Origin of the sequence: Vibrio renipiscarius (genome assembly GCF_000827885.1) — a bacterium.
In the GTDB taxonomy this organism is placed as follows: domain Bacteria; phylum Pseudomonadota; class Gammaproteobacteria; order Enterobacterales; family Vibrionaceae; genus Vibrio; species Vibrio renipiscarius.
Genome location: NZ_JTKH01000025.1, coordinates 1 through 57,671, shown reverse-complemented (window position 1 = coordinate 57,671; position 57,671 = coordinate 1). Strand labels below are relative to the sequence as shown.

General features: G+C 45.0%; 43 protein-coding genes, 1 tRNA gene and 3 pseudogenes (1 of these 47 running past the window's edge). 22 read left to right on the top strand and 25 right to left on the bottom strand.

The features are described 5' to 3' along the window. Nucleotides 1-10, bottom strand: the 5' portion of a protein-coding gene (locus OJ16_RS18580; protein WP_040992857.1) for a PTS sugar transporter subunit IIC. 1,322 nt of this gene lie to the left of the window's left edge; 10 of the gene's 1,332 nt are visible here — the first part of the coding sequence; the start codon lies at nt 8-10; the stop codon falls past the left edge of the window. A 261-nt stretch (nt 11-271) separates the two neighbouring features. Here OJ16_RS18580 and OJ16_RS18575 point away from each other — a divergent pair, with 261 nt between their 5' ends. Beyond that, nucleotides 272-1,048: a sulfite exporter TauE/SafE family protein gene (locus OJ16_RS18575; RefSeq protein WP_040992855.1), complete on the top strand. Its 777-nt coding sequence runs from the start codon at nt 272-274 to the stop codon at nt 1,046-1,048. A 47-nt stretch (nt 1,049-1,095) separates the two neighbouring features. On the opposite strand, the gene OJ16_RS18570 is transcribed toward OJ16_RS18575, so the two are convergent. From OJ16_RS18570 to OJ16_RS18560, 3 genes are all read right to left on the bottom strand, one after another. Next, nucleotides 1,096-2,193, bottom strand: coding sequence for a LacI family DNA-binding transcriptional regulator (locus tag OJ16_RS18570; protein WP_040992853.1), 1,098 nt, complete (start codon nt 2,191-2,193; stop codon nt 1,096-1,098). Nucleotides 2,194-2,379: 186 nt separating this feature from the next. Further along, nucleotides 2,380-3,369, bottom strand: coding sequence for an aldo/keto reductase (locus OJ16_RS18565; RefSeq protein ID WP_040992851.1), 990 nt, complete (start codon nt 3,367-3,369; stop codon nt 2,380-2,382). An 18-nt stretch (nt 3,370-3,387) separates the two neighbouring features. Then, on the bottom strand, nt 3,388-4,776 hold the full coding sequence (locus OJ16_RS18560) for a glycoside hydrolase family 1 protein (RefSeq protein ID WP_152613880.1): 1,389 nt from the start codon (nt 4,774-4,776) through the stop codon (nt 3,388-3,390). Nucleotides 4,777-5,202: 426 nt separating this feature from the next. Between OJ16_RS18560 and OJ16_RS18555 the strand changes: the two genes are divergently transcribed. From OJ16_RS18555 to OJ16_RS18545, 3 genes and pseudogenes are all read left to right on the top strand, one after another. Further along, complete coding sequence (locus tag OJ16_RS18555) at nt 5,203-6,420, top strand: anaerobic sulfatase maturase (RefSeq protein ID WP_052810349.1); 1,218 nt, start codon at nt 5,203-5,205, stop codon at nt 6,418-6,420. 42 nt (nt 6,421-6,462) lie between these two features. Continuing rightward, nucleotides 6,463-6,861, top strand: a complete 399-nt coding sequence (locus OJ16_RS18550; RefSeq protein WP_040992849.1) for a VOC family protein — start codon at nt 6,463-6,465, stop codon at nt 6,859-6,861. 90 nt (nt 6,862-6,951) lie between these two features. Next, nucleotides 6,952-7,386: pseudogene (locus tag OJ16_RS18545) on the top strand (IS110 family RNA-guided transposase); the annotation flags it as partial. Nucleotides 7,387-7,751: 365 nt separating this feature from the next. Here OJ16_RS18545 and OJ16_RS18540 read toward each other — a convergent pair. The 3 genes from OJ16_RS18540 to OJ16_RS18530 form a co-directional block, all read right to left on the bottom strand. After that, nucleotides 7,752-8,783 (bottom strand): hypothetical protein, encoded by a 1,032-nt coding sequence (locus OJ16_RS18540; protein ID WP_040992847.1) that lies wholly within the window; start codon nt 8,781-8,783, stop codon nt 7,752-7,754. Nucleotides 8,784-8,872: 89 nt separating this feature from the next. Beyond that, nucleotides 8,873-9,643: a hypothetical protein gene (locus tag OJ16_RS18535; RefSeq protein WP_040992845.1), complete on the bottom strand. Its 771-nt coding sequence runs from the start codon at nt 9,641-9,643 to the stop codon at nt 8,873-8,875. Between the two features lie 212 nt (nt 9,644-9,855). After that, complete coding sequence (locus OJ16_RS18530) at nt 9,856-10,614, bottom strand: hypothetical protein (RefSeq protein WP_040992843.1); 759 nt, start codon at nt 10,612-10,614, stop codon at nt 9,856-9,858. 95 nt (nt 10,615-10,709) lie between these two features. Between OJ16_RS18530 and OJ16_RS18525 the strand changes: the two are divergent. Beyond that, a pseudogene (locus OJ16_RS18525) lies at nt 10,710-11,345 on the top strand (IS110 family RNA-guided transposase); the annotation flags it as partial. Here OJ16_RS18525 and OJ16_RS20290 read toward each other — a convergent pair. The 4 genes from OJ16_RS20290 to OJ16_RS18510 all read right to left on the bottom strand — a co-directional run bounded on the left by OJ16_RS20290 (nt 11,332) and on the right by OJ16_RS18510 (nt 13,324). Beyond that, complete coding sequence (locus OJ16_RS20290; RefSeq protein ID WP_152613879.1) at nt 11,332-11,553, bottom strand: YlcI/YnfO family protein; 222 nt, start codon at nt 11,551-11,553, stop codon at nt 11,332-11,334. The pseudogene OJ16_RS18525 and the gene OJ16_RS20290 overlap by 14 nt on opposite strands. Before the next feature lie 64 nt (nt 11,554-11,617). Then, a complete protein-coding gene (locus tag OJ16_RS18520) occupies nt 11,618-11,926 on the bottom strand; it encodes a hypothetical protein (protein WP_040992841.1) in 309 nt (102 codons plus the stop codon). Further along, nucleotides 11,923-13,101: an Arm DNA-binding domain-containing protein gene (locus OJ16_RS18515; RefSeq protein ID WP_040992839.1), complete on the bottom strand. Its 1,179-nt coding sequence runs from the start codon at nt 13,099-13,101 to the stop codon at nt 11,923-11,925. Before OJ16_RS18515 ends, OJ16_RS18520 begins: the two co-directional genes overlap by 4 nt. 13 nt (nt 13,102-13,114) lie before the next feature. Next, on the bottom strand, nt 13,115-13,324 hold the full coding sequence (locus tag OJ16_RS18510) for a hypothetical protein (protein WP_040993164.1): 210 nt from the start codon (nt 13,322-13,324) through the stop codon (nt 13,115-13,117). A gap of 116 nt (nt 13,325-13,440) precedes the next feature. Between OJ16_RS18510 and OJ16_RS18505 the strand changes: the two genes are divergently transcribed. Continuing rightward, on the top strand, nt 13,441-13,656 hold the full coding sequence (locus tag OJ16_RS18505; protein WP_040992837.1) for a helix-turn-helix domain-containing protein: 216 nt from the start codon (nt 13,441-13,443) through the stop codon (nt 13,654-13,656). Between the two features lie 192 nt (nt 13,657-13,848). Here OJ16_RS18505 and OJ16_RS18500 read toward each other — a convergent pair. Together OJ16_RS18500 and OJ16_RS18495 are read right to left on the bottom strand one after the other, a co-directional pair. After that, a tRNA-Gly gene (locus OJ16_RS18500) sits at nt 13,849-13,923 on the bottom strand. 292 nt (nt 13,924-14,215) lie between these two features. After that, entirely contained in the window at nt 14,216-14,755 is a 540-nt protein-coding gene (locus OJ16_RS18495) for a DUF3332 domain-containing protein (RefSeq protein ID WP_040992836.1), read from the bottom strand. A gap of 390 nt (nt 14,756-15,145) precedes the next feature. Here OJ16_RS18495 and OJ16_RS18490 point away from each other — a divergent pair, with 390 nt between their 5' ends. From OJ16_RS18490 to OJ16_RS18480, 3 genes are all read left to right on the top strand, one after another. Continuing rightward, nucleotides 15,146-16,378 (top strand): L-lactate MFS transporter, encoded by a 1,233-nt coding sequence (locus OJ16_RS18490; protein ID WP_040992834.1) that lies wholly within the window; start codon nt 15,146-15,148, stop codon nt 16,376-16,378. A gap of 284 nt (nt 16,379-16,662) precedes the next feature. Continuing rightward, complete coding sequence (locus tag OJ16_RS18485) at nt 16,663-18,372, top strand: alkaline phosphatase family protein (protein WP_040992832.1); 1,710 nt, start codon at nt 16,663-16,665, stop codon at nt 18,370-18,372. Between the two features lie 320 nt (nt 18,373-18,692). After that, nucleotides 18,693-19,028 (top strand): YgiW/YdeI family stress tolerance OB fold protein, encoded by a 336-nt coding sequence (locus OJ16_RS18480; RefSeq protein WP_040992829.1) that lies wholly within the window; start codon nt 18,693-18,695, stop codon nt 19,026-19,028. 53 nt (nt 19,029-19,081) lie between these two features. On the opposite strand, the gene OJ16_RS18475 is transcribed toward OJ16_RS18480, so the two are convergent. The 8 genes and pseudogenes from OJ16_RS18475 to OJ16_RS18440 all read right to left on the bottom strand — a co-directional run bounded on the left by OJ16_RS18475 (nt 19,082) and on the right by OJ16_RS18440 (nt 29,854). Continuing rightward, entirely contained in the window at nt 19,082-20,422 is a 1,341-nt protein-coding gene (locus tag OJ16_RS18475) for a BatD family protein (protein ID WP_152613878.1), read from the bottom strand. A gap of 44 nt (nt 20,423-20,466) precedes the next feature. Continuing rightward, a pseudogene (locus tag OJ16_RS18470) lies at nt 20,467-22,062 on the bottom strand (VWA domain-containing protein); the annotation flags it as partial. A 49-nt stretch (nt 22,063-22,111) separates the two neighbouring features. Continuing rightward, nucleotides 22,112-23,203, bottom strand: coding sequence for a vWA domain-containing protein (locus OJ16_RS18465; protein ID WP_040992827.1), 1,092 nt, complete (start codon nt 23,201-23,203; stop codon nt 22,112-22,114). Beyond that, nucleotides 23,200-23,757: a DUF4381 domain-containing protein gene (locus OJ16_RS18460; protein ID WP_052810347.1), complete on the bottom strand. Its 558-nt coding sequence runs from the start codon at nt 23,755-23,757 to the stop codon at nt 23,200-23,202. The genes OJ16_RS18465 and OJ16_RS18460 overlap by 4 nt, the downstream gene beginning before the upstream one ends. Beyond that, nucleotides 23,758-24,720, bottom strand: coding sequence for a DUF58 domain-containing protein (locus tag OJ16_RS18455; RefSeq protein WP_040992825.1), 963 nt, complete (start codon nt 24,718-24,720; stop codon nt 23,758-23,760). 11 nt (nt 24,721-24,731) lie between these two features. Continuing rightward, entirely contained in the window at nt 24,732-25,715 is a 984-nt protein-coding gene (locus OJ16_RS18450) for an AAA family ATPase (protein ID WP_040992823.1), read from the bottom strand. Nucleotides 25,716-25,839: 124 nt separating this feature from the next. Beyond that, the gene (locus OJ16_RS18445; protein WP_082030288.1) at nt 25,840-28,140 is read right to left on the bottom strand and encodes a multiheme c-type cytochrome; all 2,301 of its coding nucleotides are present in this window, start codon (nt 28,138-28,140) and stop codon (nt 25,840-25,842) included. 166 nt (nt 28,141-28,306) lie between these two features. Next, nucleotides 28,307-29,854: an arylsulfatase gene (locus tag OJ16_RS18440; protein ID WP_040992821.1), complete on the bottom strand. Its 1,548-nt coding sequence runs from the start codon at nt 29,852-29,854 to the stop codon at nt 28,307-28,309. A gap of 395 nt (nt 29,855-30,249) precedes the next feature. Between OJ16_RS18440 and OJ16_RS18435 the strand changes: the two genes are divergently transcribed. The 9 genes from OJ16_RS18435 to msrB all read left to right on the top strand — a co-directional run bounded on the left by OJ16_RS18435 (nt 30,250) and on the right by msrB (nt 42,929). Continuing rightward, the gene (locus OJ16_RS18435; protein ID WP_040992819.1) at nt 30,250-31,008 is read left to right on the top strand and encodes a response regulator transcription factor; all 759 of its coding nucleotides are present in this window, start codon (nt 30,250-30,252) and stop codon (nt 31,006-31,008) included. Further along, nucleotides 31,005-32,339 carry a sensor histidine kinase gene (locus OJ16_RS18430; RefSeq protein ID WP_040992817.1) on the top strand — a complete coding sequence of 445 codons (1,335 nt, stop codon included), beginning with the start codon at nt 31,005-31,007 and terminating at the stop codon, nt 32,337-32,339. The genes OJ16_RS18435 and OJ16_RS18430 overlap by 4 nt, the downstream gene beginning before the upstream one ends. Before the next feature lie 156 nt (nt 32,340-32,495). Continuing rightward, complete coding sequence (locus tag OJ16_RS18425) at nt 32,496-34,412, top strand: TonB-dependent receptor domain-containing protein (RefSeq protein WP_040992815.1); 1,917 nt, start codon at nt 32,496-32,498, stop codon at nt 34,410-34,412. 11 nt (nt 34,413-34,423) lie between these two features. Further along, entirely contained in the window at nt 34,424-35,329 is a 906-nt protein-coding gene (locus OJ16_RS18420; RefSeq protein ID WP_040992814.1) for a siderophore ABC transporter substrate-binding protein, read from the top strand. A gap of 276 nt (nt 35,330-35,605) precedes the next feature. Then, on the top strand, nt 35,606-36,808 hold the full coding sequence (locus tag OJ16_RS18415; protein WP_040992812.1) for a sugar efflux transporter: 1,203 nt from the start codon (nt 35,606-35,608) through the stop codon (nt 36,806-36,808). A gap of 135 nt (nt 36,809-36,943) precedes the next feature. Continuing rightward, entirely contained in the window at nt 36,944-39,301 is a 2,358-nt protein-coding gene (locus OJ16_RS18410; RefSeq protein ID WP_040992810.1) for a fatty acid cis/trans isomerase, read from the top strand. 37 nt (nt 39,302-39,338) lie between these two features. Next, nucleotides 39,339-39,524, top strand: a complete 186-nt coding sequence (locus OJ16_RS18405; protein ID WP_040992808.1) for a hypothetical protein — start codon at nt 39,339-39,341, stop codon at nt 39,522-39,524. A gap of 331 nt (nt 39,525-39,855) precedes the next feature. Continuing rightward, complete coding sequence (locus OJ16_RS18400; RefSeq protein ID WP_040992806.1) at nt 39,856-41,619, top strand: formate--tetrahydrofolate ligase; 1,764 nt, start codon at nt 39,856-39,858, stop codon at nt 41,617-41,619. A gap of 173 nt (nt 41,620-41,792) precedes the next feature. Further along, nucleotides 41,793-42,929 (top strand): peptide-methionine (R)-S-oxide reductase MsrB, encoded by a 1,137-nt coding sequence (gene msrB / locus OJ16_RS18395; RefSeq protein ID WP_040992804.1) that lies wholly within the window; start codon nt 41,793-41,795, stop codon nt 42,927-42,929. A 71-nt stretch (nt 42,930-43,000) separates the two neighbouring features. Here the strand turns inward: msrB and OJ16_RS18390 are convergent, their stop codons facing one another. Continuing rightward, nucleotides 43,001-43,666, bottom strand: coding sequence for a Qnr family pentapeptide repeat protein (locus tag OJ16_RS18390; RefSeq protein ID WP_040992803.1), 666 nt, complete (start codon nt 43,664-43,666; stop codon nt 43,001-43,003). 400 nt (nt 43,667-44,066) lie between these two features. After that, a complete protein-coding gene (locus OJ16_RS18385) occupies nt 44,067-44,468 on the bottom strand; it encodes a cytochrome b562 (protein WP_040992802.1) in 402 nt (133 codons plus the stop codon). 531 nt (nt 44,469-44,999) lie between these two features. On the opposite strand from OJ16_RS18385, the gene zwf reads away from it, so the two are divergent. The 4 genes from zwf (at nt 45,000) to OJ16_RS20145 (ending at nt 49,186) form a co-directional block, all read left to right on the top strand. Beyond that, complete coding sequence (zwf, locus tag OJ16_RS18380; protein ID WP_040992801.1) at nt 45,000-46,502, top strand: glucose-6-phosphate dehydrogenase; 1,503 nt, start codon at nt 45,000-45,002, stop codon at nt 46,500-46,502. After that, a complete protein-coding gene (gene pgl, locus OJ16_RS18375; protein WP_040992800.1) occupies nt 46,499-47,215 on the top strand; it encodes a 6-phosphogluconolactonase in 717 nt (238 codons plus the stop codon). Before zwf ends, pgl begins: the two co-directional genes overlap by 4 nt. A gap of 50 nt (nt 47,216-47,265) precedes the next feature. Then, nucleotides 47,266-48,714 carry a decarboxylating NADP(+)-dependent phosphogluconate dehydrogenase gene (gene gnd, locus OJ16_RS18370; protein ID WP_040992799.1) on the top strand — a complete coding sequence of 483 codons (1,449 nt, stop codon included), beginning with the start codon at nt 47,266-47,268 and terminating at the stop codon, nt 48,712-48,714. A gap of 316 nt (nt 48,715-49,030) precedes the next feature. After that, nucleotides 49,031-49,186, top strand: coding sequence for a hypothetical protein (locus OJ16_RS20145; RefSeq protein WP_173425015.1), 156 nt, complete (start codon nt 49,031-49,033; stop codon nt 49,184-49,186). A 116-nt stretch (nt 49,187-49,302) separates the two neighbouring features. Here OJ16_RS20145 and OJ16_RS18360 read toward each other — a convergent pair whose 3' ends face one another. Together OJ16_RS18360 and OJ16_RS18355 are read right to left on the bottom strand one after the other, a co-directional pair. Continuing rightward, nucleotides 49,303-49,563, bottom strand: a complete 261-nt coding sequence (locus OJ16_RS18360) for a hypothetical protein (RefSeq protein ID WP_040992797.1) — start codon at nt 49,561-49,563, stop codon at nt 49,303-49,305. A gap of 120 nt (nt 49,564-49,683) precedes the next feature. Next, a complete protein-coding gene (locus tag OJ16_RS18355; protein ID WP_236688440.1) occupies nt 49,684-57,618 on the bottom strand; it encodes an Ig-like domain-containing protein in 7,935 nt (2,644 codons plus the stop codon). Between the last annotated feature and the right edge of the window lie 53 nt (nt 57,619-57,671).

Sequence of the window (57,671 nt, the reverse complement as noted above, 5' to 3'; positions counted from 1 at the left end):
GAGCTTTCATATCGTCCACTTATTTGTAGGGTGAATTTCGTTTATGTCCGGCACAGTTTGGATATTACCGTCTATGTAGTGAGGGTTACAGTCGTATTTTCATGAATTTACATATATGTGATCTTCGTCAAAACCATATGGTTTTAAATTAAGGCAATAAAACCTTACCAATCAATACTTTAAGCTTTAAAATGATTGTAACCTCAACCTATTAGACTTGTGCATGTATTTTCAATACAATGAAAACACATGAAAACCAAGGTGTGTATGTATGTTTGAATTATTTATTGGGATGCTGCTGGGGCTCACAATCTCAATGACTGGTGTTGGTGGTGGAGTGCTGATGATCCCAGTTTTAATGTATTTATTTAAGATGGATCCAGTCTCATCTGTCGCAACAGCAAACCTCTGTTCTATGCTAATGAAACTCTCTTCAAGTGCAACACACTATCATTTAGGCAATATACCTATTAAAACCAGCTTCATATTTTTGCTAACGACAGCACCGACCACAATCATAGGCTCATATCTTATATCCATCGGTATGAAATCTAACTACGCCAATAACGTAAACATAGTGATTGAGGGGCTGATTTTGCTTGCTATGGCAAGCTCTTTAACTATCATGATTCGTAACAAGCTTAGCTCAAGAACGGTTACTAAAATCACGAACGATTTAGCCCAAACGAAACCTTGGTACCAAATTGTATTTGCAGGGCTATTTGCAGGAAGTGTGATAGGTTGCACCGGGGTCGGTGGAGGGATCATCGTACTACCTATTTTAATACGTTTCTTAAATCTCAATATAAAGCAAGCTGTGGGAGTATCGGTATTCGTGACTATGTTACTTTCCGGGTTCGCCGCTTTAGTGTATGGCTTGAATGGTCAAACAAATGTCACTCTATCAATCCAATTATTTGCTGGTAGCCTAATCGCAATCCCTATTGCACATAAATTGATGAAAACTATTTCGATGCAAAGGTTAGACAACATAACGCTATCCCTTGTAATTCTTAGTGTCGGAAGCATGTGCTTCAGGTATTTATAAATACACAGAAAATATGAGAGGCACAGGAAACCTCTCATATGAGTTGGCTAACGACCAACCTTTGGCCGCGCATCGTACTGACTTTTTGATTGGTACGGTTTAACCGACTCTCTTGGAACTAAACGACCCGTAAGAGGCTTATCTTGAAGTGAAGTCAACGCTTTTCCTTCAAGTACCTGAATTGAAGCTTCGATAAGTTCCTCTGCAATATACGAGACTGGCGTTTCTACTGTCGTCAGTCTCGGGTAAGTAAACTCAGCCAGCTCAGAGCCTTCCAAACTAATAATAGAAATATCATCAGGGACTTCATAACCAAACTGCCTTAGTGTTGCCATTGCCTCAGCTGCAATCACATCAGTAGCCGATACAATGGCGCTGAATTCAACTCCAGTCCTACAAAGCTCCATTACACCTGAATTCCCATCAACAATATGGTCAAGGATCACACTAGGATTAAATACTAAACCGTAGTCTTTCATAGCCTGTTTATAGCCATCAATACGTGCATTTGCCGCTATACCTACCCCCGGAAATAAGGCAAATTTTTGGTGCTTATTTGCAATTAAAAACTGACATGCAGAGTAACAAGCTGAAGAATGATCGTAGCTAATAGAATACTCTGACTCATCGTACTTACTATCAAAGCGGATTAACGTTTGGCCTCGAACAGTTAAAGCTTCAACCTCAGATCCTAATAATTCAGTTTCAACTAAAATAATAACTTCACAGCCCCGCTCTACTAAAAGCGAAACGTAGCTCTTTTCTCGACTGCGCACACCTTCCCCATTAAAAAGCATTAATTGCTTTCCTTCTCGAATAGCGTGCTGCTGCGCTGATAGATAAAACTGTCCAAAACTGGCCGTTGACAAGTGAGAGACAACCATTCCTATCGTATTGGATTTGGTGCTTACGGCAGACACTACGAAACTTGCATTAGAAAGCTCTGAGATTTTTTCTGGGTTATAGCCTAGCTTACGTGCAGCGCTTAAAACCAACTCTTTCGTTTCACTCTTTACATTCGCATTACCGCTAAATACCCGCGATACTGTGGCATTTGAAACATTCGCCATTAAAGAAACATCGTGAATAGTAGCCATCTTTCTAGAATTCTCTTGCTGCTCTTGTGAATAATCATTATCAGACATATAAAAACACTTTAATTAACAAAGAATTACCATACTTCAGAATAGATGTTTTTATCGTACCCATAAGAAGTAGATTCATGTTTTCATAGTTTTCATGAAAATGAAAGGAAAACTAAGTCCACAAAAAAATAAAAGGAGCGCCTAAAACGGCGCTCCTTCTAATTACACTAAATAAGGCTCTAATAATTAGGTGAGTTTCCAACCTGCAACAATACGCTCCGCCTCGTCTAAGACATCATTATCAATTTTCGTAGATGCATAGCGTGCATTTTGTTCGACATGGTTTACATCATAAACGCCAGCGATTACAGGTCCAACTTGCTGTTGATTAATTAACCATTGAATTGCGATATGCGCCAGATCGACCCCTACATTCTTAGCAAAACTCGACAATTCGTTGGCACAAGCGAGATAGTCTTTAAATGCTTCACCACTTAATTTAGGGTTTGCGGCACGGTCATCGTTACTGTCAAAGTTATTGCTCTCAGAGAAGGTTCCTGTCAGCAATCCCTGCATTAAAGGACTGTATGGCAAATATTTCAAATTAAATTCTGCACAAAATGGGAGCACTTCACTTCGCGCTCGATAAGCAAGAGGAATATTGTGGTAGTGCTCAGGGTTTTGCTCAATCAGGTTGTAGAGCCCTTGGTATGTAGCGAGATCAATCACTTTCATCAATTCCCGAGTCATATCGATCGAGAAGTTAGACACCCCAACGTTGCGAATTTTGCCTTGACGTTGCAATTCACGTAATGCCTCTCCTGTTTCGACAATTGGCGTATTTGGATCAGGCCAATGCAATTGATACAAGTCGATATATTCAGTACCTAATCGTGATAATGAGTCATCAACTTCAGCAAAAATGCTCTCTTTAGACAAGTCATGCCTAGACTTCACTCGACCGAGCTCTGGACTATACGCAAATGGCAGGCCACATTTGGTTGCTACAATAACTTTATCGCGCTCAATTCCTTTCAGCGCTTTACCTAATATGATTTCAGAATGTCCTTTACCGTAAATAGGAGCGGTATCAAAAAAATTAACCCCGACATCAATAGCACGGTGCACTGCAGCGATAGATTCGTTGTCATTTACATTATTCCATGTCCCCCCCATAGCCCAACAACCGAACCCCAAAGAGGATACTTGCAAATCGTTAATTATTTTATTTTCCATATATCAATCCTTAACTTATTAATAGCCGTTTTCTTGGGATACTGTTTTAATCCATTCACCTGACTTTTTAATCGTTCTCTTCTGTGTTTCTAAATCAAGTGAAATAAAACCATAACGATTTTTATATGAATTGATCCATGACCAGCAGTCTATGAATGTCCACAGATGATAGCCTTTGCAGTGACAACCCTCTTCGATCGCTTGATGGACATAATCTAAATGACTTTTAATGAATTCAATACGATAGTCATCTTGAATTTGACCATCCTGCAAAAACTGATTTTCACCTTCCACTCCCATTCCATTTTCAGAAATAAAGCACGGTATATTTCCATAATTCTCTTTCAAATTTGTAAGGATGTCATAAATGCCTTTTTCATAGATCTCCCATCCTCTATGTACATTCATCTTTCTACCTGGTTTTATATAAGGGTCATAAAACCACTCCGGCATAAATGAACTATTTGGGTTCACAACATGTTGCTTAGCCTGAACTCTTCGAGGCTCGTAATAATTAACCCCTAATAGGTCAACGATGCCTTGTCCAATTAATTGCGCATCTCCATCTCTACATAAAGGCAATTGCTTGTGTTCGGCAAGGAGATTGAGCAATTCTTGGGGATAGTGCCCCAAAGTTACTGGGTCTAAAAAAGAACGATTAAATAATAGATCGACTACGTTTGCAGCCTCTAAATCTGCAGGATGCTCAGAGCGAGAATAAGCAGGAGTCAAATTTAAAATAATGCCAATTTCACTACTCAAGTTCATCTCACGAAAAGCGATAACCGCCTTTGAATGAGCTAGCATAGTATGATATGCAACCGTTGAGGCTTTAAGAAAGTCATGAGTTTGAGGATAATGATTAGCATAAACGTACCCTTGCTTCACAGGCACAATTGGTTCATTAAATGTGAACCACTTAGAAACTCGGTCACCAAACAACCCAAAACATTGTCGCGCGTATTCGGCATACGCATCCACAACTTTACGGTTTTCCCAACCTCCGATTTCTTGCATGCATACCGGCATATCAAAATGATAAAGGTTGATGAACGGCTCTATATCATTAGCAATAAGCTCATTGATAACGTTATTATAAAATTCAACTGCTTTAGGGTTAACCTCTCCAACTCCATCAGGAATTAAACGACTCCACTGGATAGAAGTCCTAAAGCTGTTGTGACCAATTTGCTTCATCAATGCGATATCTTCTTTCCAGTTTTCATAGAAAGTCGAAGTATCCTCAGGACCAACTTGATTGTGAAAACACTCTGCCTGTTGTTCAAACCAAAGATCCCAAATGCTATGCGACTTACCGTCTTTTAGTGCGGCACCTTCAGATTGAGGCCCCGATGTCGCGGAACCCCACCAAAAACTCTTAGGAAAGCGCTTAAAATTCATTGCCATATACTTACTCTGTCACTATTCATAGATCAAAACCCGATTACATTAAATTCAACCAGGCGCAACACGTAAAGTTATCAACTGAAAAAACATAGAGTTGATCACCAAAACTATATGTGTTTATAGCTTAAGATATATGCATTTAATGATGAGTGGTATAGTGCAAGTTTAAACATCAGATCGTTGCACAATAGCTGGAAGGTAAAACTCTAGCGTTCAGTTACTCGTGAAGTGAACATTAGGTATGAGTTTAGAGGCGAGCTAATTGCTCGTAACCCAGTGCTGAGTAATGCTGATGACACACGAAATCAAGCGAGCACGAACGGGTCGATGGCAAACAAACAATGACTGAATAAGCGTTAACAACCCAGCATTGGTCAAGAATCAACCTTACTATCCGTATATTGAAAGCGACCGCGGAGTAAACAGATGAAAAAAGCTACAAACATCGCCTGCCATGTGATGGCAAAACCTACAGGCTCAATCTGCAATTTAGACTGTCATTACTGCTTCTATCTGGAAAAAGAAGCGCTCTATCCTGAGAGGGTATCTGCTTGGAAAATGCCTGAAGATGTACTGCGCGAATATATCCGCCAGTATATCGAAAACCAACCCTCAAACTATGTTGATTTTCTCTGGCAAGGCGGCGAACCACTAATGATGGGTATAGAATTCTTTGCCAAGGCGGTCGAAATAAGTACAGAGCTAGCAAAAGGAAAAATAATTCGTCATAGCATCCAAACAAATGGCGTACTGATTAATGACAATTGGGCTAATTTCTTCAAAAAGAACAACATTCTAATCGGCATATCAATTGATGGCCCGCAAAAACTTCATGATACCTACAGAGTCACTCGAAGTGGCAAAGGTAGCTACCAAAAAGTACTGGCAGGCCTGGAAACCATAAAAAAGCATCATGTGGAATTTAATATTCTCACAGTTGTTGGCTCTCACAATGTTGACCACCCTATAGAAGTATACCAACACTTAAAAGCATTAGGCGCTAAACATATACAGTTTATCCCTTTAGTAGAAGAAGTTTACCCCAATAATAAGGAAGCAAATCCTCACATTACTAATCTCCATGTAACCAAGTGGACGACACCAGCTCTCGCGTATGGAAAATTCCTTACAAAAATATTCAACAAATGGATTAGAGAGGATATTGGCGACATTTTTGTACAAACATTCGATAGTACATTTGCCTCATGGAATGGTCTACCTTCAGGTGTATGCGTAACTTCTAGAACTTGCGGTCACGCCTTAGCATTAGAAGCCAATGGAGATCTCTATCAATGTGATCACTACGTAGAGAAAGCCCACAAGCTCGGCAACATTAAAGAAGAAACAATTAGTAAACTAAACAATAGCGCTCAAGCGATATCCTTTGGAAAAAATAAATACGACCATCTTTCACAACATTGTAAGCAGTGCCAATACCAATTTGCATGCTTTGGTGGATGTCCAAAACATCGCTTTGCTACCGATGACAATGGAATTAAGAATATTAATTATTTGTGTGATGGTTACTTCTACTTTTTTGATCAAACAGCACCTTATATGAAGGCTATGAAAGATTTATTGCTCGCAGGCTATTCACCTTCGTGTATAAAAACCATCCTATCAAGTAATAGCCAAGCCCTTTAAATACCGACAACGCATTCATAAATACAACGAGGAGATACAGTCTTGCAAGATTTAAGTACATTTTCTAGCCATTGCGGTATTCAAGTTTCAGATCTAGAAGCAAGTATCGAGTTTTACCTAGGGCTCGGATTTACCCTACAAAGCCGATATCAATTACCCTCTGGTAATGGTTCAAATGACCACGTAGCCTTTCTATCATTTTATGGTGGATTGCTTGAACTTTATCAACTTAGTAATGATAAGCCTTGCCATAATGTGGGAAGAATCAATCACTTTGCAATCAAAGTAGACGACCTATCTCATATCCAAATTAAGCTAAAAGAAAAGCATATCGATATTTTGAAGGGCCCCAAAACACTCCCATTTGGTTGCCACGGCATGCAATTTTTAACTATTGAAGGGCTTGATTATGAACGTATAGAATTCAAACATTTTTTATAGCTGGTAAGACCCCAGAACCCTATACTTAGGGCTATTTAGCCAAGGAAAACATCTAATTTAAAATGTCACTAAAACGGGGATGTTTACACAGATACAGAACAAGTCTTCGATGCTTGCGCGAAAGTCAGTGACAATGTTCGCCGAGTCATGACGGTTAGAGGGATTGGGCCTCAAACCGCCACGGCAATACTGGCTTCGATAGGCAATGGGTCACAATTTGATAAAAGCCGCGACTTCTCTGCTTGGCTCGGCTTGGTACCAAAGCAATATTCCACAGGCGGTAAGCCTCGGTTAGGCCGAATAACTAAACACGGTGATAAATATCTCCGAACGTTATTGGTTCATGGCGCAAGAACGGTCATTGCAAACCTTGGCGACAAGCAAGATAGGTTAAGCCAATGGTGTCGAGGCGTTCTTGAACGAAGAGGGATGAATCGAGCCATCGTGGCACTCGCGGCGAAAAACGCACGAATTATATGGTCACTTTTACACAATCAAACAGAATATGAAAACTATGCTGCTTAAGTAAAAAAATAAGCAGCATAAAGAGTTAAACCCACCGGGTCATTGCAGACGCTAATGATGGAGATAGGTTAAGACCACTTGCGGAGAGCCTGTTAATGCGGCGGACACATTAGATGTCATCTAACGAATAAGGCACCGCAGTCGCGCAAAGTCATCAGGGCCACGATGTATATGAATCATCGATAAATAGGCCGAATGTAGAGCGGCAGTCCAAAACCCATCAACATAAGTTTAGCGGATGTTTGACAACCGGGGGAATCCATGTAGCCGCGTTAAGTGGTGAGCAACACTACCACTGAACTGACCGAAGTAAGCCGAAAACGCCAAGCGTTGGGAATCCGTCTTGAACGCTTGTTAGCTTTCAATTAACGGTTCAGTAAATTGGCAACTTGCCGATGCATTAATACAACGCCGTTACGTTGTCGTGTTATTTTCCTACTCACTTTATCGGCGAAAATTTGCACTACACCCGGAATTTCAAACACCTTAGGGTCTAATGGTTCAAGAGCATAAGGGTTATGAAAAACCATTAAACCATCTTGAATACGTTCAGAGTACAGCATACTTGGAGTAGAAATTTGATCAGGTAAAGCTTTCTTTTCATCATGCCAAACTGTACTAATATAACGTTCAACATCAGGATTTTTTGACATTGCTTCGACTTTTCCCCACGTAGCAGTAGTGCTAAAAATGATAGCGCTTATCTCTTCAAAACCTGCGTCCTCAAAAATGCCAAGCTCGATTTTTGAGCCATTGTCTTTCTCAACAGCTCCTAAACTTACCCCAGGAGGGCCATTTGGGTAGGCCCCTGGGTTACGGTTATACGCATCTTCATCAATATAGTAGTCATAAAGAAGAGCCATCATGGGTGTTTCATATTGAAGATTAAAGTTAGGTTGTTCAAATGGAGCGATAGCAAGGACAAAAGGTTTTCGTTCAACATGGGGCTTATGTTTATAACTTTTCTGATATTTGGCACGTTTGGAAGTTACTGCGTTGGCTAAACGTATTATCGACTCGACGTTCATTGAACGAAAAGTATCAGGTAAAGGGGTAGCTGGATTTTTCTCCCATTCAGGTGTTTTACCTTGAGTATTAGACGCTATCGTCGCTTCAACAATGATATCCTTGCCATTCATGGAAAAAGCAAAGTCTGGAGCAGGTTGAGACCAATCAAAAACCGCATTTTGGCTTTTGAACAATCTGTATAAATAGATTTCCCAAAATGTTGAATTAAACGTTGTTTGAAATTCATCAATTAACTTTCCATCTCTATCAGGAAAGCCATCGAACCAATTTTCAAATTCATCTCGATCTACTTGTTGAACTACTCTGAGCACTTCTAAGTAGTTTTTATGAAGTTTCTCTTTATCAAACCTTGAAACAAATAAACTCACTTTGACCTCCTGAAAGCTAACGCCAAATTCAGGGACGCCGTAGGCGTCCCCTGGAATTTTTTGTTATATGCGTATTTTGAATAAAATAGCTAAACATCCATCACTGGAAAATCTTCGTTTCCAACAATCTGTTTCCAGTCTTGTTTGAGTAATGCTTGTGCTTCAATAGTTAATTTTTTGTATTTATTTATATTTCCTGTTTCCTTAGCAACTTCCGCATCTAACATTTTCTTATTTGCTCTAAAAGTGGCGCATTTTTTCTTTATCTCAAACGATAAATTGATGCCTTCTAAATCTTCAGCATTTAACATGGCTTCATATCTTTCAACATCAGCCATTATTGATTTTACAGAAGCAATTGAGTGAATAATTCGTTTATCAGTTTCAATTAACTGTTCCTTAGCCGAAATTGCCTCAGCTTTCTTTTTCCACGGCTGAAATTCTTTACAAAAAACTTCATAATCTTCCTCAATTGCTTTTATGGTCTCATCTTCCAAATCATCTAAGAAACATTCAACACGATCAACCAAAGAAAATAACGAATAAAAATCAACTTTACCTTTTTCAACGTCACGAGTGAGTTTCTTTAACTCACTGCGAAAATACTTCAGGTCATCGTGAGCATAAGCAATTTCACTTTCATCATCGTCATCGTCATCGTCATCAAACATAGAGCTATCAAAAATAGAGTCTTCATCATTTGTGTCCACATCTTGGACTTCTACCCTATTTGATTTTACTAATTCACTTGAAATGAATAGCATTTCAGATACGACTTCAGTTGTGGAGAATCCATGTTCGGAAGTCAATGTTTCAATATAATCTGATAACTCTTTGTAAAGATCTAGTTTTTCGTTCATGAATAACTCACATAATCCTAAATTGTAAGTGATAACCTTCTACCACCATTAGTATGGTAAGAATATGTACCTTTTTGTTTGAGAAAGCATATAACGTCGGCTTTAGGGGCTAAAAACACACGCCCCGTGCGATACAACCACCTTAAGTAGCAAAAATTAAGAAGACTAAAAAATGATCCAGTGTTTTTAGTCCCCTCAAACCATTGTTATATTTATGCACCCAACGTGATTTTCTTTACCACCTCAAGTGCAAACTCCCGAGCTTCAGGGGAGGTGAAGATGTTCTTCACTGCTTTTGTTACCTTACCTTTGTTTAGCTTTAGCCAAACCCCTTTGGGAAAGCTCTTTGCATTACTTTCGGCTTTTTCCAAGGTGGTTTTTAGCTCACTCAACCTTCTTTCTGACAGTTCACATTCAGATTTTAGATTCTCGATTCGCTCATAGAGCGAGTTTAGGCTCTTGGATAATTCGATCAGCTCTTCGGTCGAGAATCTCATGTTGGGTTCCGAAATCTCGCTGGGAAAAATAGCTTCGATTTTTTGGTTTAAAGTATCGTTTAACTCTTGGTCCTCTGCGTAGATGACTAGTAGCTCATTCTCAATGTGCTTAGACCACCTTGAGATTCGCATTGATACCCCGTTGAGGCTAGACAACTGGAATTTATCCTCTGATTTATATTTTCCAGGGCGTTCTGTTGTTACAAATTTAACCTCAATTTCGTTTCGAAACTCCTCTCGCTCTTTCATATTCAAAGCTAAAGCTGTGGCCAAAGCATTGTTGGAACCAACTCTTTTTACTTCCTGCTTGAATTCTTCCTCCTCAACGGAAAAGGTAAACTCAGGATGATGATTAAACTTTATGATCACTAGTTCACCGTATTGAGGGTACTCAAGCGTGTAGTCATCCAGAGAAAAATTTGAATTTTCCAAAGCTCGTTTAATCTGTTTTACAAAACTAGGGTTTAACTGCAAACCTCATTGCCTCCTAAAAATCTAACGAATGACATGGATTCCCCCTCCCGAGGATCTGCCACACTTAAGTGGAATACATTTGCACCGGAGGCACCATGTCTGATTATTCTTATTTTTGCGGTATCGACCTGGCTAAAAACCATTTTAGTCTTCATGCTGTCGACCAAAATGGCAAAGTCCTACTTCATAAGTCGGTTACTCGCTCTAAACTGCTGACTACAATAGCAAATATGCCGCTCATGCGTATAGGAGTTGAAGCGTGTGGTGGTGCACATTATTGGGCAAGAACACTCAATAAACTAGGGCATGATGCGCGCATTATGGCCGTTAAATACGTCATCCCTTATCGAACCAAAGGAAAAAACGACCTTAATGATGCCGTTGCTATCTGTGAAGCCGTTCAGCGTCCATCAACTCGCTTTGTACCTATAAAATCCCCTGAACAACAAGCCATCTTATCTGTGCATCGAATGAGAGAACATTGGGTTCGCGAACGCACCGCGCTAATGAATCGGATGCGAGCCCTACTATCTGAATTTGGACTCATCATCCCTGTTGGTCGTTCATCATTAATGAAGCAAGTGCCGTTAATGCTTGAAGATGCTGAGAATGAACTACCCTGCCTCGCAAGGACCGTTATTTCCGATGCGTATCACCACGCAGATACAGAACAAGCCTTCGATGCTTGTGCGAAAGTCAGTGACAATGTTCGCCGAGTCATGACGGCACGAATCTATCTGGTTGGCTTCGATCTTGTGCGCACAGCCTTTCATCTCGACGTAGTTTCTCACGACAAGCTTGCTTTACCCAGGATGAAAACGACTGATTTTTAGACTTAATATCATTAATTTCATCGATTAATTCATGCTCGAAACGAATGTTTTTCTTTGCGGATATTGCATTGGTATTGGCGTTGATTTTGATGATTATTTTTTTCATGTGCGCACACCTAAACAACTTAAATTAATGAGTGCGCACACTTGGGGATGCACTCGTCCTTCTCCTATGAATGAAGTCGTATCGAACCGTCGATACATTCTTCAATTCGGCTCAAGATAAGTTGGGGATCTCTCATGCATCCACTACTCAAACAATGGTGCAGTATGCTCACTACCTCATTTGTCACGTCTTCAATAAATCGGTCTTCTCGAACAAAACGATGCGGCCAACATTGCGTGCGCTCTTTGATCATCAGATAGAGTTCATCACGAAAACCGTCGATATCGTCATGCCCGAGCGTCGCAAATTGCTGACTTTGAATAATATCGAAACACAAGCTAGTGCAATGAACAGACAGCGGTGAATAGTTCATAACTGACCTCCGTTGTTCAAAAAATTGGCAAACGCACTACCGTCACGCCGGGTTAGATTGGGCACGTAACGAGAGTAGACTCGGAATAACATCGTAGTCGTTGTATGCCCCATTTGATTTGCAATCCACTCAGGTGACTCACCAGATGCCAATAGTAATGTCGCGAAGGTATGGCGCGTCTGATATGGATTTCTTTTACGAAGTTTCGCTTTCTCTAGCGTGGGATACCATTGAGTGCGGGACACCACTGCATAGTTGAGCGGTTTACCCTTAGCATTAATAAATACAAATTTATCACTCATTCTAGCTTGGCACTTATGTTCAGTTAATACCTTAACTATTCGGTCGATAAGATGAATGACACGATGTGAACCTTCGGTTTTTAACCCGGATACCTCACCTTTCACTAAAGCTTGATTGACCGTGATCGTTTTATTCTCTAAATCGACGTCTTTCCACATTAAAGCGTCAATTTCTCCTGTTCTCATTCCGGTAAAAAATCGCGTCACGTAGTAAGTATAAAAATCAGCAGGTACGGCACTTAAAAACCGTTCTACATCCGCTAATGCAAATGGGTCAACTTCAGTACGCCCTACTTTTAACGCCTTGATATTTTTCCAAGGTGAGGTAAAGTCATAACGATCGGCGGCTTCATTAAGTAACATCCTTAGCGGTGTCATTATGTGATTGATGCGTGATGGGCTTAAATAACCACCTTTTCGTCCCGGTACTTTGGCGAGGATGGAACGAAACTGTAGAATTTGCCCCTTATTGATGGCGCTGATCTTCTTATTCCCAAAAGTTGGCAGCAGATATTTGTTGAGTACGCCATCAACTTCTTCGAAATGACGCGGACCCCACTCTATTTGCATCTCTGACAACCAAGTTCGGGCAAACACTTCAAAACTCGGGGATTCTGGTGCATTAAAGTAGGCTTGTGCCGTGCGCCTCCTTTCATCTACTTCATTGAAACGTGTTCGAAGCTTGCTATTAGGGAAGTATTTCCCGTAATCGAACGTTCCCAACGTAATTTCAGCTTCAACTTTCTTAAGTAAACGCGCCGCCCGATTTCTATTTACTGTCGTGTCGGCCAACTTTGTGTATTCTCGGCATCTACATCCTTTATATCGAAAATCTAGAAACAGCTGACCACCTCGCTCATTAACACTGCCCATATTCTTCTCCCTTCTATTTCAATAACAATGACTCAGTTGTAATCCCGTTTAGCATTTCTTCTTCCACACGCTCCCAAATGAAGAGAATTTTTCTGCCCCCAAAGGGACGAATGTAATGAATGCCTTCAAACAACACTCTATCCTTTAGTTGCTCTCTAATAACTCGTGCATCATATTTGATCGTGGAAGATAGCTCTTCCGTTGTTAAGTAGGTGTATGCCATAATATTTCCCATCTTCTTCGCTACATTTTGTAGCTCTAGAGAAACAATATGCCATATAAAGGTACCTGTCAACACCATTATGTGTCGATGGAGAAACATTTGAGGTCTTTTAAGATATGATAAAGTGTCACTTATCGACATTACTCGGTGCTAAAAAATTAAAAATAGCTGACGTGGTGAGAGAGACTGGCGTTAACCGTAGTACCGTTAATCGTTTGTTTCACGAGACAAATAATCGCATCGATTTTGAAACGTTAGAAAAAATATGCCTGTATCTTGAATGTACTGTCGGAGAGCTGTTGGAAGTTCAAGTGGAATCAAAAACGGATTAGCATTTCTAATATTGAGCTGATAATTTGGGACCATACCAAATGAATTTAACGTAAATAGCGCTAGTCTCAATATGGTCTCAGAACAGAAGAAAGATGATTAGATATTGCAACTTTAAACGACAGATACGAAAAAACACGCCGTTAAGCGCTTTATTTTCAGTAACTTGGGATTGGTGAATCTTTAGAAATGGTTGGAGCGTACTGCGGGAATCGAACCCGCATCATCAGCTTGGAAGGCTGAGGTAATAGCCATTATACGAAGTACGCACGCTAAGTCTCGAAGACCTAGCTAATATGCCACAGATATTTGAAAAAAAAAGGTTTTTTTGCAAAAAATGAATCAACCGTTGCTTTATTGGCCAATAAGCGCATTAAAAGAACGATTATTCATTGCATCCCCTTTACCTAAGGTAATAATAAAATCATCTATTGCTTTAACGTACTATTTTGCCGTCACGTAACCGGTAGGTGAATCACCGAGTGTGCCCGTTGTCTGGTGTGGATATAAAAAAGCCCCCGTACACAACGAGGGCTAGACAAAAATGACACCGCAGATCAGTTAGATTTGTGCCGAGGTAATGTAATCATTTAATTCTTGATTCGACACTGTCGTGATCAATTCATCATCCAGATAAAAATCCACACTCTCTGTGCCTTTAACGCCACGCAGTGTTTTCTGCTGGCCATCAAGATAAGTGATTTCCATTTTAAGGGTATTTTCATCGACTTGAGACAGCGTCGCCTTTTCGATGTCACGGGTGCTTGTTAGCGGCACTTCCGTTAGCGCAGGATCAAGCTGACCGTTCACCTTAATGTAGTTCTTTGTTTTCATATCAACGACAGCAGGTGACTTACCACTGATAGGGTTAGTGCCGGTCCAAAACTCGATGGCATTGAAAATAAACAAATCCACTGCACCTGTTAGACCATAAACAGGAGACAGTAAAAGAAACATGCCTTCACGAGCATAGCGGTTATCAACAATTTCTAGGTTGAACTTTGAAACCAAGCCCGTTGTTGCCATCTGGCCCATACAACCGGTTAGCGAAGAAACGCCGACTGCCACAACTGCGGCCATTTTTACTGCTTTTGCTTTCATTCTTACGACACCAAAATTTTGAATTCGGCGCGCATGCTACTCTCCGGCGTATATCTTTAAAAGCACAAACACCGTTATTGACAGAAAACTAACTCTCTCTTAATCGACGTGATGAATATTCGAGAGCGATTTCTCCCTCTCTACTACGCTATTGACCCAATCGTTAAGATTAAGCTTATCACCACCCCACTTTCACTACACAAAACCACAACATAAGACGAGCTTGGTTAACAATTAAAATTAATTTTAATATTCTCGGAAAAAGAGATTCCAATCACACTTCAATTGGTTATAATTCGCGCCCATTGCGATTTACGTTGATAAACGCAAACTAAATTTTAATAAATCGAGTGTTAACCATCCTCAGAAATGGGGACAAATGAGAAGAATATGAGCAAGATTGATAAAGCTTCACGTATCCTTTTAGCAGGATTCTGTATCAACCTTTGTCTTGGCATCCTGTATGCTTGGAGTGTGTTTAATAAAGCGTTAGTAACTGAATCTGGTTGGAGTGCTGCAGAAGCATCTGCACCATATGCAACAGCGACTATCACTTTCTCTATCTGTCTTCTTGTTGCAGGCATCCTTCAAGACCGTATGGGTCCACGCATGATCCTTATCCTGGGTACAGTTCTTACTGGCCTTGGTATGATCGCATCTGGCTTTGTAAATACTCCAATGATGTTAAACATCACTTTTGGTGTTATTACAGGTGCTGGTATCGGTTTTGGTTACGCATGTCTTTCACCTTCAGCAATGAAGTGGTTCCACCCTTCTAAGAAAGGTATGGTTAACGGTCTAATCGCTGCAGGCTTCGGTCTTGCTGCTATTTACCTAGCACCGCTAACATCTGCACTGATCGACAGCATGGGCATTCAAACCAGCTTTAAGATTCTAGGTGTGGGTATCTTGTTCATTGCAGTACCACTAGCTGCAACGATCAACAACCCAACTGCAGATTACACGCCAGCTGAACCTAAACTAAAAGAAGGTCAAGCGCCTAAAGCGGTTAAGAAGTCTGAAGATCTAACTTGGAAAGCAATGCTTAAAACGCCACAGTTCTACTCTTTGTGGATCATGTACGCACTAGCGGCTTCTGTTGGTCTAATGATCATCGGTAACATCACGACTATCGCAAGCGTGCAAGCGAATCTGCCAAACGCAGTTTACCTAGCATCGCTTCTAGCAATCTTTAACTCTGGTGGCCGTGTTTGTGCGGGTATGCTAGCAGACAAGATTGGCGGCGTTCGTACTCTACTTCTAGCGTTCGTTCTGCAAGGTGTCAACATGGTACTGTTCGCAACGTTCCAATCAGAAGTTACGCTTATCATCGGTACTGCGGTTGCAGCGGTTGGTTACGGTACTCTACTAGCAGTATTCCCAACGCTTACCGCTGAGTTCTACGGTCTGAAAAACTACGGTACTAACTACGGTGTGCTTTACACATCATGGGGTATTGGTGGTGCAATCGGTGCTGCTGTTGTTGGTTTCTCAATGACAAACGGCGACGGTTACGGCCTAGCATACACAATCTCTGCAGTAATGATGGCAGTGTGTATCGTACTAGCTCTTGTGACTAAGCCTCTTTCAGAAGCAAAAGTAGCTGAACTGAAAAACGCGTAATCGCAAATGGATTCAAGAAAAGGCTTAACTTAACGGTTAGGCCTTTTTTTTGCCTATTCGTTTGGTGACTGAAACGATAGTGATAAGCACTTTTCGTACAACCTATCAAATACACCTCCCCTCTCCCCCATTTTTTCTCATTTGATCAACGCACAACAAAATACGCCATAGGCGTGCAATCGCCACCTATACTTAATCTCTACTTCTAGATTCCTTCATATCTTTTCACGATCACTGTTTGAATCGCGTAACAAACCCACTGACGAATCAAAAAAGGACTTGGAATGAGATCAGTATGGCGACTTACGTGCACAACTTTCTTGTGCATCCTTCCTTCCGCTTTTATAGCGACCAAAGCGTATGCCGAAGAGCCCAAAAAACCCAAATTAGTGGTCCAGGTGACTGTTGATGGTTTACGGGCAGATCTGCTCAGCCGCTATAAACATAATTTTGGCCAAGGGGGATTTCGTTATTTAATGGATGAAGGTGTCTATTACACCAACGCGAATTATCTGCATGGCAATACCGAAACGATTGTCGGGCACGTTTCATTGGCCACGGGATCGCCGCCTTCCGTGCACGGCATGGTGGGAAATGTCTGGTATGACCGCAGCAAACAGCGGCTTGTTTACAACGTTGAAGATGATCAATACTCCATGCTAACGCAAGGCGCGGGCGTCGATAAAAGCACTGAAATAGACCCAACCCAAAAAACAGCGCAAGGCGATGGACGCTCTCCAGAACCGATCCTGTCGACTACGTTTTCTGATGAACTCGCCCTGTCTAGCAATGGTCAATCCAAGATTTTTTCGGTGTCCGTAAAAGACAGAGGGGCGATTTCACTCGGCGGTCATGCTGGAAAGGCATTTTGGTTTTCTAAAGCCACATCCGATTTCGTCACCAGTAATTACTACTATCAACAATACCCTGATTGGGTGGAAGAATGGAACGCTCAAGATCACCCGAATCGTTATTCAGGGCAGCAATGGCAACTGACACTAGAACGAGATAAATACACACTGAAAGAAGGCAACACGGATTTCAAAGTCGATATCGCCGGTTTTGACCGCAAATTCCCTCACCCTTATGGACCTGCGAGTTTTAAATACTATTCAACAACACTCACGCTCAGTCCCGCTGGTGATGAGTTGACGGCAGATTTCGCGATAGAACTGCTAAAACAAGAGGCACTTGGCCAGCATACCTTTACCGATTATCTCGCGGTTAGCTTTTCTTCTAATGATTATGTGGTGCACATGTTTGGCAGCAATAGCTTAGAGAACGAAGACAATCTTATCCGCCTTGACCGCACACTCGCACGCCTATTCAAGCAGATTGATGAGCAAGTTGGATTGGACAATACCCTAATCGTTCTATCCGCTGATCATGGCGTGCCTGAAGCATCACCGAATGCGGCTCAGTTAGGTCTTCGCCAAGCGAAATACTTTAATCTAGACGACTTGTGGAATGAGAGTGTCGCACAACGCCTTAATAAAGAGTTTGGCTTAGACAAAAAAGCGATTCGTCTTTACGCTCAACCTTATGTCTATTTGAATCATCAAGTCATAGAAAAAAGTGGTCACCGTTTAGAAAAGGTGCAAAAAGTCATTGCGGAAGAAGCGCGGAAAATCGACGGCGTCGCATATGCGATGACGACCTTCGATATCATGCATAATCGTGAAGCCAATACCCGAGTGATGCAATTGGTCAAAAATAACTATCACCCACAACGATCAGGCGATGTTTATCTGGTGTTCAATCCTCGCACCTATATTAACGACATGGATGGGTTAACCATTGCTTCAACCCATGGTTCGCCATGGCGCTACGATACACACGTACCGGTAATCTTTGCGGGCTTTACCCTTGAACCGAAAATCGTATCACGAGCGATCGCGCCGTACGATATCGCGCCATCACTCTCCAGTTTATTGGGTATCACTCTCCCTAGTGGCGCGACGGGGGAAGTGCTCAAAGAAGTCGTGAATCCTTAATCACATTTTGGCCCCATCACCACTCAGTTAACGCCTTTGTATGTCGCAAAGGCGTTTTCATTTCAAGCTCGTATAATGTCCAAATTTTGGCCTTTTTACGCTCTATCGCACATAAAATACACGCTTATTATTGGTCTCTAAGATTTCTTCACGAACTTTTCACGCGATACCAGGCACAATACGCATTAAGTCAGGACGTACTATCAATAATAACGTTGAGGCGAAATTGTGTTTCGCGTTCTATATTGTATCAAGCGCTTTGAATTACGCGCATTCAGACTGAGTATTGAGATAATTTCAGCTTTTCACGGGGAAATATAATGAAAAAAATAATCACACTCACCGCATTAATCTTCGCTTCCAGTTCCGCTTTTGCTGCTTTTAATGGCCCTGAAGTCGCTTCTATTAATTCCGTCAGCGAAGCGATGAAAGCTAATGATGATAGCTTTGTCATCCTAACAGGTAACATCTCTAAATCGCTGGGGAATGAGCTGTATTTATTCAATGACAAAACCGGCGAAATTGAGATTGAAATCGACGATGATAATTGGATGGGCGTCGATGTCACTCCGAACGATACCGTCGTAATTCGTGGCGAAGTCGACACAGAATGGTCATCCGTCAAAATTGACGTGGATACTGTCCAACTAAAATAATTGCTCAGCGACAAAGCCCAAGTCATTCCTTAATGATTTGGGCTTTGTCATATTTAACGATCTTGTTTCTTCGCATGTATTTTCGATAATTCTGGCAGTGCCTTAGGCAGTCCTCGCGCCCATAGACATGATGTTTTCGCTTTTACCGCCCGCCACAACTGATTAAATAATGAGACGCTTTCCTCTCCTTTCTCGAATCGTTGACATTTTTCCTGCCAAGCTCTATCAGCCCGTGCCTTGCTTAATTCTAACTCTCCCCTTTCGACACGCAGTCGCTGGTATATCAGCGCTCGCACTTTCCCCCATTGCCCCGCTTTGATAAGCCGCCTAAATTGATACCATGGGGGAATCGCGTGAGAATGGAAATAACGTCGTACCGCAATAATGATCACAACCAGAATGACAACAAAGCCGCCAAGGGCAATCAACCCATTCTTGTAAGCGCGCATGAATGATGCCAACGTATGTTTGGCATGATATGTCTGGCTGGCCAACGTGACTGTTTTTAATTGTCGGCTATCGGTGTCCCACCATTGAAATGAATGCTCTGGTAACGTCAACGCCCCACCTTGTTGAACCACATACACCGTTTGCTCTATACGACACGAGCGATAATCACCTCGCTGATGTGTATCTTCTAAACGATGGGGTTGCGGATAAGATTGATAACTTTCCGCAAGCTCACCGGCCAGTAAATCGGGAATGAGTACGGATAAAGTATCAGAGGCTTCAATCTTGATCGTGCGAGTAATCGCATCACCCACTTTAAGAGTGGACGTCTCTTGCGCGGTACTTAATGCCCAGCTTTGTGTCGCTTTTAGCTCACTCGCGGCAAGCCAAGGCGTCTCATCATTCAGTGAATTCGATGGCAATTTCGCCTCAAACCGAATCGGTTGGGTCACCACGGTCCCGGATCGGCTTCCGCCTTCAGGTAATGAGACTTTCACCTTCACCGCCAGTGATGGAATCACAAATACGCCAGCGCTTTGGGGATATAACGTCACTTCCCAGCGCTGATGAGACCAGGTCGTCGCCCCTTTTCGCTGAGTGTAATTCGTCGCGAGTGGATTACGCTGCTTAGCAAGTACGTCTGCAATTTCAACCGCTTGAATGCGCGTGCCGCCGGTAAACCACCGTGGTGTCGATACATCGATATAAAGCACCACTTGTTCATTGACGCTAAATTGGGGGATGCGAGTCTCTTCTTCCGCATCATGGCTAGGAGGAGCAGCGCTCGACTCACCGACCCATGCTGTGACTTCGACCAAAGAAGGCGAAAACTCAGGCGTTCTGGTTTGATTTGTCGCCAAGGCTGTCGAGCTAACACTCGCAAGCATGGCGATGATAAACAACCACCACTTTTTAAACATGCCACTTGGCAATAAATCCATCATCAATTTTCGCCCTCTTGCGTATGAGACATATCGGACGCATTCAACAATTCGCCTTGAAATTTGGCTTTAAGAAAATACTTCGGGTCTGCTTCAACCCGCTTTAACCACTTATCGGCTAAATCTTGGTCGGCCAGCATTTGCTTTGCGGTCAGCGTTTCTTTCACCATGAGCGCTTCAACCGTTTCTTCATCGGCCCCATCGCCGGTTTGAGGTTGGCTTTCATCCAATTCCAACGATTCCTCCGGACCATCACTTGAGCTGGATTGACTTTCACTGGTGCGATTCACTTCTTCGACAATGCCCGAAATTACCGCTAAATTATGTTCAACATCCGCGCGTAACGAGGGAGACAGCGTCTCTTTTTTTAGCAGTGAGCTTAATAGATTACGAGCTTTGACATACTCTCTCTGCCGAGCGAGCGCGCTTGCCGCATTATATAAACCATGGTCGTTTTCCATCTGAATAAACGCACTTTGCGCCAATTTATACTCTCGTGCATAGTAGTAGGCCGTGCCTTTTCTGAGTGGGTCCGTAAAGTGCTTTGCGGCTTCAAGGTATTGATTCTGATTGAACAGTCTTTGCCCTTGCTGATCAGGCGTGAGCCACAAGTCCCACCAACGCTGTATCGTTTTATCCCACAATGTTAGCGGTTCAACTTTTTCGACCGAGGCCGCCTTGGTTGATACGGTTTCGGCCATCACTTGCCACGGCATTACCAGGTTAAGTGACAACGTCACTATAGTGCACCATTGCACTAGCCACCCTTTTCTAAACCACAGCAACATGACGATCGCCATCGGGATCAAAAGTCCATACCCCATATCTTCCCATGGCATTGACGATTCTCCATTGAGCTGCATGTTCCGCTCAATATATCGATTGAGTGTGTCGATATCGGCATTATCAACGGTGACTTCGACCAGACGCCCGCCAGTGGCATTAACCAATGCTTTTAAAGACGCCATATCAATAGGAACATCACTCACCACATCTGAGTTTCCCATCGCAAAAATCAATAGCTGGTAAGGTTTGTCGGCAAAAAATGCCTCGTAAGCGTCGATCGTAGCTTGGTTAACGCCATCAGTAATCAGAAGTACCGTTGATCCGAGTTCTTGCCTTAATTGACCGTCAATTAAAGCAAAAGCGCGCTCCGCTTGCTTGCCTTCTACTGGCATGATCTCGGGGGTGATCGCCGCAAGGAATGGCATGAATACCTGATTATCTTGTGTGATTGGCATCGCCAAATGCGCAGAACCAGCAAAGACCACTAGACCGGTCTTACCGCCTTTGCGCTGAGCCAATAAATCGCGAATTTTTTGTTTCGCCCGATCTAACCGACTCGGCGGTAAGTCGGTTTGTAACATCGACTGCGTATTATCCAATATCACTAGCATTGAGGCTTTATCCTCACCAAATGGAGAGGCTTGACGCTTCCAGCTTGGGCCCGCACAAATAATAATGGCAATCGTCGTCACGACTATGAGCAACTTTAGCGGCAACTGTTTGCGCCAACCTAACTCTCCAATCGTCAGCGCCTGACGTAAATGAAGCGGTAATATATCTTTCCAGTTGGGGCGATTGTCTTCACGCCAACGCAATCCGATCAGTAACCCCATAGGGATAAAAGCGAACAACCACATAGGACGCAAAAAATGAAACTGGCTGATCACAATCTGCCACGTTTGTCCTTCAAACACGGTCGTCTCCTTGCTCGATGGTCACATCCGCGGTACTTTTTCGTATTCTTACCCGCTGATGTATTCGGCTGACCGTGGCCACACCAAAGGCGATTAAATACATCGCCACAACCATCGCCATTAAGTCATGGTGTAAACTTTGTCTGGGCCGATAAATGTCACTTTCATACAGTTGTGGCTCAAGCTCTCCAATGGTTTCATACGCACTGGCCAGATCGTCTCGATTCAACGCCTGAAATGCGCGCCCTCCCGACACTTGCGCCACTCGCTCTATGGTCTCCATATCTAACGCGACTTCCCCGACCGTTTGCGGGTCACCCATTGCGATCATATAGAGTCTTACACCTTTCGCTTGCGCAACTTTGGCCGCATCAATCGGCGCCACAAAACTGCCGGTATCATTGCCATCCGTCAGTACAATCGCGACTTTTTCTATCGGCTTATCCGCCATATCAGAACTGACTGTTTTGTCTTTCGAGCTTTGTTCAAACACTTTGATCGCGAGCCCGATAGCATCGCCTAAGTGTGTGCTTTGGCCCGCCATCGCCACATCCGTTTGGTTGAGCAGTTCTAACCAGACGTTTTGATCGGCCGTAAAAGGGGTTTGAACAAAGGCAGCATCACCAAACAAAATTAATCCCAATCGATCCCCACTACGGGTACTGACGAACTCAGTGAGCACTTCTTTTGCCGCTTCTAAACGATGAATTTTACGTCCTGTTGCCGACGTGAAATCTTGTTCCGCCATCGAGCCGGAAAGATCGACCACAACCATAACATCTCGGCCTAGCCGTTCTCTGATCTGCGGTTCACCGAGCACCGTCGGTTTCGCTAACGCGCACACCACCAGCAACCATGATAAAAGGAGCGTCATACGTTGCCATGTACTGGGTGTTAATTGACTTGCTCCCTGAGAAGGCGCTTCGCCAATGGCATCGACGAGATGATTAAAGAAAGGCACTTTGATCGCTAATTGCTTGGTTCGATACGCCGGAACAAAATAATAGACGACCAGTGGTAGTGGTAGAATGGCAAACCACCAAGGGTGAACAAACTCAATATTGGCGTACGCAAAATCAATCATTGTGCCCCCATTTTGAGTGCGAAATAGCCCGCCTTGACCCTATCCACAATATCGAGACGGTGGGGAGATCGCCCCGATTTATGCCACCTTATCCAAGTAGTCGCGCACTCTAATAGCGTGTTTTTTTCTTCATTCGTGAGTTGCAGCTTGGGATTAACCAGACTTTGTAACCATTTATCCCCTAATGGCGTAGAGAAAAGCCTATTGCCTTCGATTTGCTGATCTAGCTGTGCGAGAAAATCAGCCCCAAACAGAGGCGAGGATCGACCGTCAATGTGACGAGTTACGACAGACAAAATGGTGTACAACTCTTGCTCAAATCGCCCATCCGATTTATTAAATGCCCTTATCGCGTCTAATGCTTCTTGCCGATAACGGTTAAACCACCAGCGCTCAATTCGTCGAAAGATCCATAAGGCAATAACAAGCAGGCCGATGGCCGCTAAGATCGTCCAGCCAATGGTTTGCGGCAACCAACTGACACTATCTGGCACAGCCACATCGTGCAATTCACGCAGAATATAAGTACTGGGTGGCGCTGGACCCTCGGTCATTTAACGACCTCCAATACGTTTTTGGAAATGCTCAATATGGTCCCCTTGTGTGCCAATTTCGATGTGCGGTAAATTTTTCATCGCCATCAGTTTCGAGAGGCTTTGCCTTTGAATCGAACTGGCTTCGGTTAAATGCGCGCTGGCGAGATCAACTTTGGCGTGGCTATCAAGATTCAATTGATATTGACCATCGCCCACCACCCAATTCGCTTGCGCTAAATCTTGGGGCAATGATCGTTCTAAGGGATCACTCACCATAATGGCCAATACATCGTTGTGTTGCTGAAGTTGTTTGAGTTGATCAAGATGGCGAGGGGCGCAATCATGCCAATCACTGATCAATATAAGAGTGGATTGCTTGGTCTTCATTCGTTTGATCAACTCAATCCATCGAGAAAAGCTGACCTCGTCATGATCAACACAAGTCACATCGAGCGTTTGGTTTACTTGCACTAACCGTTTTAACTGTGACAACAAAGCATTTTGAGAACGCTGTGGTTGATGGCGGTATAATCGGTTATGCGCTGCAATGAGAAACCCGACACGATCACCGTCTTTCAGCACTCGCCAACCACATATCGCGGCAATCTCAGCGGCCACAACCGATTTCATCACTTCGGTCGATGCAAAAAACATTGCGCTTCGTTGGTCGACGCAAATAATGACATTACGATCCTTTTCTTCGGTGTAACTGCGTACATGCGGTTTGCCGGTGCGCATCGTCACCTTCCAATCAAGATTACGAATATCGTCGCCAACTTGATAATGACGTAACTCTTCAAAATTCAGCCCTCGGCCACGAAACAGCGAATGATGGCGACCTGACAACACACTGCCAGCACACAAATGTGGTAACAATGTGAAGGATTCAGCTTGAGCTTGCAGGCGCACCAATCGCGCATAGTCGCAGTAGAGTCTTGAATCCAATACATCAGAGTGAGGCGCGTGAGTGGGCTTTGCCATAACGCCCTCCTCTAAGCAATTTCGACATTATCAAGCAGTTCAACAACCACTTGCGGATGATCGATACCGTCGGCCAAAGCGTCATAAGTCAAAGAAAAACGATGTCCCATCACCGCGGGAGTGACAGCACGGACATCATCAATGGTGACGTAATCTCGTCCTTGTAACCAAGCATACGCTCGAGCGCATTTATCTAAGGCGATAGAGGCGCGAGGGCTTGATCCCACTTCAATCCACTTAGCCAGATTAGAATCGGGATAGCGCTGAGGGTCTCGCGTGGCCATCACCAAAGCAACGATATAATTTTCCACCAAGTCAGACACTGCCACTTGTGACAATTGGCGTCGCGCTTCAGCCACGAGTGCGATATCGATAGCCTCGTCGCTGTCGGGCTTCTTATGCCTCTCTTCGCCTAACTCTTCGCTTCGAACGAGACGAATGATGTCGCGCTCCGCGTCATCTTGCGGATAATCTACGGTCACTTTCATGATAAAACGGTCCATTTGCGCTTCTGGTAACGGATACGTTCCTTCTTGTTCAATGGGATTTTGCGTCGCGAGAACCATAAAAATCTCAGGCAAGGTGTGCGTTTCACCGCCAACGGTGATTGTCCCTTCTGCCATTGCCTCAAGCAATGCAGCCTGTACCTTGGCTGGCGCTCGGTTCACCTCGTCGGCTAACACAATGCTGTTAAAAATTGGGCCGGGTTGAAAATGCAGTTGGGGTTTGCCATCAACTTCTTGATACACCTCTGTACCCGTGACGTCAGAAGGCAAGAGATCCGGAGTAAACTGAATTCGCCCAAAACGGGCTTTCATGAGATTCGCGAGTGATTTTACCGAGCGCGTTTTGGCCGTTCCCGGTAAACCTTCCAACAATATATGACCATTGGTCAACAGTCCTATCACTAAACTTTGCACAACGTGAGTTTGCCCTATCACGCTTTTTTCCGTTTGCTGTATTAGTTGATTCATTGCTTGTTGAGCGTGGTTCATTGGCTTCCCTTCTCTTAACTGCTTTCTATCTCATGTCTAGCTCAATTCTGTCTCGGTTCTGTCTGATGCCCGTCTTCTTTCTACCTAGGATGATTACCTATTGAGATCGATTCGCTTAAGCGCACTACTCAGTGATCATATGGTCCAACTGTGCCAATACCTCGATTGAGGCAATGTCGCTCAAGGCCATTCGGCATTGCTTAAATGCCTCTGCAATGCGGTCGTCTTGTTGATTTGGCTGGTTATAGTTACGCGCCAACACCTCACATTGAGCATAAAGATGCTGAGGGTTTCCGCCCACCACGAAGGCTTGGTTGAGCGCTTGAGCCGCCTTCAGCACATCAAATTTTTCCATCGCTAAGCCATAGACGTACCAATATTGAGTATTGGTCACGGCCTGTTCTGCCGCTCGCTGTAAATATAAGTTCGCTTGTTCAGGTTGGCCTAAACGCAGCAAGGTGAGTCCGGCGCTATAAGGCAAAGCACTCGATTTTGGTTGGGCATTGATCCCTTGAACTAATGTCTCTAGCGCTGCTTGTTCATCATTTTGCATTCGATAGAGATCCGCCAAGTTGACGTAGCTATTTTCATAATAGGGTTCAATGGTCATTGCGCCTTCATACCCCTGTTTTGCTTGCTCAAGATCACCAAGATCACGATAAACATTGGCGAGATTCGTTCGACCGAATCCGCGATCACTATTGAAGCGTTGAATCTCCATGTATTCTTCTAGCGGCATCGCCATGCGCTTTTTCTGATCAGCGTTCATTTGTGACCAATACACCACCAGCGCCCCTGCGGTTTCGGCGCGCACCGACAAGACCTCATCTTGTAATAAGGGCGAGATAATTTGCCAGCGATCATTCAGCTCATAACCTGACGAGCCCGCAATCGCGCCTAAACGTATCATTTCATTATCATGTTTCACTGCCCGAGCGAGCGCCACCAACGTATTCTTACCTTGATCGCCGCTCATTCTTTCCAATGCTGAAGCGCGCATAATCTCGCTTAAGGAAGAGTCTTGAGCAAAATACGCTAACGCATCCGCCGCACCACGATGCCCAATCGAGTCGGCATAAAAAGCAACGGCGACATGTTGAGCGCTTTGATAGTCTGAATCAGGGAACCATTGCTGTAGCTGTGTTGCCGCCCATTGATTGGTCTGATCTTCATGGCAACCCGTGCATACGTTTGGCGTATTAATGTGTTGACTCAAATCAGGACGAGGGACATGCCAACTGTGGTCTCTGCGCGGATCCACTTCCATATACGTGGTTTCCGGCATATGGCAACTCGTGCATTGCGAAGCCTCACTCTCTGGCAAATGGAAAGTGTGCTTCTCAGGGGTATATTCCGAGGCTAGGTGGCATTGGCTACATACTTGTTGCTCTGGGAATTTCAGCTTGGCCGTATGAGGATCGTGGCAGTTGGTGCACGTTACCCCACTCTTCGCCATCTTCGATTGTAGGAATGAACCATAAACATAATCTTCATCGAAGATTTGCCCATCCGAATGGTATTGCTCAGGGGCAATCAAATTAAGGCGGTATTTATCGAAAAATGACGATTGAACATGATCCTCTGTTTCATTCAATTGCGTTCGTCTACTGTGGCATTGCGCGCACGCCTGCAATTGACCGGTTGGCTCTATATTTTTGGGTTGCAGCGTTTTGTGTCCCTGCTCAAATACCCATTCTTTTACTGCCGCAGAAAGATCATGGTTAAACCCGTAGTGGTTACCTTCGGGTTTCTGTTGTTTGGCTTGCGCGACGTGTTTACTGGCAGGGCCATGGCACGCCTCACAACTGACATTGATTTCTGACCATGTGGTTTGATACTGATTGCTCTCAGCATCATAATTTTTTTCTAAATTTGTTGAATGGCAATCGGCACACATGAAATTCCAGTTCTGACCACTGTTGGTCCAATAAAATTCATCGGTCGGGAGTGTGTCTGGGTAGAGATGAAACCAGCGTTGGCCCCCCTCATCTTTAGGGCGAGAATCCCAAGCATAGGGGATAAGTTGGATGCGGCCATCGTCGAACGCCACCATGTATTGCTGCAAGGGCTCGAAGCCAAAGGTATAAAGTATTTGGTAATCCACCACGTCACCAGTGGCGTCTTCTAAAGCGACCCAAAACTGGTCATTTTTTTTATAGAAGCGGTTTTCTTGGCCTTTGTGGCGAATCTTTTGGTCATTAAAGTTTCCCAGAACAGAGGCAGCATCGGCGTGTTTCATGGCCATATCATGGTGGGAACCCTGCCAAGCCTGAACCTCCTCAGCATGGCAATCAATGCATTGTTCTGCGCCAACAAATTCCGCCTCTGCGGCATTGACGTTGGTTTGCGCCATGAAAGCGATCAAAAGCGCTATCATCAAGATGCGCTGAGCCAATATCCTTATTGACCATCCATGTGAGAGCATGCCTGTCCTTGTTATAATTTTTATCGATTGGTACCACAATCCTTGCGGCCTAACTAAATGACCATTGGCCACTTATCAATATAGACGAACATAAATGAACTTTCCCTTTATTTACAAAAAATTAGGGCTCCGAAGAGCCCTGTTGTTTGCTTTAATTTACCAGAGATTACTTATTTGGATTCTCTTGTAATTTTTCCATTACCTGATCCAAGCTGAAACTTGCCGCTTCCTGCCTTGGCGGGAACTCTTCAAAGGTTTCTAAGAATTTACCCACATAAGCCTGTGCCGGAACCAACATATAAGCGCGATCGAGCATCCAATCGTAGTAAGTATTCGACGTCACGTCCGCAATTTCATATGGGTCCATGCGTAGGTTAAAGATTTTAGGCACGCGCAGTGCCGTGAAGGGTTCCGCCCAAATACGCAGTGTGCCTTTCGCTCGCTGCTCGAGGAAAACAATCTTCCAGTTATGGTAACGAAGCGAACTCAAATCACCATCATCGGTGAAGTAGAATATTTCTTCACGAGGGCCTTTATCAATCTCGCCCGTTAGATACGGGAGGAAGTTGTAACCATCAAGGTGAACTTTAAATTCTTTATCACCAGCGGTGTAACCTTCCAATAGTTTCTCTTTGATTTGGTCATCACCCGCAGCGGCCACAAATGTAGGCATCCAGTCCATGTGGTGCATGATCTCGTTAGAAACTGAACCCGGTTCTATTTTACCTGGCCAACGGACCATGGCAGGCACGCGATAAGCCCCTTCCCAGTTGGTGTTCTTCTCACCACGGAACGGCGTTAAACCCGCATCAGGCCACGAGTTCATATGCGGACCGTTATCGGTTGAATAGAACACAATGGTGTTGTCTTTAATGCCAAGCTCATCCACTTTTTTGAGTAATTCGCCGACATGGTTATCGTGCTCAACCATCCCATCTGCGTAAAAGCTGATCCCTGTTTTTCCTAAGTTCTCATCTTTAACGTGAGTGCGGAAGTGCATTCGAGTGGCGTTCCACCAAACAAAGAACGGTTTATCCGCTTTGACGGCGCGGTCCATAAAATCAAGCGCGGCATCCAGTGTTTCTTCATCAACCGTTTCCATACGCTTGCGCGTTAAAGGCCCAGTATCTTCAATCTCGCCATCGGCATAAGATTTAATGACACCACGGGGGCCGAACTTCTTACGAAACTCAGGATCTTGTGGGTAGTCTACATTTTCCGGTTCTTCCTCGGCATTTAGGTGATAAAGGTTGCCAAAAAATTCGTCAAAGCCGTGGTTAGTCGGAAGGTGTTCATCTTTGTCGCCAAGGTGGTTTTTACCAAATTGGCCTGTCATATAACCTAAAGGTTTCAGCATTTCCGCAATGGTCGCATCTTCAGCTTGTAAGCCAAGATCAGCACCAGGAAGGCCGACTTTACTCAAACCTGTTCGCAGAACCGTTTGCCCAGTAATGAACGTAGAACGCCCTGCAGTACACGACTGCTCACCATAGTAATCGGTGAACATCATGCCTTCTTTCGCAATTGAATCGATATTCGGTGTTTTGTAGCCAACCAGGCCAAACGTATAAGCACTGATGTTTGTTTGGCCGATATCATCTCCCCATATGACAAGTATGTTTGGTTTTTCCGCGGCAATACTGCTGCCTGTCGCCCCGAGCAGGGCGGTAGCCAGTATTGCTAATCGGCGTTTGACGCCATATTTCATTGTCATAATAACCTCTTGTTTCGTAAAATATATGCATCCTGCCCAGAAAGATATAGTTCAAAAATCTGGGTAATGCGAATTAGATTGCATTACATTTCGCGGCGATTCACCGCTCGGATATGACGACGAAAATAGCGTAAAAACCATCTAGAAGAGGATGAATATCGGGCGTTGAGGGGCGACTGAAAGCGATAACGGACACGGGTTAAATGACCCAATGACTAATCATCCTTCCTTTGACTCAAAACCTCTATTTATCAATAGCTACCGCCCTACTTTTGCGGGTCATCGAAAAAAAATCACAATTAGACACACATTTACGCAACATATCCTTTTGCGTAAATTGAAAGTTAAAACAATATAATTGATAATGCGAATCATATTCACTTAGGTAGATTATGATGTTTGACGCATTACCCACAGGCTCAGCAACCACTTCATCATTTGATAACGAGAGTAGTACCTCTGCGTTATCGATCCTTCTGGTCGAGGATGATCGTAATCTCAATCATCAATTGACCGCCCTGCTACAAAACGAGCGCTATTGCATTTCCAATGTTGAGTGTGGAGCCAAAGCGTTAACTCTACTCAAAATGCGCCAATTTGACCTAATACTGCTTGATGTCAACATCCCTAACATCGATGGTTTTGGGCTACTAAAATACGTCCGCTCTCATTCACGAACCCCCGTCATTATGCTGACCGCCTATGGTGCTGAAGAACATCGTATAAAAGGATTGCGCTATGGTGCGGATGATTACATTAGCAAGCCATGTAATTTTGAGGAGGTAAAACTAAGAATTGAAGCGGTACTTCGCCGAACCCAACAATTGGCTACCCCAACGTCTTCCCGTTACTTAAGTTATCAAGAACTAACGCTCGATAGGCAAACTTATCAAGTTACCGTGACAAGCGAAAACAACGAAGAACCCGTGGTCTTCACCCCGATCCAATTCAAGTTACTTTGGACACTGATACAACATAAAGGCTTGGTACAAAGTAAGCCTTTTCTCTATCAAGCCGTGCTAGAACGTGAGTTTAGCCCCTATGATCGCGCAGTCGATATGCACTTAAGCCGAGTGAGAAAACTGTTATCCGCGCTTGGTATGGCGCAAGGTCGCATCCAAACGGTTCATGGAAAGGGGTATATGATCAAATGAGACGAGTACTCTTTTGGCGACTATTTATTGTGCTCGCCTTAGGCGGCGTTATCTTTTTTTCTTTACTGCATAGCGCTGCACTCATATCTAATGAAAAAATGAGCTATTTAGCCCAACAGCATCAACAAGAAATTCTCGATTGGGGCGTAACCGCGCAGCAGTTTATCGATGACCGCGATCATCAAGGTCTGGACGAGTGGTTAGCCCAACTCGCCTCCCAGGAAAACACCTGGGTAACGGTGGTTAAATCCCAAATTGATGTGGTCAGTGGCAACGGGCTTAATCCCCGTTTTTGGTCTGGTTACGGGATAGGCCGAAACGTCGAATGGAAAATTCACCTCGATTTCCCCGATAACCCAATAATGGAAGTCGCCCTGTCACCCAGCAATCACCACTTTTTGATTATATTACCCGAACGTATGCGTCCGGGAGGCTATATGTCGCATGCATTTTGGTTATTCCGTGTCGTGATTCCTTTTATTGCCCTGCTGAGTTTAACCGTTTATCTATACCGATCTGTTATGCGCCCTTTGCGTGGTTTTCAGCAAGCCACCAAAGCCTTTAGCCAAGGTAATTATCAAGCAAGGGTGAGCGATTATCTCCCCCTTGGTGACGATGAGGTCAGTCATGTGGCGAAAACCTTCGACATGATGGCAGACCGAACCGAACGTGTTATTGAGCACAATCGTAATCTGATCGCTGAAATGTCCCATGAAATACGCACGCCCCTTGCGCGTGTCGAAATGGCCACTGACTGTGTAGAGAACCATATCGATACCGATACCATGGTCGAAAGAATTCGATCCGAGGTGAAAAACATTCGCCAGATGGCGGAAGACACTCTCACATTGGCATGGCTGGAGAATGAACGACCAAACCTATGCCAAGAGTCATTTGACCTAGTTGAATTGTTGGATGCGATTATTGACGATGCTCGGTTTGAGTATCCAGATCGAACGATCTCGTGCAACATCCCAGCATCCATACCTTTGACCCACTCCAATCAGCGGGCGCTTTCTCAAGCCCTAGAAAACATCATTCGTAATGGCTTACGCTACACGCCAGCAGGCGATATTTTGATTGTGACTGCCTGCTTGTCACAGCGCGCCGTTCATATCACGATTTCTGACTCCGGCCCGGGACTTGAGCCATCACTGACTAAAACGATCTTTCGCCCTTTCTTTAAAGCCAACAACCAACAAGGTGCTCGCAAAGGCTTTGGGGTTGGGCTTGCTCTCGCAAAGCGTCATATCGAAGCGGTGAACGGCACTATAGAGGCCAAAAATCGTCGTGCGAGTGGGCTCGATATGGTGATCGAACTGCCTTCTTAATGCCTGATTTTATTATTAATGATGCCGTTGTGACGCATTCTATTGCTAAGCCTGTCATTGATTTGTAACAGTTGTAAAAGTCATTTACTCCGCAGGGGCAAATCTTCAATATCCACAACCGATAATAATTCTCATTTAATCAAGGAGTTTACGGGAATGGATACCGTATTTAAGTTAAGCCCTGTGGCGCTCGCCCTCATTGCATTTTCAACCTCAGCGCAAGAAACGGAAGTCATCGAAGTGACAGGCCAACAGTTGATTGGCGTTGATACCATCATCACCGCGGAAGATCTCTCTAAACGTCAAGCAAGTGACCTCAATGATATCTTTCGTAACGATCCTGAAGTCACGGTGGGAGGTTCATCGGGGATCAGTCAGAAAATTTATGTGCGCGGTTTAGAAGATACCATGCTTAATGTCACGATTGATGGTGCCCAGCAGACCAGCAATTTATTTCACCACCAAGGCCGTTTATCGATTGAACCTGAATTGCTTAAACAAGTTGATATTAGTGCTGGTGCTGGTCGAGCGACCAATGGCCCCGGCGCATTAGGTGGCGCAATTCAGTTTAAAACCAAAGATGCTCATGACTTACTGCATAGTGGCGAAACATTTGGTGCACAAATCAAAAGCGGTTATTACACCAATAACAAGGGTCAAAAATACTCTGCCAGTTTATATGGTGAAATCACCGAAGGACTCGGACTCCTGGCGACCTACGGCTATATTGATAGCGATAACATCAAAAATGGCAACGGTGACGAACAACCCTATACGGCAACGGAACAACATGTTGGTCTCATCAAGCTTTCCGGACAAATCAATTCAAATCATTATATTTCATTGGCTTATGATTTCCGTGAAGATGATGGCGCGCGTCTGACCAAACCGCACTTCCAACCTAGTTTTAAAAACACGCCTCTACAACAAGAAGCAGACCGCGAGACCATCACCGGTAACTATCGATATACCCAAGGTAATTACATTGCTCTTGATGCGACGGTCTATAACACTCGCTCTCGAATCTCGCACTTAGACAACCCACTTTGGGGCACGAGCGATGGCTCAATCGAGACCTTTGGCGGAAAACTGTTCAACACTGCATCGTTTGAAAAACACACTCTGATTGTGGGTGCTGATTATCGTGATGATGAATCTGAATTTGAAACCAACTGGGACGGAAACCGTTTTGACTATGAAAAAGGCAAAGTTTACGGTCTGTTTGTGCAAGATGATTGGCAAATTACCGACACCATACTGCTCAGCGCAGGCGCGCGTTACGACTGGTATCAACTGACGGATAATGTCGATCAAGATTTTGAATCTTCTGGCTTCAGCCCAAACATCGGCATCGACTACGAAGTCGCTTCCGGTGTTGTGATGTTCGCTAACTATGCAGAAGCATTTCGTGGCCAAACGGCGAAAGAGCTCTTTATCATCGACTGGCGTGAAAACGATCCTAACCGTGGTCCAGAACGTGCAAAAAACTTCGAGTTTGGTACCCGCGTGCTTAAAGATAACTTCTTTGCTGGGATCACGGTATTCGATAGCCGGATTAAAGATGTGGTGGATAAAGATTCCGTCACAGGCAACTACACCAATGTCGGCGAACTGGTCACAACGGGTGTGACGGCGTATGTCGGCACTCATTTCGGAAATTTGTCGACGCAACTAAGCTACAACCAATCTAAGCCTGAGCTCAACGGCGTACCATTGAGTGATGGAGACAGCACGTTAGGCACGTCAATTGGCGACACATGGGTGCTTGATCTCAACTACACCTTATCTCAAGCGCTGCAGTTTGGCTGGACATCGACTTTCGTTGAACGCCTCTCTTATACCGCCGATGCCACAACCTATCCTGAAAAAGCCGGTTACGGTGTTCATGATCTCTATGCACAGTGGCAGCCAATCACCAGTGAAGAATTATTATTAACCTTGTCGGTTAAAAATGTATTCGACAAACAATACTTCGATCATGGCACCTACGTTGGCATTATTGGTAGCGAAGTCGCCAAAGGCTACGCCTCCCCTGGCCGTGATGTTCGATTCAATCTTAGCTACGCATTTTAAAGGACGGCCTTATGTTTAAAGCAGCCCGTCAGTGGCTAATGGCCGCCCTTTGGGCGGTCTCTTCCAGCGCTATCAGCCAATCAATTGTGGTCGAGCATCCATTAGGCACAACCACTCTACCAACCCAGCCAAGCAGAGTGGTTGTGCTTGGTATGGATGCGTTAGATGTCATGGATTATTTAAGAATCGAACCCATTGGCGTCGTAAAGCACCCAATGCCTGATTATCTCACTAAGTATCAAGCGGAGCGTTACGTCAGCGTAGGGACATTGCATGAACCTGACTTTGAGACGATTTACACTCTAAAGCCAGACCTCATTATTGTTAGCAATCGCAGCACACCAGCTTACGATGAGTTGAGCAACATTGCCCCAACCGTTGCTTTCACGGTTGACGCCCGTCAGTTTTGGCCTTCAACCCAAAAAGCATGGCGAATGATGGGACAACTCTTACAACAACAAGCTGAAATAGAACGCATCATAAAAGTGACGGATGGGCGAATCACCGCGATTCAACAACGCGCATTGGCACAAAATGCTCAAGCCCTGATGGTTATGGCCAATGGTGACAATATTGCCACTTTTGGTGCCGGCTCCAGATACGATGCCATTTTTAACGAATTTGGCTTCAAAGAGATCGTCGATAATGATGAAACCGCTGCGCACGGTAATTTGATTAGCTATGAGTTTATCGCCGAGGCCAACCCAGACTATCTATTGGTGATGGATCGCGACAAAGCGATTGGGCGAGAATCTGGTTCGGCAAAAAAAGGCTTTAGCAATGCTTTAATCAAACAAACCAATGCGGCGAAAGACGGACGCATCACGGAGTTAAACCCACAAGCTTGGTACCTCTCCGCCGGTGGTATCACGGCGACAGAGATTATGATCAACGACATTACAATGGCACTAGAATAGCCATCGAGATCAACTTATAAACACTGAAGCGGGCACTCTTAACGCCGTGTTTGGCGCATTTATGCCGTGAGCGAGATCTCACGGCATTTTTGATCCAAAACGTACACTCGCCTAACGTAAATCGACAAATTTGATCGGCGACATAGCACCGACATTATTTTGCGAGCGAGGTCAAATAACCCCACCACTTTATCCATCGCGCGATTGCAAATACCCGTTACACTACGGTCGCGACCGTCATCATCACACCAAGTGTATTTTAAAGAGAGTCTTCTATTGCGCAGTATCGGTACATTATTTAGCGGCCAAAACGGTGTTCTTTTTGCCATCAATAGCGTGACCGCCCTCGCCTTTGCTTTTATTCTCCCAGTCATGAGCCTGTTTTTAATCACTGAGCTCAATGCGCCGCCCGCTTATTTGGGCATTTACACAACGTTGACGGCAATCATTACAATCATTGTCAGCCAAACGCTGACAGGATTAATCGATAAAGGCGTCTCAAGCAAACCTCTTTTTATGTTTGCCGTGTTCGGAATTATTGCTTCGGCCGTCGGGTTCTCTTTTGCTCGTACCTTTTGGCATGCCTTGCTCATTGGCTGCACTTTAATGCCCATCGCATCGTCCTCTATTCCACTTATTTTAACGATTGTCCGTAAACACGCTGACAATAGCGGGCAAAACAGTGCCAAATTGAATTCTCAAATGCGTTCATCCGTTTCACTGTTGTGGATCATTGGCCCACCGATGGCTTTTATTTCTGTCGATAAACTCGGATTTACCACCAACTATTATTTGTCTGTCGCCTTTGCTTTAGCGGTGATCCTTATCGTAGGTTTACGTCTAGAAAACCCCAACGTTACCCAGTCTAAAATCCAACCTCAACAAAAGTCACCACTCGCAAAAGAGGTGTGGCAATTGGCGTTTATTATTTTACTCGCCAACATCGGCAACAGTACTTACATCAATGGCATGCCGCTACTCGTAACCCAAGAGATGGGACTGCCGACTTCCTATCCAGGTTTTCTGTTTGGTTTAACGGCTGCAGTCGAAATTCCGATTATGCTGCTTGCAGTAAATTGGGCACAGCGCTGGGGTAAACCCGCAGTGATCCGCGCAGGCTTCATCGCCGCCGTTCTGTTTTACTCAGGCATGTTGTTTGTTCAATCCATGCCCGCCCTCATCGCGTTGCAGGTATTGAACGGGATCTTTTTCGGTATTTTCGTCGGATTAGGCGTCACAATCATGCAAGATTATGCGCCTAAAAGTATTGGTAAAGCCTCTGCGATTTACACCAACGCGATGCTCGTGGGCACGATGATCGGCACCAGTTCGATGGGCATTATTTCGCAATATTTTGGCTATCGAATGATTCTGATCTCTAGCCTATGCGCGATCCTCTGCGCTTTAGTGATGCTGTCTCTATTTATGTTGAGTCATCAAACGGATAACCAGTACAAAGAGTCGAGCCCCATTCGTTAGAGTGCAGAAAAAGCGCGCGGCTTTTTTTTGAATCGGTGACATGGCTTAAATTGTCACCATTCAAACCACAACAACTGACGCTCATCGCAATCAATCGTTATACTTATACACAAATTCAAATTATATGAATCAGCGATGAGTTTAAAAAAGATATTTCTACTAAGTTTTGTGATCATTTTTTCTGGTTGTGCAACCTACGCAGGATTAAATTACGATCAACTGTTTGGCGAATCCCACGTACGTGAACGAAGAGTGGATCTCGGCAGCCCGTCCAGCAATCAGTTTCTCAATGAGGTAAAACCCATCATTGATAACCGATGTGTCGTTTGTCACGCTTGCTATGATGCTCCCTGCCAACTGAAAATGACTTCTGTAGAAGGTATCGACCGAGGGGCGAGTAAAGATCTCGTCTATGAAGGCACTCGCCTCACCGCCACAACACCCACACGTCTATTTGAAGATGCGGACACCACTGAGCAATGGCGTGCATTGGGTTTTCATCCCATCTTAAATGAGCGTATGCAAACGCCTACCGCGAATATTGAAGCGGGTCTAGTCGCCAGATTGTTGATACAGAAAGAAGAACATCCTTTGCCCGATGAAGTGCAACTTGAGGGATTTGATTTTTCGACCAATCGCGAACAAGTCTGCCCAACGATTGAAGAGCTAGACCAATATCAACGTGATTACCCAACGTGGGGGATGCCTTACGGAATGCCAAACCTATCCAGTCAGGAATATTCAACCCTCATTCGCTGGGTGAATGAGGGCAGCTTGATGAACAAAGCCATTCCTCTCACGTTTGAGCAACAATCGATGGTTAACCATTACGAAGCACTGTTTAATAACGACAGCGTTAAACACCAACTCGTCGCGCGTTATATCTACGAGCATTTGTTTCTTTCTCATCTGTATTTTTCTGAGTTGAGTGATCAAACACCACGATTTTTTACCTTAGTCCGTTCAGCCACCCCACCAGGCCAACCCGTTAAGCGAATTGCGACGCGTCGACCGTATGATGATCCTCAAGTGGATCGGGTTTATTACCGCATTATTCCTGAGCAAGCGACGATCGTAGACAAAACCCACATGCCGTTTGCGCTCAATACTGAACGTATGCAAAATTGGCACGATTGGTTTTTTAGCGACAACTATCCAGTGACTCAACTGCCAAGTTACTCGCCTGATGTGGCGGCAAACCCAATGACGGCATTCGATGAGTTACCCGTCAAATCACGCTTTAAGTTCATGCTCGATAATTCGCAAAACACCATTTCTGCGTTCATCAAAGGGCCCGTATGCCGCGGACAATTAGCGCTGAATGTCATTAATGATCATTTTTGGATCTTTTTCCTAGACCCAGACAAATCAGATTTACCCGAAGTGGACGCGTTTTATCGCGCTCAAGAAGACAATTTAAAACTGCCTAGTGAGCTAGAAAGTAATACCTTGCCGATCACCAGTTGGGTTTCATATTCACGCCAACAAGCACGTTACCTTGAAGCTAAATCTGAATTTATTAACCAAACGTTTGAAAACGGCCAACACCTAGATACCAACTTGATTTGGACCGGAAATGGTACGAATCCCAACGCAGCACTGACCATCTTTAGGCATTTCGATAGCGCATCCGTGGTACGCGGCATGGTGGGTGAAACGCCAAAAACAGCGTGGATTCTTGATTATGCGCTACTGGAACGTATTCATTATTTATTGGTGGCAGGCTTTGATGTTTATGGCAATTTTGGTCATCAATTGATCACCCGAATGTTTATGGATTTTTTGCGCCTTGAAGGTGAAAGTAACTTTATTGCGTTGCTCCCTCTAGAGATGCGCCACAAAGAACATTCCAGTTGGTACATCAATCAAAGCCCGCAACTGAGTGACTTTTTGCAGCGTAACATCACACCATTTAGCCAACCGAGTCAGGTGCACTATCGCACCAACGATCCCAAGGCGGAATTATTCCAGATGTTGCAACACAAACTGAGCCCAGTTTTAGACAATCGCTACGCCATCACCGAAACAGGTTTCCGCGCAGAAAATGAAACCTTGCTCCGTCAGATCGATCAAATTCAAGGAGAAGGCCTACGCTCCATTCCGCAAATTATGATGCTGATGATTGAGAGCAATCAAGGCAAGCAGCAACTGTTCACGCTGCTTCACAATAACGCTCATACCAATATTTCAAGCTTGTTTGACGAAGAGAGTAACCGGGATTTTAAACACGATTCGCTCACTTTAGTCCGAGGAGTGATCGGCAGTTATCCAGCCGCGTATCTATCCCTTGAAGAGGATCAAATTCCGTTATTGACAAAAATGTTGAAAGAGATGCGTAACGAAGAGGATTACGTTAAGTTATTGGATGCGTTCTCAATTCGTCGAAGTAACCCTGACTTCTGGTCTTTCAGTGACCGCGTTCACCACTGGTACAAGCAAGATCAGCCCATCGAATTTGGATTACTTGACTACAATAGATTTGAGAATAGGTAGAAAACAGCAACGCTTCTGCCCTGTTTAGGAGGTGCGTATGAGTAGCCAAGATAGAATTCGTTCACTCGAGCAACAAATTTATGTTGCGTGTTCCGAGGGTGACTATGACACCGTCAACATGCTTGAGCATCAGTTAGACTTACTGCGCAGTAAAGCAGAGCATCCTTTTGATGATGATCCTTATGCGCCAGAGGGAAAATTATTCCCCGACGACGAGTGGTAAGTCATACGAATACTGAAAGCCCCCCAGACAATAATGCCTAGCGGGGCTTTTCTTTTTCCAAGATGCCATGACGTTGTTCAAGACATGATTCAATCTCCCCAACTGATCCCGTTTATCCGCTCAGCAAATAACATCGACATACAGTGAAAGAAATCCACAACTGCAGTTGGTTAATACACTTTTTTCTTGTAGATTCCTTTAACGAGTCTCATAGTGAGCAACTTGCAATGAATAACGTGCTACAAACTAATCCTTTACAAAGCACATTTTGACGATATTATTCTTGCGCAAACGTTTTCCTCTCCACTTTCATCGCAATATTGAGGGTTTTATGCTGTCTGATATCAATATTTGCCGAAGCGCAAACTTGGCACCGATTAGTGACATTGCCATTCGTGCCGGTCTACAAAAAGACGAATTTCATAGCCAGGGGCAATATAAAGCCAAAGTCTCTCTTAACTGCTTAAAAAGATTAAATGACCAATCGGCGACCAACGCGAAAGAAGGCCAATTAATCGTTGTGACCGCAATTACACCGACTCCGCTTGGCGAAGGTAAAACCGTCACCACGATTGGTCTTGCACAAGGCTTGGCACAGTTAGAGCGTTCTGTTATCGCGTGCATTCGCCAACCTTCAATGGGCCCAGTATTTGGCGTCAAAGGTGGTGCAGCCGGTGGCGGTTATTCGCAAGTTGCCCCTATGGAAGAGCTTAATCTGCACTTAACGGGCGACATTCACGCCGTGACCGCAGCACATAACCTTGCCGCTGCCGCTATCGATGCGCGTATTTTCCATGAGCAACGCAACGGCTATGATGATTTTGAACTGCGCAGCGGATTAACCGCGCTTCGCATCGATTCTAAACGCGTGATCTGGAAACGCGTGATGGACCACAACGACCGCGCGTTGCGCATGGTGACGGTGGGTCAAAATGAAATGGGTAAAACCATCAATGGTTATGAGCGCGAAGATGGATTCGATATCTCTGCCGCTTCAGAACTGATGGCCATTCTAGCACTCGCATCTGATCTAAAAGATTTGCGCGTGCGTATCGGGCGTATCGTCGTCGCATACAACTTAGATGGTCAACCGATTACGACCGAAGATCTACAAGTCGCCGGCGCGATGGCCGTCAGTATGCGAGACGCGATTGAACCAACGCTCATGCAAACACTCGAAGGGGTGCCAACACTGATTCATGCGGGCCCATTCGCCAACATCGCTCACGGTAACTCTTCGATTATTGCCGATAATATTGCAACTAAATTGGCGGAATTTACCGTAACCGAAGGCGGTTTTGGCTCAGACATGGGGTTTGAAAAAGCCTGTAATATTAAGGCTCAAATCGCAGGGAAAGCGCCAGATTGTGCGGTTATCGTGGCGACGTTACGAGGCTTAAAAGCCAACTCTGGTTTGTATGATATAAAACCAGGACAAGCGATTCCTGACTCATTGTTCAGCGATGATCTTGCCGCGCTTGAAGCGGGATTCGATAACCTAAAATGGCACATTAACAATGTGAGCAAATACGGCGTACCAGCCGTTGTCGCGATTAACCGCTTCCCACAAGACAGCGAGCAAGAGTTGGCGACACTTAAGTCGATGATTGAATCACTGCCTAATAACGTAGAAGTGGCGATCAGCGAAGGGTTTGCGAAAGGTGGAAAAGGCACCTTAGAGTTGGCTCAAAAAGTGATCAAGCAATGCCAAGAGCCCGCTCAATTCAAGCCGCTCTATCGCTTTGAGCAAACTACAGAAGAAAAACTCATGGCGGTTGCTGAAGTCGGTTATGGCGCCTCCAGTGTTACGCTGAGTTATCAGGCTCGCCATCAACTTGAAGAATACCAAAAACAAGGTTTTGATCAGTTGGCGGTGTGTTTGGCCAAAACGCCGTCTTCCATCTCTGCGGATGCGAATCTCAAAGGTGCGCCAACACACTTTAACGTGCCGATTCGTGAGCTAAAGTTGTGCGCCGGAGCCGGCTTTATTTATGCGTTGTGTGGTAACGTGATGACAATGCCGGGTTTGCCTGAAAAGCCTGCATTCATGAACTTGGATCTCGATGAGGATGGTAACATCATCGGATTAAGCTAATCGAAATAGCGAGCTATAATATGGCTCGCTTTTTTTCATCTCCCTTTTTATCTCCCCCCTCCCCCCACGAATTTCATTTACGATTTGTTACCGCCTTTCTGCTGCTTTGTTGTAAGTTTTTGCTCGGTTAGCCGTTCTTATCGGTATAAAGGGAAAAACGAAATGAGGATGGTATGAAGATTAAATTATCTACACTATTACCTGTAATAGCGGTCTTGCTGTTTGCCGCATCATTTATTGGCCAAGCCGATAGCGATATGCGTACGTCAACAACGTCGAGCAATATTAAATTGGCTACGCTGGCAGGAGGTTGCTTTTGGTGTACTGAATCTGATTTAGAAAAACTTCCTGGCGTGATTGATGTTGTCTCTGGTTATTCAGGTGGAGAGCAAGAAAACCCGAACTACAAACAAGTCTCATCAGGAAAATCTGGTCATATAGAGGTCATCCAAGTCAAATACGACGGCAACTTGCTGAGCTATGAACAAGTGCTGGACCAATTCTTCCGCCACATCGATCCAACCGATAACCGAGGTTCTTTTGTGGATCGCGGCCCACAATACCGCCCTGCTATCTTTTTTCACGATGCCGAGCAGCAAAAAGTCGCCACACAATTCATGGCAGAGATTGACGCGTTAGGCATCTTCAAAAAGCCGCTGCAAACTGAACTGATTCAATTTGAGACCTTTTGGCCAGCAGAGCAATACCACCAAGATTATTACAAGCGCAATAAAGTCAGATACAACTATTACCGCTACGCCTCAGGTCGTGACCAATATCTGGATTCGATTTTCGGTGAAGACCGCGAAAAAAATCCCACCACTTTGCGTCAAATGATTGATGAGCGCAGTGGACAGACCCAAGCAAAGGTTTTTTCCAAACCAAGTGATGCGGAACTCAAACGAACGCTGACGGAAATGCAATATTACGTCACACAAAAGGATGGTACAGAACGCCCATTTGAGAACGAATACTGGGACAACAAAGAAATGGGGATTTATGTCGATGTCGTCACGGGGGAACCGCTGTTTTCATCCACCGACAAATATCGTTCAGGCACAGGTTGGCCAAGTTTTACCAAGCCTATCGAGGATAATTTCGTCGTCATCACCACCGATTACAAAATGATCTACCCACGCAAAGAAGTCCGCAGCCGGTTTGGTGACTCGCACCTAGGACATGTATTTAAAGACGGCCCAGCCCCAACCGGCTTACGTTATTGCATGAACTCGGCGTCAATGCGTTTTATACCGAAAAATGAACTGGAAAAACAAGGCTATGGTGAATACCTCTATCTGTTCGATAGCTAGTCTATCAATAGAACCAAATGCCATACTCAACAGCCCAACGTAAGTTGGGCTTTTTGATGACACTCGGTTAATTATGTCACGATCAGTCCCAATGGCTCTAGCAGTTGGGATTGCTGCCAACTAAGGATTTTGACTCCCGTGAGGTCCATTCTTCTCGGATCTAACCCTGTCAAATCACTGTCCGACAAATCACAATGACAGATCCTAACACCACTCCAAATTTCAGCAGAAAACTCACCACGACTCAAATCCGATCCTTGTAGCGATGTGCCTTGTAAATTGGTGTCTATCCAACGGTTTTCAAACAGCTCACATTTTTCGATGCATAAGCGTTCCATATTCGCGTAAGAGAGATTACACCCCGTAATATAAGCAGAACAAAAGTAAACATTATGGCTAATTTGATTAGCGAAACGAGCTTGGGAGAAATTCGCCCCTTTCAAGTCACATTCACGCATCTCAATACCAAAACAATTCGCGCCAACGAACTGGCTCATTGATAATTGGCATTGCTTAAAACTAGCGTCATGCAGGTTCGCATAATGAAAATGACATCCTTCGAGCTCACCTTGTTCGATAAAACTGCAGTGTTCAAAATGCGTTTCTGTCATTACCGCTCGGCTAAAATCGCACAGATAAAACTTACAACGACGGAACTTGGCATGACTTAAGTCTTGCCCTGCAAAACTGTGATTTTCAAAAATCTGGTTTTCAAATACGGTATCTTGGTAATGCATGATTAACTCCTTGATTTGATGCAAGGCTATCATTTCATTCGCAAATACACACCAAATTAAAACCCTTAAAAATCATACAGATAAAATCAGCGTTTTGACCACCAAAAACCACGTGCAACACACCTATACAGCGCCAAAGTTCGCACTCCCTACGCCGAGAAAGAAAAAATAGTTTTGGCCGATTATGGCGGGTTTTAGGCACGTTAAACTGGGCAATTAGCGATGACGACACAGGGTCGTTGTCTTACCCGCATCATATCCATTGTATTGAATGATAAACAGGCACAAAAACAGCCTAAAAAACATCCAATTACAAGATTTGTGCTTTTCCTATCACAGCCACATAGAACCCCAGGTGAGCCCCCGAGGCACTATGTGCAAGGCGGTACATGTGCAAGGATCAACCAAATATCGTACTCCATATACTAGGATTACGTTTATCATGAAATTCCACACGTAAATCATCAATCGCTTTTAGTTGAGCTTTTGCCTGTTCTAGATTGCCTTGTTCTAACTGTTTTTCCACCTCGTCAACCACTGCGCTGACTTGTTCAAAACCATCCGCATACAATGCTTGCTTCTCTTCGGGGTAATTGGCATTTTGTAATTCAGCGAGTACGAGGTTAAAAGAGGCAATCGCTGAACTCATATCTTCGAGACTTTGTGCCTCAGCGGCGTGCTTAAAATTGAGTTTCATTTCATTCATTGCCGCTTTGATATCAAATGACGAAGCAAATGAATGGGTAGCAAATATCGTCATGAAGAGCAGTAAGGTTCGTTTGAATACAACAGGCTTTGACATAGAACTCCCTCAGTTAAACTAGATGAATTGCCGACATTTTGAGCATCTGCGTGGCGTGTGCGCCACCGTACTGATTGTTGCTTTGCTCAGCATACGCAATATTCACGTTAATTAAGAGTAACATTTATCAATGAATTGTATCAAAAACGCTTTGTCGTGATGCCTTTGAAGCCATGATGGCTTCTATACTCATTGATATAGCGCGGTTGGCGCGCTTCATCGGCGAATAATGAAATATGGGCGTAATTGTTTGATTCTTTGACTTATATTCGATCTGACCTGATCAATCCGTGTAAAAAACGAGTTATATATTAAGCAATTAAACGCGCGGGAGTTGATGTGAATCAAATTGTCGTAGACAATACAGCGCCGTATTGAGTGTTAGCTCAACGAACGTCGATTTTATCTATCAATCCAATAGGTAACATCGATTATCCATTTTGAGGTGTCGTTGATAAGGTTGCTTTCCTACTATATAAGTGAAAGCCAGACCTACGCACGCAATCACTACCTCGTTTTAAGGGAAAGATGATGGTAATTCCAGAAAACAGCAGCATCGTTATTTTTGGTGCTTCGGGCGACTTAACATATCGTAAGTTGATCCCCGCTCTATACCACCTCTATGCGAATAAGCAGTTACCTGATAATTTCGCGATTTTAGGCGTAAGCCGCACTGAATATAGTGACGAATCATACCGTGACAAGCTGAAGCGCTCTCTTCAAGAAATGGAGAAAACTGAGCCAGCGACGTTGGATGCCTTTATTGATCATCTTCACTACCAAGCGATCAACACGTCGGATTCTGCCGATTACAGCAAACTAACCGTTCGTCTTGACCAACTTGCCGACAAATATCAGTTTGAGCAACGCAACACCCTATACTACCTCGCAACGCCACCAAGCTTGTACAGTGTTATTCCTGCAAGCCTTGCCGCTCATGGTCTGAACGATGAGCAAACCGGTTGGAAACGTCTGATTGTAGAAAAGCCTTTTGGCTATGATTTAGCGTCAGCACGCCAACTGGATAAAGATATCCACGAACATTTCCAAGAACACCAAATCTACCGCATTGACCATTACCTTGGTAAAGAGACCGTGCAAAACCTTTTGGTGTTGCGTTTTTCAAACGCGATGTTTGAACCGCTATGGAACCGCAACTTCATTGATTATGTCGAAATCACTGGCGCAGAATTCCTTGGCGTTGAAGATCGTGGTGGTTACTACGATGGTTCAGGCGCAATGCGCGATATGTTCCAAAACCACTTGCTGCAAGTCTTGGCAATGGTTGGCATGGAGCCACCTGCGCAAATCAATGCAAACGCGATCCGCGATGAAGTAGCCAAAGTTCTGCATTGCTTGAAGCCGTTAGAAGAAGACGACCTACGCAACAACTTGGTGCTTGGTCAATACACGGCGTCAGACGTTCGTGGCCAGCACTTGCCAGGCTATCGTGAAGAACATGGCGTTGCTGAAGATTCACGTACTGAAACCTACGTTGGTCTTAAAGCCTACATCAACAACTGGCGTTGGAATGGCGTGCCATTTTACGTGCGCACCGGTAAACGTTTACCGACCCGCGTGACAGAAGTCGTGATTCACTTTAAAAACACGCCGCACCCTGTATTTGGCCAAGATGCGCCAGAAAACAAGCTGATCATTCGTATCCAGCCAGATGAAGGCATTCAAATGAGCTTCGGTCTAAAGCAGCCTGGTGCGGGCTTTAAAGCCAAAGAAGTGAAGATGAATTTCCACTATGCGGATTTGCAAGAGACTCAAATGCTCACCGCATATGAACGCCTATTGCTTGATGCGCTTAACGGTGATGCAACGCTCTTTGCCCGCAGTGACGCAGTAGAAGCTTGCTGGCAATATGTTCAGCCGATCCTTGATTTCAAACAAGACCCTCAATCACTGTTTGGTTATGCCTGTGGTACATGGGGACCAAAAGAGTGTGACGATTTATTACAACGCGATGGACGCGCATGGCGCTTCCCTTGTAAAAACCTAACCGATACGGATTACTGCGAACTATGATCAATCATAAGATCTTTGATACGGCAGATCAGGTTGTTGAAAGCCTGGCGAAGGATATGCAAACCTACAGCGAATTAGGCCGAGCTGTGCATATCTCACTCTCTGGCGGTAGCACGCCAAAAATGCTGTTTAAGCTGCTGGCAAGCGAACCCTTTGCCACAGCGATTCAATGGCAAAACCTTCACTTCTGGTGGGGTGATGAGCGCTGTGTGGCGCCTGATGACGCAGAAAGCAACTTTGGCGAAGCAAACACGCTACTTTTCAGCCAAATCGCCATTCCAGCTGAAAACATCCACCGTATTCGTGGTGAAGATGAGCCTCAAGCCGAAGCGGTACGTTTTGCAAAAGAGATGGCTGATGTGATCCCATGTGAAAACGGTACGCCAGTATTCGATTGGATTTTGCTCGGTGTTGGCGCTGATGGCCATACGGCGTCACTATTTCCAGGTGTGACAAACTACAACGATGAAAACTTATCGGTGTTGGCGTCTCACCCTGAGTCGGGTCAAATTCGTGTATCAAAAACGGCGAAAGTACTACAAGCCGCCAAACGTATTAGTTACCTGGTACTTGGCGCTGGCAAAGTGACCATCGTCAACGAAATTTCAACCATTGATGCTTCTGAGCTGCCTTACCCTGCAGCGAAAATTCAGTCTACGACTGGCGAAACAGAATGGTATTTAGATTCAGATGCGGCAGCGAAGATTGCTTAACGTTACCGTTAAACAATAGCCCGTCCTTTAGCGTAATTTGGAGAGAAACAATGAAAGGTGATATCGGTGTAATCGGCCTTGCTGTAATGGGTCAGAACCTTATCCTAAACATGAACGACCACGGTTTTAAAGTGGTTGCGCACAACCGTTCTACTGACAAAGTGGACGAGTTCCTAGCCGGTCCTGCAAAAGACACCAACATCGTTGGCGCATACTCGCTTGAAGAGCTCGTAGAGAAACTAGAATCACCACGTAAAATTATGCTGATGGTTCGTGCTGGCGATGTGGTTGATATCTTCATCGACAAGCTAGTTCCACTACTAGACAAAGGCGATATCATCATTGATGGTGGTAACACTAACTTCCCTGACACTAACCGTCGTGTTGCTGCGCTTCGCGAGAAAGGCATTCACTTTATCGGTACTGGCGTATCAGGTGGTGAAGAAGGCGCTCGTTTTGGTCCTTCAATCATGCCTGGCGGCGCTCATGAAGCTTGGGAGGCGGTTAAGCCAATTTTCCAAGGTATCTCAGCAAAAACAGACGCTGGCGAGCCTTGTTGTGATTGGGTCGGTAACGATGGCGCTGGCCACTTCGTTAAGATGGTTCACAATGGCATCGAATACGGTGACATGCAGCTGATCACGGAAGCATACCAGTTCATGAAAGATGGCCTAGGTCTATCGGCTGACGATATGCAAAAAGTGTTTGCTGAGTGGAATACCACTGAACTAGACAGCTACCTAGTAGAAATCACCGCAGACATTCTTGGCTACAAAGATGAAGATGGCGAAGCGCTTGTAGAGAAAATCCTAGACACTGCAGGCCAAAAAGGCACGGGTAAATGGACCGGTATCAACGCGCTAGACATGGGTATCCCGCTAACGCTAATCACTGAATCTGTATTTGCTCGTTGTCTTTCAGCACTGAAAGACCAGCGTGTTGAAGCTGAGCAATTGTTCGCGAAAACCATCACGCCAGTTGAAGGTGATAAGCAAGAGTGGGTTGACGCACTACGTCAAGCGCTACTGGCTTCTAAAATCATCTCTTACGCGCAAGGTTTCATGCTAATGCGTGAAGCGTCTAACGAGAATGGTTGGGATCTAAACTACGGTAACGTAGCGCTTATGTGGCGTGGCGGTTGTATCATCCGTTCTGCATTCCTAGGCAACATTCGTGATGCTTATGAAGCAAACCCAGAGATCGCATTCCTAGGCTCAGATGCTTACTTCAAAGGCATCCTAGACAACTGTATGAGCGCTTGGCGTAAAGTGGCAGCGAAGTCTATGGAATCAGGCATCCCTATGCCATGTATGACTTCTGCACTAACCTTCCTTGATGGTTACACCACGGCTCGCCTACCTGCGAACCTGCTGCAAGCACAACGCGATTACTTCGGCGCGCACACTTACGAGCGTATCGACCGTCCACGTGGTGAGTTCTTCCACACTAACTGGACGGGTACAGGCGGTAACACGGCATCAACCACTTACGACGTTTAATCGTCAGCAAGCTGAATGCGATCATATAAATTGATGGCATAAAAACGTGTGAATGCTTCAAGGCCGGTAGCCATGCTATCGGCCTTTTTTATTGTCAAAAGGTCCGTCGATTGAGGTGGTTTAGTCCTCCACCCTCTGACTGTTGCAGTAAAAGTTGCAGTAAGCCTGTGATCTACGCCTATAATTAATTCGTAACGGATGAGGCTAGATGAGTGAAATGGTCTTATTCTTTTCATCCTAAACAAACGCCGAAGAACGATTCATTCGGTTAACTCTTTATAACCAGGAAGGCGAAGCTATATCTACTGAGGTTCTTATGACAATTAATCACCACTATGTGTATGTTCCTGAAAATATCGATTCAGATGAAACACCGTCTTCACAAGACGCATTAATTTCAGAGAAGGAAGCTCAACGTCAGGCTCTTGTCAAACAGGCGCAGCAACAAGGTGGACTTCTTATCGAAGCCTAAAGCTTGATATCGATAAGATAATTCCAAGTAACCAATACAAGAATGATAAAAAATCGTTCGCTGCGTATGAGTGAATAGCCCAACATTTGTGGGCTATTTCGCTTTTATCACTCGGGCTAATTGCGCCAAATAAGCGAATATATTTTCTTCCCCATCATGTAAAAGATGAGCATAACCGCCGCAAGCACCAAGACGCCAGCCGTATAAGCCAGATAGTCAGGAAAGCCCAATCCCCACGCAAATGTAAACGCGAGACCATGCAGTGTTTCTAATGGCCAGCGAAAAATGGCCACATTGGAACCTGCTGAAAATGCCGACACAAAAAGGCCCAAGCCGACACAAGCCATACTGACAGCAAAAAGCGTTGCTTTATTCATGACGTTAACACCCAAATTAAAAACAGATTCTATGTCTACGTATCATTTAACGCGAGAAAAACTGCTTTCTTCTCGTACTGATAATCATAGTAAAAAGAAAGGGCCTTTCGGCCCTTTTATTTATAACTCTTGAGGTTTAATCAACTCACTAAGGAGATTGGTCAGATCATTGCCAGTGATGTTACCACTGCCGCTATCAATACCACTTAGTTGGTCAACCACGTCATCCAGTTTAATGGTTTGCGTACTATTCCCGTTATCTCGAACAATGGTCAATTCAACGTTATTGTCATCGACAACCGCGGCCGAAATACTATTGAATAAGTCATCCATCGTTTCGTTCTGACCAAGTAGGTCTGAGATATCAATTTTGTCTTCGTTAACAGTGAAATCGCTGATGACATCAAGCCCACCATCAAGATCACCATTCATCCAGACAAACATATCGTTGCCAGCGCCCCCCGTCAGCACATCGTTTCCGAGTCCGCCAATTAACACGTCATCACCATCACCACCAAACAAGAAGTCGTTACCTAGACCACCATCAATCACGTCATCGCCTTGATGGCCCAGGATGACATCATCGCCATCCGTTCCAACAATAACATCATCGCCCGTTGAGCCGTTGAAGCTTGGTGAAAGCGCTTTGACATCACCACTTTGACTGATGTTCAAGGTCGCTAAGTGTTGCGATTCCTGTCCATTACTATCAAGCACAGAGTACAAAATATTGTATCCAATCGCTTCATTAGCCGACAACTCAGGTGCAGATGGATCCGGTTGGAAGAAGTAAGAACCATCTTCTTTTATGCGTAAATCACCATAATCGGTCTCGATCACTAAGTCATCAATATCGACTCTTGTCGTGACAGTCATCGGTGGTCGAGCGTCTCCGTTCACATCAATTTCTTGCAAGACTTGAACACTCGATGCGTTTATCACAATTTCTTCGACATCCATACCCGTGATCATTGCCAGCAATGTGCCCGGCAGACCAATGGTTGGACGCAGCTTTGGTAAATCCGTTTTAATCTTAGCGTCAGGGATATAAACAATATCACCAGAGCCTGCGACCTCTTTTAAACCGTCTTCGGGAATATTCGCTTGTCTACCTACGCCTACCGAGGTGACTTCTTTGCCGACAATAAACGCGTCCCATGCATCGTTTGTCGTGTTATCCCAGCCTCGGTTATTACTACCATCACTCAAAAAGAAGATCACATCATTGGTATTGGTCAAATCAACACTATTAAGAGCAGCATCATCATAGCCATTCATCACACCATAAACCGCTTCTTCGTAATCAGTATAACCAGAAGGGTCAAACACCCCTCTATAGCTACTATCAGTAACACTGCTCAAGGCGGAGTCTAATATTACAATAGCTTGGTTAACCGTCATCCAACCTTCACTTTGAGCCGAACGGTCAGCATTATCGTTGCTCTGCCCATCAGTCCCATCCGTCAATTGATCATCAAAATCAATCAGCTGAACTAACACATCTTCTGCCCCTTCTTGTGCATTGACGTGGTTGAGCATTTCAATCGACGCTTCCAAAACTAATTCCATCCGCGTTTTGTCTTTTTCCGGATTATCGGCTTCATTCTTGAATGGTTTCGTCGTCATACTCCCTGATGAGTCAATAATAAGACTCATTAAGGTCACCGGTGTATTACCACCTTGATCGGCATAGATATCTTGTTGAGACGCGGCATTTTCCATGCTGCTTGCCGTGTCCGCGTTTAATGCCTCGACGCTGGTTGCCGTGACATCAATATCAAGCACCGTACCTTGTGGATGAGTAATGACTAGGTTATCGAATGTTTCTGACACAGACCCCGTTATTGGCAGAATCCAATCCGTGCCATCTTGATAACCGACCGACACCGTTGCTGTAACGGGCAGGCCTTGGATAACGACAGATTGAATCTGTTCACTGCCATCCAGATCGGTCACCGATGCTAGGATATCAACTTCGGTTTCGATATCCCCTTGCCCATTCACCGTCGACTCACCAAACACGATTGATACGGTCGGCTCATCCGCCACTGGCGTGATGCTAATGGCCAATGTATCACTGACTCCCGTGTTCGTGGTGTAAGTGATGATTGGCAGATCACCTGACCAGTCGGCATTCGGCTCGAAGCTATAATCACCATTATCTTCAATCAGCAATATACCTGATGCTAAATTGACGGCTTCACCGACGTTATAATTAACGTTATCAAGGGCAAAACCAGTAATGCTAAGGACATTATCGGGATCGGTTGCGCTATCAAGCACATTGCCAGACACCGAACTGTCTTCATCAACCGTTTGCGATTGTGATTCCGTGATCGTCGGTTTATTTTCATGTACCACAACATTAATCGTACCTACCGAGTCAGCTTCACTCGTTGAGAACGCCTCTTTTGTGGTCGATGTGACCGTAATAGTAAAATCACGGTCATCACCTAGTGGTGGCAATACGGTTAGTTGAGTTAAATCCCAGCCCGTCACATCAACAACACCGCTTGCGTCCACAGTAATGCTATTCCCAGTTCCGTCACTTAATGTGGCATTTTCTGGTAGGCCACTTAACGCCGTCATTAGGGCTTCTGAATTATCCGTATCGACCAACGCAGTGGTAATCTCAGATAACGGAATTTCCGTATCTTGCAAACCTTCGTTGTAAGCATACACTTCGTAAACGTCTACGCCTTCAACACTTTGCAATGCAGAGGTACGTAAATCCGTGCTCTCCAATGCCGCGAGATCGGGGACGACCGGCAGAGTACTGCTCGCGAGATCAACCGCAGGATCGCCATTGATCGACACGTTGACATCAAAATTCCCCGGGCCACTTTGGTTGTGGTGGTATATTTCGATTGGATAGAAACCGTTCACAGGCGGTATAAATTCGCTGCCATTAATCTGACCACTATTCACACCCCAGCGCGCTTCATCCACTAATTGACCACCGACTTTAATCGCCAAACTGTCATCAGCTCTGCCCGTAAAGTCGTAGCTATTTCCGGCTTCGAGATAAACGAGCCCCGTCACTAGCACTGCCGTGTTTGCAGGCGTTGCGCCACTTCCGGTTTCTTGTGCGTTATCGGTTGTGGATTGTGTCGCTTGGTCCTGTTCAAGTTCGCTGATATGGGTGATTAACGCCTCGCCATTCACACCATTACCAATACCAAAACTTGGGGTAATCTCCTCATCAGCCCACTCATAGACATTGAAGCTTTGCTCAGGCAGAACGATATCGGGTGTAACAATTGATAGCGTTGGAGCATCCGCAAGTGGTGATACATCGATCGTTAAGGTATTTTCCTCACTACGCGCATCGCCTTTCTCTAAGATAAAACCCAAACTTGAGTAATCTTGGTATTGATCACCTTCACCGGCATTTGGATACTGGTCATAACCAGTTTCATGCTCAGCAGGAACAAAACGAACATTTCCTGCCGCTATCTCTGTACCATCAATTCTGTCGCGTTCAGAAATAGGTTCCCATGTATCCAACGATGTTTGTAACTCATATTGACCATTATCTGACAGATGAGTAATAAACAAGGTCGTATCCGGATCAGTCATGCCAAAATCGGTTAGAGTGAGAATATGCTCGGAGTCTTCCACAATTTCGATTTGTTTACTCTCAGCATCAAGAACCGGCAATACCGTTACGTTAATGGTTTTATTAACCGTTTCTTCCGTGCCTGGGGCGTTATCTTGAGAAGATACCGAGACAACCAATGGATAACCACCAGACTCTGGAACATTGATGAAGAGTTCCGATAAATCATTTTGCCAAGCGGTGATATCGACTTTTCCATCCACATCTGGCATTAAATCACTACCATCCGGCGCTTTAATAACAGTACCCGACGGAAATGCGCTTAAATCAAGATGAGTCGTTAGCGATTCGGACCCATCGGTGTCGACTAATCCGACAACAATATCGCTAAGCGCAATGTAGCTATCTTCATAACCAACGTTATCAAGTGTTTCGAGTTTGATGTCATCAAGCAATGCGCCGTAGCTATTGGCAGACGTTTCGGACTCAAACACCACTTTGTATTCACCATCATCGGGCGTTTGGAAGTTGAGCGTTTCAGTGCTCCACGCTTGACTTTGTTGGTCTGCATATTCGAACAAAATGGTACGATTACCTTGACTATCTTCTAAGAAAACAGTCATCGGCGAATCATCAAGGCGACGAGCCGCAACATCAAAAGACAATGAGTAGAATTGGCCCGCTTCACCATCGAATTGCGTGAACAACTGGTCATCACCACTACGGCCTTCTAATTCATAAACGTTGTTGCCTTGCTCACCTGCATTACCGCGGTAGACGGTTTCTTTACCGACCTCGTGGTAATCTTTATTTCCTCTGTCGTTATCGGTACCCCAGACACCTTCGGCCCCATCGCTCGTCCCTGCCACCACATCCGCATCGGTGAGTTCTTGAGAGTCGATATTGCCGCGCCATGAACGACCGTCGAGATCGATTGTATCGAAGTTATGGAAGGACAGAATGTCCGCCCCTTCAACCTCGAGGATTGGCGTATCCGTTACCGCCTCGACAGCAACCGCAATAATGTAGTCTTCAATTACCGTGTCATTCGCGGTGTAACCTTCAACACGCAAACTAAAGTCCACATCGCTGTGCTCTGGAGGGGTAATTGTCAGTGTATCAAGTTGACTTGGCGACAAGGACGCCATCCCATTGATGACGCTGATCTCATTCCCGTTAGACGCTAAGACAGCGCCATCAGGGATGTCTTTAATCACAATTTCGACCACTGAACTGTCGGCTGGCAACGTAATATCGAGAGCAATAGGAATATCTTCTTTGCCCGCAGCATCCTCATTGGCATCTAAATCAGAGACTTCTATCACTTTGACGGTTGTGGTTGCCGTATTGGATTCTTGACCCGCATCATCGGTCACTTTAACGGTGATCGTGCGATCAGTCTCGTCCGGATTTTCACTGGTATTTTCAAAACCAACTTGCTTTAAGAAGGCTTCAAAATCAGCCGCAGAAAGACCATCAGGATCATCCGCGGTTATCGTCAACACAATTGAAGAGGCAAGCACACTTTGGCCAATGGTGAAGCCTGTCGTGTTAGCCGGCAACGTTAAGGTGTCACCATCCAATTTATTCACCAAGGTCACTTCCATGGTGGTAATGCGGTTATGGTCATCAAAAATATCGGCATCGAGATCAGCAATCGACACCGGATCATCACCTTCAGTGAAGGTGGTTTGATAATCGACATTGCTATCAAGTTTCGAGACTTTGATGACTAAATCATTGTAATCATCGTCGTCACGAGGATGACCCAATTGGTCATCGAAGCTCAATACCGTGTTACCATCATTATCTTCAGAGACACGAATCGTTGAATTTTCACCGTGCGTTGAGAATACCGTTTGATTTGGCACCACCGCGCCATTAATCAACAACTCTCCCGCATCATTCATCGCAAATTCTGCATTCGCGGGGGCGTTACTGATCACATCCGCGGCATTTGGAATCAGGAAGTATCCAACATTATCCAAGCTATCAAGCTGGCCAAGTACTGGATCCGCGACATTTCCTTTATAGTCGTGCGAATCTTCCATCAAAATAACAAGCTGTTGCGTATCACTTGCTTCGTCGTAGGCATAATAGCCAAATACATTTTGATATCCGGCACTTTCACTCACAAATTCAATTTGATACTCACCACCATCAAGATCAACAGTCGGGCTTTCATTGTCCGTAATCGTCGCCAATCCTTCCTCTACGCCTTGCTGATATTCGGTTGCGGCAGACAACATAAAGACTTCATTGTTATCTGACACGTTATCGTCAGTCGTTTGCACGAGGACGTCGAATTCAGACTCGCCAGCAGGAAGAACAAACTGAACCGTTCCGTCATTGCCGACACTAAGGACTTGCGTGGCCGAGCCAAATTGGACAGTCAACTCCGTACCATCAAAGTCTTCAGGTGTCGTCGCATTGCCTTCCGCGAGAGTCAAGGTGATGGTTGTGTCTGTAGTGCTGCTTGATGACAAGCTCACATCGAAGGTCGCTATGCCGCCCTCTTCAACGGTTGGTTCGCTGACATCGGTGACCACTGGGCGGTCATCGTCTGCAGGCGTTGGTCCATTCGGATCGATGCTGCCATCATCAAAGATGGTCGCAACACCTTTGTCGCTGCCTTGTGCGCCCACGACGCCACTGGCGATTAACTCAAAGCTTTCTGGCCCTTCGTAAATCGGCGCATTGTTGTCATCCACCGTTGGGACGGTCACGCGGACTTCGTTGATCCCCGTAGGCAACGTAACGTCGCCATTGTTGGCCACGGCAAGGGTTTCCCAGCCATTCTCACCGTCAAACTCCACCACCATGCTGCTGATGTCGTCGCTTTGAGTGGTAACATGGCTAATGCCTAAGTTGATCGTGGTAGGCGCTTCCGTTGGCGTGCTCAACGAAACGGTAAACACCGCAGATTGACCTTCGCTAACATCCACATCGTCCGAGACTTGGACTTGAGGAATATCGATATTTTCGATGTTGCCTTCACCGCTCACACCACCAATGGTTAAGGTGTAATCTTCGGTGAGTTCGTAAATACCATCAACGACGGTTGGGATGACAATACTGAAATTGCTGATCCCAATCGGCACGACGATTTCATTGGTCGCCGAGTCAAACGTGACGCCATTGGTGAATTGAGCGCTGCTTAAATCCACGTCGTTGTCGGTCGCGGTGTCGTCATCCGAACCAAAGTCGATGCTGTAACGGGTTTCCTCAAGCACGCCATCTTCCAGCGCCACTTGATAAACGAGGTTATCCCCCTCCACCACGGTGGTATCAAGCAGGTCAATCGACTCGACCTCCACGGGTGTTGGCAGCGGGTTCACAATGATGGAGACTTTGGCTTCATCAAAGCCGCCTTTATCATCGGTAATGACGTAGTCAAAATGCGTATCGCCGCTAAACTCATCATCCAAATCGATATAGACGATGCCATCTTCAATCCAGATGTTGGCGTTGTTGGCATCCGACACGTGGGTAAAGCGGATGTTGTCGCCATCAGGATCGGCATCATTACCCAGCAGCTCAGAGACTGGGATTTGCAATACGTCGCCTTGATTGGCGACATACGCGCCGTCGCTTGACGCTTTAAAGCCGGTCAGGAAGTAATCGGAAGAGTCCGAACCTCGGCTCGGCTCGTTAACAAAGTCGACCGACTCAAACACGATGCTGTCAAACGCTACGCCGCCTAAGGCACTTTCATCAAAGCTGTAGGTGCCGTTACTGTTGCCTTCATTGGCGATAAACAATCCGCTGGCCACCGCGTTCTCACCGAAGTAAGCCACCCATTTGCCTTGCTCGTGGTTGCCGCTGCCGCCTTCGTTTTTATACAAGTTTGACACGGAGAAACTGAACTCGGTCACAGGCTCATCGAGATCAATTCTAAATTGCTCCGACTCACCGTCTGTGCGGTTGTATTGAATTTGCGCGCCTGGGCCGCCGTTTTCATCGCCCTCAACGCCGCGTTTCACGCCACTCTCAGTAATGTCTTTGTCATCACCTTGGTAGCTGCCGCTGACCTGCGCATCAGGATGGCTCCAGTCGTCACCGTTAAATTGACCCAGTGCCACTTCAAACGCCACCGGATCGTCGGTTGCAATTGGCGGCGCATTATCGGCTTCAACAAGACTCACGGTGCGCTCTTCACTGACGTTGTCGTCACTGTCGACGGCGCGGTAGTCAAAACTGTCGTCCGCAGGGTTCGCTTCAAAGTAGCGCAGTTCCCAGTTGCCGTCGCCAATGGTGGAGACTTCCACACTGGTGATTTGCGCGCCTTCTTGCCCTTCTGAGGCAAAGATTTCGATTTCTTTGAACAAGTCGCTATTGCCTGAGGTCTCTTTGGTGACCTCTTTGACAATCGTGCTGCCATCATCCAGAGACACGGTGATCAAGACGCTGGTTGGGTTGGCTTGTTGCGCGTCATAGAACCAGCCGCCTAAGCCATCCAGACCGAGCGTGACCGAATCTGCCGGACGCTCTGACATATCAATCACGATCGATTCGTTTGCTTGGATCCCATCCCCATTGCCCACACCCA

Excerpts from the sequence above, each read along its gene's own strand:
- OJ16_RS18575 (WP_040992855.1), top strand. The coding sequence starts at position 272 with ATGTTTGAATTATTTATTGGGATGCTGCTGGGGCTCACAATCTCAATG.
- OJ16_RS18570 (WP_040992853.1), bottom strand. The coding sequence starts at position 2,193 with ATGTCTGATAATGATTATTCACAAGAGCAGCAAGAGAATTCTAGAAAG.
- OJ16_RS18565 (WP_040992851.1), bottom strand. The coding sequence starts at position 3,369 with ATGGAAAATAAAATAATTAACGATTTGCAAGTATCCTCTTTGGGGTTC.
- OJ16_RS18560 (WP_152613880.1), bottom strand. The coding sequence starts at position 4,776 with ATGGCAATGAATTTTAAGCGCTTTCCTAAGAGTTTTTGGTGGGGTTCC.
- OJ16_RS18555 (WP_052810349.1), top strand. The coding sequence starts at position 5,203 with ATGAAAAAAGCTACAAACATCGCCTGCCATGTGATGGCAAAACCTACA.
- OJ16_RS18535 (WP_040992845.1), bottom strand. The coding sequence starts at position 9,643 with ATGAACGAAAAACTAGATCTTTACAAAGAGTTATCAGATTATATTGAA.
- OJ16_RS20290 (WP_152613879.1), bottom strand. The coding sequence starts at position 11,553 with ATGAAAAAAATAATCATCAAAATCAACGCCAATACCAATGCAATATCC.
- OJ16_RS18520 (WP_040992841.1), bottom strand. The coding sequence starts at position 11,926 with ATGAACTATTCACCGCTGTCTGTTCATTGCACTAGCTTGTGTTTCGAT.
- OJ16_RS18515 (WP_040992839.1), bottom strand. The coding sequence starts at position 13,101 with ATGGGCAGTGTTAATGAGCGAGGTGGTCAGCTGTTTCTAGATTTTCGA.
- OJ16_RS18510 (WP_040993164.1), bottom strand. The coding sequence starts at position 13,324 with ATGGCATACACCTACTTAACAACGGAAGAGCTATCTTCCACGATCAAA.
- OJ16_RS18505 (WP_040992837.1), top strand. The coding sequence starts at position 13,441 with ATGATAAAGTGTCACTTATCGACATTACTCGGTGCTAAAAAATTAAAA.
- OJ16_RS18495 (WP_040992836.1), bottom strand. The coding sequence starts at position 14,755 with ATGAAAGCAAAAGCAGTAAAAATGGCCGCAGTTGTGGCAGTCGGCGTT.
- OJ16_RS18490 (WP_040992834.1), top strand. The coding sequence starts at position 15,146 with ATGAGCAAGATTGATAAAGCTTCACGTATCCTTTTAGCAGGATTCTGT.
- OJ16_RS18485 (WP_040992832.1), top strand. The coding sequence starts at position 16,663 with ATGAGATCAGTATGGCGACTTACGTGCACAACTTTCTTGTGCATCCTT.
- OJ16_RS18480 (WP_040992829.1), top strand. The coding sequence starts at position 18,693 with ATGAAAAAAATAATCACACTCACCGCATTAATCTTCGCTTCCAGTTCC.
- OJ16_RS18475 (WP_152613878.1), bottom strand. The coding sequence starts at position 20,422 with ATGATGGATTTATTGCCAAGTGGCATGTTTAAAAAGTGGTGGTTGTTT.
- OJ16_RS18465 (WP_040992827.1), bottom strand. The coding sequence starts at position 23,203 with ATGATTGATTTTGCGTACGCCAATATTGAGTTTGTTCACCCTTGGTGG.
- OJ16_RS18460 (WP_052810347.1), bottom strand. The coding sequence starts at position 23,757 with ATGACCGAGGGTCCAGCGCCACCCAGTACTTATATTCTGCGTGAATTG.
- OJ16_RS18455 (WP_040992825.1), bottom strand. The coding sequence starts at position 24,720 with ATGGCAAAGCCCACTCACGCGCCTCACTCTGATGTATTGGATTCAAGA.
- OJ16_RS18450 (WP_040992823.1), bottom strand. The coding sequence starts at position 25,715 with ATGAACCACGCTCAACAAGCAATGAATCAACTAATACAGCAAACGGAA.
- OJ16_RS18445 (WP_082030288.1), bottom strand. The coding sequence starts at position 28,140 with ATGCTCTCACATGGATGGTCAATAAGGATATTGGCTCAGCGCATCTTG.
- OJ16_RS18440 (WP_040992821.1), bottom strand. The coding sequence starts at position 29,854 with ATGACAATGAAATATGGCGTCAAACGCCGATTAGCAATACTGGCTACC.
- OJ16_RS18435 (WP_040992819.1), top strand. The coding sequence starts at position 30,250 with ATGTTTGACGCATTACCCACAGGCTCAGCAACCACTTCATCATTTGAT.
- OJ16_RS18430 (WP_040992817.1), top strand. The coding sequence starts at position 31,005 with ATGAGACGAGTACTCTTTTGGCGACTATTTATTGTGCTCGCCTTAGGC.
- OJ16_RS18425 (WP_040992815.1), top strand. The coding sequence starts at position 32,496 with ATGGATACCGTATTTAAGTTAAGCCCTGTGGCGCTCGCCCTCATTGCA.
- OJ16_RS18420 (WP_040992814.1), top strand. The coding sequence starts at position 34,424 with ATGTTTAAAGCAGCCCGTCAGTGGCTAATGGCCGCCCTTTGGGCGGTC.
- OJ16_RS18410 (WP_040992810.1), top strand. The coding sequence starts at position 36,944 with ATGAGTTTAAAAAAGATATTTCTACTAAGTTTTGTGATCATTTTTTCT.
- OJ16_RS18405 (WP_040992808.1), top strand. The coding sequence starts at position 39,339 with ATGAGTAGCCAAGATAGAATTCGTTCACTCGAGCAACAAATTTATGTT.
- OJ16_RS18400 (WP_040992806.1), top strand. The coding sequence starts at position 39,856 with ATGCTGTCTGATATCAATATTTGCCGAAGCGCAAACTTGGCACCGATT.
- msrB (WP_040992804.1), top strand. The coding sequence starts at position 41,793 with ATGAAGATTAAATTATCTACACTATTACCTGTAATAGCGGTCTTGCTG.
- OJ16_RS18390 (WP_040992803.1), bottom strand. The coding sequence starts at position 43,666 with ATGCATTACCAAGATACCGTATTTGAAAACCAGATTTTTGAAAATCAC.
- OJ16_RS18385 (WP_040992802.1), bottom strand. The coding sequence starts at position 44,468 with ATGTCAAAGCCTGTTGTATTCAAACGAACCTTACTGCTCTTCATGACG.
- zwf (WP_040992801.1), top strand. The coding sequence starts at position 45,000 with ATGGTAATTCCAGAAAACAGCAGCATCGTTATTTTTGGTGCTTCGGGC.
- pgl (WP_040992800.1), top strand. The coding sequence starts at position 46,499 with ATGATCAATCATAAGATCTTTGATACGGCAGATCAGGTTGTTGAAAGC.
- gnd (WP_040992799.1), top strand. The coding sequence starts at position 47,266 with ATGAAAGGTGATATCGGTGTAATCGGCCTTGCTGTAATGGGTCAGAAC.
- OJ16_RS20145 (WP_173425015.1), top strand. The coding sequence starts at position 49,031 with ATGACAATTAATCACCACTATGTGTATGTTCCTGAAAATATCGATTCA.
- OJ16_RS18360 (WP_040992797.1), bottom strand. The coding sequence starts at position 49,563 with ATGAATAAAGCAACGCTTTTTGCTGTCAGTATGGCTTGTGTCGGCTTG.
- OJ16_RS18355 (WP_236688440.1), bottom strand. The coding sequence starts at position 57,618 with ATGTCAGAGCGTCCGGCAGATTCGGTCACGCTCGGTCTGGATGGCTTA.